Raw genomic sequence first — 57,214 nt, 5'->3', positions numbered from 1 at the left:
CGTCCGTTCCCGCTGGACGTCCCAGCCGTCGTCGAACGCGCCCCGGTACTTCTCGATCCACTCCGGCGCCACGTGGTGCGGGGCGTGCGCCGCCCCGGGCGCGAGGTACACGAAGAATGGCCGGTCGGGCATGAGCGCCTTCTGCTGGCGCACCCAGCCGCAGGCGTGGTCGAGGAGGTCCTCGGTGAGGTGGTAGCCCTCCTCCGCGGTGGCGGGGGGCTCGATCGGCGTCGTCCCGTCGTAGAGCGCGGGGTCCCACTGGTTGTTCTCGCCGCCGATGAAGCCGTAGAACGTCTCGAACCCGCCGCCGCCCGTGGGCCAGGCGTCGAACGGGCCCATGGGCGACGTCTGCCAGACCGGCACCTCGTGGCACTTGCCGAACTGGGCCGTCGAGTACCCGTTGAGCTTGAGCGTCAGCGGCAGCGGGGCCTTCGTGTTCGGGCGCAGCGAGCTGTTGCCGGGCGCCGACGTCGCCGTCTCGGTGATGCTGCCCATGCCGACGGAGTGGTGGTTGCGGCCCGTGAGCAGCGCCTGGCGGGTCGGGGCGCACAGCGCCGTGGTGTGGAACCGGTTGAGCCGCAGCCCACCCGCCGCGAGCCGCTCGGCCGTGGGCGTGCGGCACGGCCCGCCGAAAGCGCTGGCGGCCCCGAAGCCGACGTCGTCCAGCAGGATCACGACGACGTTCGGCGCGCCCTCGGGCGGCAGCAGCGGCTCGATCGGCGGGTAGGACGTGTCCGGGTCCTTGGCGTCGTAGGTCGTCAGGCCGGGCGCCGGCCGGTCCGGGACGGGCAGCATCGTGCGGGCGTGCGCGTAGGGTCGCATGGCGGCCTCCCCGGTCGGGTCAGAGACGAGTACGTCACCACGCTAGGAAGCGGGCCGCGGCGCCGCATCACCCAGACAGGGTGAGGCGGCGGCGCGGTCGCGGACGGTCAGGGCCGGCGCTGCGACCGCTCCGCGTCGTCGAGCACGGCCCGCGCGGCCGCGAGCCGGGCGATCGGCACCCGGTACGGGGAGCAGGACACGTAGTCCAGCCCGATCTCGTGGAAGAGGGCGATGGACGCCGGGTCGCCGCCGTGCTCGCCGCACACGCCCGTCTTCAGCCCCGGCGTGGTGTCCCGCCCCTTGCGGACGCCGATCCGCACGAGCTCGCCCACGCCGTCTCGGTCGATGCTCGCGAACGGGTTGGCCGGCACGACGCCGCCGTCGAGGTAGGCCTGCAGGAACGAGCCCTCCGCGTCGTCGCGGGAGATCCCGACCGCCGTCTGCGTGAGGTCGTTGGTGCCGAAGGAGAAGAAGTCGGCGTGCTCCGCGATCCGGTCGGCGACCAGCGCGGCGCGCGGCAGCTCGATCATCGTGCCGACGGCGTACGGCAGGCCGTCCGGCACCTCCTGCGCCATCTCGTCGGACCATGTCTCCTCGACGACGTCGCGCATCCGCCGCAGCTCCTCGGCGAACCCGACGAGCGGCACCATGATCTCCACGCGCGGGTCAAGCCCCCGCGCCCGGACGGCACGGGCCGCGCGGGCGACGGCCCGCACCTGCATCTGCGCGATCTCGGGGTACAGCAGCGCGAGCCGCACCCCGCGGGTGCCGAGCATCGGGTTGGTCTCGCTGAGCCGCTTGACGTGCGCGAGCAGTGCGCGGGCGTCGTCGAGCTCCTGGCCGGCCGAGTGGCCCGCGGTCCCCGCGTCCTCCAGGCGCTGCACCAGCACGGACTGCTCCACGAGGTCCGGGAGGAACTCGTGGAGCGGCGGGTCGATGAGCCGGATCGTCACCGGCAGCCCGCTCATCGCGGCGAAGATCTCCTCGAAGTCCGCCTGCTGCATGGGGAGCAGCCGCTCGAGCGCCGTGGCCCGCTCGTCGGGGCTCTCCGCAAGGATCATCGCCTGCACGACCGGCAGCCGGTCGGCGGCCATGAACATGTGCTCCGTGCGGCACAGCCCGATGCCCTCGGCCCCGAGCTCGAGCGCCTTGGCGGCGTCGGCGCCCGTGTCCGCGTTGGCGCGCACGCCCAGCCGGCGCACGTCGTCGGCCCACGACAGCACCTCGCGGAAGTCGTCGGTGATCTGCGGCGGTACCAGCGCCAGCGCCCCCGCGTACACCTCGCCGTTCGACCCGTCGATGGTGACGGTGTCGTCCTCCGAGAGCACGGTGTCCCCGACGGTGAACGTGCGGGCCTCGGCGTCGATGCGCAGGTCCCCGGCGCCCGCGACGCACGGCTTGCCCATCCCCCGTGCGACGACGGCGGCGTGCGACGTCATGCCGCCATGCGCGGTCAGCACCCCCTGCGCGGCGATGACGCCGTGGATGTCGTCCGGCGTCGTCTCCCAGCGCACGAGCACCACGGCCTCGCCCGCCTCGCCGCGGGCCGCCGCCGTGTCGGCGTCGAAGACGAGCGCGCCGACGCCCGCCCCGGGCGACGCGTTGAGCCCGCGGGTGAGCGGCTCCTGCCCGTGCTCGGGGTCCAGGCCCGGGTGCAGCAGCTGGTCGAGCTGGGCCGGCTCGATGCGGCGCAGCGCCGCCTCCCGGTCGATGACGCCCTCGGCCACCAGGTCGCGCGCGACCTTGAGCGCCGCCGCGGCGGTGCGCTTGCCGGTGCGGGTCTGCAACAGGTACAGCGTCCCGTCGTCGACGGTGAACTCGATGTCCTGCATGTCGCCGTAGTGCTGCTCGAGCCGCTGCATGGTGTCCAGCAGCTCGCGGTAGGCGTCCGGCAGCACCCGCTCCATCTCGTCGAGCGGGCGCGGGGTGCGGATCCCGGCGACGACGTCCTCGCCCTGCGCGTTGACGAGGAACTCGCCGTAGAGCTCCTTCGCCCCGGTCGACGGGTTGCGCGTGAAGCACACCCCGGTGGCGGAGCCCTCGCCGCGGTTGCCGAACACCATCTGCATGACGTTGACGGCCGTGCCGAGGTCGTCGGGGATGTCGTGCGCCCGGCGGTACACGCCCGCGCGCGGGGTGTCCCACGACGCGAAGACGGCCTGCACCGCACGGCGCAGCTGCTCGCGCGGGTCGGTCGGCAGCTCCTCGCCCGTGTGGTGCCGGGCGACGGCGCGGAAGGTGGTGACGAGCTCCCGCAGGTCGTCCACCGTCAGCCCGGTGTCCTCCCGGACGCCGCGGCGCCCCTTCAGCGCGGCGATCTCGTCGGCGAACGCGTGCGCCGGCACGCCCTCGACCACCTCGCCGTACATCTGCAGGAACCGGCGGTAGCAGTCCCACGCGAAGCGCGGGTTGCCCGACTCCTCGGCGAGCCCCGCCACGGAGTCGTCCGAGATCCCGAGGTTGAGGATCGTGTCCATCATCCCGGGCATGGAGACGACGGCCCCGGAGCGGACGGAGACGAGCAGCGGGCGCTCGGCCGCGCCCAGGCGTCGGCCGGTCCGCCGCTCGAAGGCGTCGAGATGCTCGAGGATCTCCTCCCACAGCCCCTCGGGCCAGGTGCCGCCCGCCTCCATGGCGGCCACGCAGGCCTGGGTCGTGACGGTGAACCCGTCGGGGACCGGCACGCCGATGCGGATCATCTCCGCGACGCCGGCGCCCTTGCCGCCGAGCAGCGGCTTCATCTCAGCGCTGCCCTCGGCGAGGTCGTAGACGAGTCGGTCCGTCCTGGGGGTGGTGGCCTGGCTCGTCATCGGTCGGTCGCCTCCGTCTCGGGGTCCTGCTCGGGGACTGTATGGGCGCGACGGCGCGCCGTCACCAGCTCGATGATCCGCCCCGCGGCCTCCTCCAGCGCGAGGGAGGTCGTGTCGAGGACGGGGCAGCCGAGCCGGCGCTGGACGCTGGAGATCTCGTCGAGCTCGTCGTAGATGCGCGCAAGGTCCGCGTACCCGCCGAGGCGGCCCGCGTCGTGGCCACCGGCGCCCATGAGGGCGACCCGCCGGCGGCGGATCGTCAGCAGCCGCTCCGGGTCGATCGTCAGGCCGACGACCTTCCACGCCGCGACCCGGGACAGCACGGGCGGCGGGGCGAGGCCCGCCACCAAGGGGATGTTCGCGGTGCGGTAGCCCAGGTAGCCGAGGTACATCGACAGCGGCGTCTTGCCGGTCCGGGAGGCACCGACCAGCACGACCTGCGCCTCCTCCAGGCTCGCGTCGGTGACGTGCCCGTCGTCGTGGGCGACGGCGAACTCCATCGCGTGGATGCGCTCGAAGTAGTCGGCGGCGAGCCCCACCGGCTGGACCAGCCGTGCCGGGGTGGCGCCCGTGCGCGCGGTGACGGCGTCCAGCGCCGGGGTCAGCAGGTCGGCGCACGGGATGCCGAGCTCGGCGCACCTGTCGAGGACCTGGGCGTGCAGCGTCTCGTCGACCACCGTGCAGAACACGACCGCCTCCGCGGGTTCGGCACGCAGCTGGTCCACGACGTCGTCCAGGCCCTCCTGGCTGTGCAGCCGGGGATGCCGCACGACGACGACGTCCTGCCCCGGGTACTGGGGCTGCACCGCGCGCGCCACCCGGGCGCCCGTGTCGCCGGTCGAGTCGGCGACCACGTGGATGACGACCCGCGCCGGCGCGTTCACCCGACCAGGCTAACCGCGTCGCCTCCCGGCGGATCGCCCGCGCCCGTCGCGCAGCGCCGAGGGCTCGTCCGGGGCACGATGGGGCGGTGGCGAGCATCCTCATGTCGGCGATGCCGTTCGCCGGGCACGTCGCACCCGTCGCCGCGGTCGCGCGCGAGCTCGTGCGACGCGGGCACGACGTCCGCGTGCACACGGGGAGCGCGTACGCGACGACGTTCGCCGACGCAGGGGCGACGCCCGTGCCGTGGCGACACGCGCGCGACTTCGACGAACGGGATCTCGCCGCCACCTTCCCGCGGCTGCGCGACCGCAAGGGCGCCCGGCAGATGATCGCCAACGTCCAGGCCCTCTTCCTCGGGACGGCGGCCGGCCAGTGCGCGGACCTGCACGACGAGTTCCGCCGTCGCCCCTGGGACCTGGTGGCCGCCGACTCCCTCGCGCTGGGCGCCCGGTTCGCGGCCGAGCTCTCGCGGCGCCCCCGCGTCGCGCTCAGCGTCGTGCCCCTGGCGATCCCCGACCGCGACGCGCCGCCGCCGTTCCTCGGCCTCGACCCGCTGCCGGGGCCGGTCGGGCGCCTGCGCGACGCCGCGCTGTGGGGTGCGCTCGAGGTCGCGACCACGCCGCTGCGCCGCGCCTACGGCCGCGCGCGACGCGACGCCGGGCTCGGCCCCACGCCCGAGCGGCTGGACGAGGTGTGGCTGGGTGGCGACGACGTCGTGGCGAGCGGCGTACCGGCCCTCGACCGGCGGGAGTCGTGGCCCGGGCTCGCGCGGTTCGTCGGCGACATCGCATGGGAGCCGGGCGGCGCCGTGTCGCCCCGACCTGCCCGCCTGCCGGACTGGTGGCACGACGTGCGCACGGCCGAGGTCCCGGTGGTGCACGTGACCCAGGGGACCTACAACGTCGACCCGCACGACCTCATCCTGCCGTCGGTCGAGGCGCTGGCGGGGCGTGATGTCCTCACCGTCGTCGGCCTCGCTCCCCGGACCCCGCCGCTTCCCGGCCCGCTGCCCGCGAATGCGCGCGTGGCGACGATGCTGCCGTACGACGAGCTGCTGCCGCGCACCGCCGTCGTCGTGACCAACGGTGGCTGGGGCGGTGTGCTCGCGGCGCTGCGGCACGGCGTCCCGCTCGTCGTCGCCGGCGGCGATCTCGACAAGCCCGAGATCGCCGCACGCGTGCAGAGGGCCGGCGCAGGGGTGAACCTGCGCACCGGGACCCCGACCGCGCGACAGGTGCGTGACGGCGTCGGGCAGGTCCTGACCCACGGCCGCTACGCCGCGGCCGCCGCCCGGATCGGCGCCGACCTTCGTGCCGCCGGAGGGGCGCCCGCCGCCGCGGACGCGATCGAGCGTCACCTGCCCTGAGCCAGCAGGCCCGGGTACGAGGTCAGGACGCCGTCGCGACCAGCCGCTCCAGCGCGGCGCGGGCGGGCGGGCCCCACGACGGCTTGCCGCCGGGGCGGCCGTGGTCGCCGGCGTCGCCGACGAGGAGCCCGCCGAGCGCGGTCCGGACCGCCCAGCCGCGGGCCCGACGTCGCGTGGCGTCGTCGGCGGCGGGACCACCCGGGCCGCCCGTCCGGTAGACGTCGTGGAAGCGTTCGAGGGCGCCGTCCGGCAGCAGCGTCCACGCGGACGCGAGGTCGCAGGCGGGATCGCCGACGGCCAGGTCGCCGAAGTCCACGACGCCGCAGAACGTGCCGTCCGCGGTGAGCACGTTGGCCGAGTGCAGGTCGGCGTGCAACCACACCGGCGGCCCGTCCCACGCGGGCGCGGCCACCGCGTCGTCCCAGACGGCGCGCACGACGCCCGGGTCGGCGACCAGGCCGAGCCGGCCGGCCTCGGCGAGCCCGTGCTCGACGCCGTCGGCGGCGTCCACCAGCGGCCCACCCCTGACCCTCCCCCGCGGCGCGTCGTGCGGCACGGGCAGGTGCAGGGCGGACAGGAAGGCGGCCAGGACGTCGGCGGCCTCCGGCCGGGTGGCCGGGGCCAGGTCGGCGGGGGTGCCGGGCACCCACGTCGTGACGATCCAGGGCCGGCCGAACCGCTCGCCCGGCTCCCCCAGCCGCCGCGGCACCGGGACCGGCAGCGGCAGGTGCGGCGCGAGCACCGGCAGCCAGGCGTGCTCCTTGCGCAGCAGGTCGTCGGCGCGGTCCGTCGCCCACGGCAGCCGGACGGCGAGGTCGTCGCCCAGCCGCCACAGCTGGTTGTCCCAGCCCTTGGCACCCAGGTCGATCGGGAGGTCGGCCAGGTCCGGGTGCTGCTCGCGCAGCAGGTCCCGGACCAGGTCCGCGGTGATCTCGACGTCGGTGGTGGTCACGGGGAGCAACCGTAGCGTCCCGGTCGGTCGAGCCTGCGCCGTCCTGAGCCTGTCGAAGGGTCGAGGCCAACCGACCTGGGTTTCGACAGGCTCAACCGGCGGCGCGCGTGCCCACCCCCGCGGCGGCGCTCACGTCGCCGAGGACGATCGCGTCGATGAGCTGGCGCGCCCAGGCGAGCACCTCGGCGCCGCGCAGCGGGCGGCCGCCGATGCGCGCCGTCGTCGGGAACGGCACGAGGAACGCGCGGATCGCAGGCTTGAGGATGGTCCCCGGGTACAGGCGCTTGAGCCGCAGCTGCGCCGACTCCGGCAGGTCCACCGGCGCGAACCGCACGTACTTGCCCTGCGCGGTGACGTCGGCGAGGCCGGCGCGGCGGGCGTGGTTGCGGAAGTCGGCGACGTCGAACAGCGCGGACGCGACGTCGGGCAGCTTGCCGTACCGGTCGACCAGCTCGGCGCGGATCTCCGCGAGCGCCGCGGCGTCCTGCGCGGCCGCGATCTTCTTGTACGCCTCGAGGCGCAGCCGCTCGGTGGCGATGTACGACTCGGGCAGGTGCGCGTCCACGGGCAGCTCGATGGTGACCTCGGGCTGCTCCTCCTCGCGGTCGCCGCGGAACGTGGCGACGGCCTCGCCGACCATGCGCACGTACAGGTCGAAGCCGACGCCCGCGATGTGCCCCGACTGCTCGCCGCCGAGCAGGTTGCCGGCGCCGCGGATCTCGAGGTCCTTCATCGCGATCTGCATGCCCGCGCCGAGGTCGGTGTGCGCGGCCATCGTGGCCAGGCGGTCGTGCGCCGTGTCGGTGAGCGGCCGCTCCGGGGGGTACAGGAAGTAGGCGTACGCGCGCTCGCGCCCGCGGCCCACCCGCCCGCGCAGCTGGTGCAGCTGCGACAGGCCGAGCACGTCGGCCCGCTCGAGGATGAGCGTGTTGGCGTTGGAGATGTCCAGGCCGGTCTCGATGATCGTCGTGCAGACCAGCACGTCCAGCTCCTTCTCCCAGAAGGCGCGGATCACCTGGTCGAGCTGGTGCTCGCTCATCTTGCCGTGCGCGACGCCGACGCGGGCCTCGGGCACGAGCTCACGGAGCTTGGACGCGGTGCGGTCGATCGTCTCGACCTTGTTGTGCACGTAGAAGACCTGGCCCTCGCGCAGCAGCTCGCGCCGCAGGGCCGCGCCGATCTGCTTCTCCTCGTACGCGCCCACGTACGTGAGCACGGGGTGGCGCTCCTCCGGCGGGGTGGCGAGCGTCGACATCTCGCGGATGCCGGTGACCGCCATCTCGAGCGTGCGCGGGATCGGCGTCGCGGACATCGCGAGCACGTCCACGTTGGTGCGCAGCTGCTTGAGCGTCTCCTTGTGCTCGACGCCGAACCGCTGCTCCTCGTCGACGATCACCAGGCCCAGGTCCTTGAACCGCACCGACCCGGTGAGCAGGCGGTGGGTGCCGATGACGATGTCGACGGTGCCCTTGCCGAGACCCTCGACGGTCTCCTTGGACTCCTTCTCCGACTGGAACCGGGACAGTGCCCGCACCGTCACCGGGAAGCCGGCGTACCGCTCGGAGAACGTATCGAAGTGCTGCTGGACCAGCAGCGTCGTCGGGACCAGGATGGCGACCTGCTTGCCGTCCTGCACCGCCTTGAACGCGGCACGGATGGCGATCTCCGTCTTGCCGTAGCCGACGTCGCCGCACACGAGCCGGTCCATCGGGACCGCCTTCTCCATGTCGGCCTTGACCTCGTCGATCGTGACGAGCTGGTCGGGCGTCTCGACGTACGCGAAGGCGTCCTCCAGCTCGCGCTGCCACGGAGTGTCCGGGCCGAAGGCGTGGCCCTCGGTGGCCATGCGCGCCGAGTACAGCCGGATGAGCTCGCCGGCGATCTCCCGGACGTGCTTGCGGGCCTTCGCCTTGGTGTTCTTCCAGTCCGCGCCGCCCATCTTGGACAGCGACGGCGACTCGCCGCCCGTGTACTTCGTGACCTGGTCGAGCTGGTCCATCGGGACGAACAGCCGGTCGCCCGGCTGCCCCCGCTTGGACGACGCGTACTCGATGACGAGGTACTCGCGCGTGGCCGCGTTCGCGCCCGCGCCGAGCGTGCGCTGCACCATCTCGACGAACCGGCCGACGCCGTGCTGCTCGTGCACGACGAAGTCGCCCGCCTTGAGCTGCAGCGGGTCGACGACGTTGCGCCGCCGGCTCGGCATCTTGCGCATGTCGCGGGTCGTGGAGCCCTGCCGGCCCGTGAGCTCGGACTCGGAGAACACGGCGAGCTGGAGGTCCGGGGCGACGAAGCCCTTGCCCACCAGCGCCGGGGCGACGAGCACGACCCCGCCGGTGGGCTCCTCCCCGAGCGCGGTGACGAGGCGGGCGGCCGTGTCGACGGCGGAGAGCTGCTCGACCATGCGCTTGGCCGGGCCGTGGCCCTCCGTGGTGAGCACGAGCCGCCAGCCCGCACGCTGCAGCGTCTGCACGTCGTCGAGCGCGCGCTGCAGGTCGCCGCGGTAGTGCTCGACGTCGCGCGCGCCGACGGTGAACGTGACCTCGCCGGTCGAGCTCGTCGAGACCCCAGGGTTGGTCTCGACAAGCTCGACCGACGAGGGCGTCTCGACAGGCTCGACCGACGATGCGTCTCCGGCGTCGAGCGAGAAGCTCGACAGCGTCCACCAGCCCAGCCCCCGGCGGGCGGCGACGTCGCGCACCTCGGTGAACGTCTCGAACGACGCCGCGGACAGGTCGATCGGCGCCGCGCCCCCGGCCACCGCGCCGGTCCAGGCCGCGGCGAGGAACTCCTCGGTCGTGGCGACGAGGTCGTGCGCGCGCCGCCGCACGCGCTCCGGCTCGTCCAGGATCAGCAGCGCGTCGTCGGGCACGAGCTCCAGCACCGGGACCATCCGGTCCACGAGCACGGGCGCGAGGGACTCCATGCCCTCGACGGCGATGCCGGCCGCCAGCTTGTCCAGCATCTCGATCGCGCCCGGCAGGCGCTCCACCAGGGCGGCCGCGCGCTCGCGCACGGCGTCCGTCAGCAGGATCTCGCGGCACGGCGGCGCCCACACGCCGTGCTCGGCGATCTCCAGCGAGCGCTGGTCGGCGACGGCGAACCAGCGGATCTCCGTGACCTCGTCGCCCCAGAACTCGATGCGCAGCGGGTGGTCCTCCGTGGGCGGGAAGACGTCGAGGATGCCGCCGCGCACCGCGAACTCGCCGCGCCGCTCGACCATGTCCACGCGCGAGTAGGCGGCGGCGACGAGCCGGTCGGCCACGTCGGTGAGGTCCGCCGTCGTCCCCGTGTGCAGCTCGACGGGCTCCAGCTCGCCCAGGCCGTCGACCACCGGCTGCAGCAGTGCCCGCGCCGGCATGACGAGCACCCGGATCGGGCCGGTCTGCCCGGGCTCGGCGGCCGGGTGCGCGAGGCGCCGGAACACGGCGAGCCGCTTGGAGACCGTGTCCGCGCGGGGCGAGAGCCGCTCGTGCGGCAGCGTCTCCCACGACGGCAGGACCGCGACGTCGTCGGCGCGCTCGTCGGGCAGGTACGCGCGCACCGAGGCGGCGAGCTCGTCGGCCTCGCGGCCCGTCGCGGTGACGACGACGAGCGGGCGTCGCTCGGCGGCCGCCGCGAGCAGCGGCGCGCGCACGCCCGCCGGGCCGACGACGTCGGCGGCGCCGCGCGCCCTGACGTGCTCGAGCGCGGCCGCGGCGCCGGGGTCGGCGAGGAGGGCGGGGACGATGCCGGTGAGGTTCATGCAGGTCCTTCGGGGCAGGTCGGACGGCGCAGGTCGGACGGCGCAGCGCTGTCGGTGCAGGCACGACGACGGGCCCAGCTCTCCCCGGGACGCACGTGATGCTCCCCGGTCGCTACCGGAGGGCACCATGGGGCCGGCGGGGTGCCGGGCATGCCGCACCAGACTACGCCGAGGCATCGTCCCCTTGCCGAACACGGGGTTGGCTTCGCTTTAGCGGGTCAAAGCGAAGCCAACCCCGTGCTCGGCGCCGGGTCGGGGCGGGTCAGCGGCCGGCGGGGAGGTAGTCCTCGAGGTTCTCGGGCAGGTTCTCCGGGAGCAGGCCGTCGGGCACGTTCTGCAGGAGGTCCTGGCAGGCGGCCGCGTCGCCGGACTGGCACTGGCCGCCGAGGTCCTGGAGCTCGCCGGCGTCGCCGAGCATGCCGCCGAGCTCCCCCAGGTCGCCGAAGGAGAAGTCCCCGGTCAGCCCGCCGAGCAGGAGGTCCGGGACCGAGATCTCCGTGCCCGCGAGCTCGCTCGCCTGCGCCAGGCCGTTCTCGATGTCGTCGCCGTAGGCGTTCCAGAACATCAGCCCGCCGATCACCAGCAGCGTGGTCAGCACGACCTGGATGGAGCCGAGCGTCACGCCGGTCTTCGCCATCCCCCGTCCGCCCGTGCCCCGCCGCCGCGTGCGGTCCAGGGCGATGCCGCCGAGGACGATGGCGAGGATCCCGATCAGCGGGACGACGAGGCCGAGCAGGGCGATCAGCAAGGACGCGACCGCCGTCGGCTCCGTGCCGGCCCCCGACGGCTGCGGCCCGTACTGCTGGGGTGCGGGCCGCTGGGACGTCGCCTGCTGCGGCGCGGGCCGCTGCGGCGCCGGCGGGTACGGCTGCTGCGCGGGCGCGGCGGTCGCGGGCGCGGCGGTCGCGGACGCGGCGGTCGCGGGGGACGGCGGGGCCGCCACCTGCCAGGCCGGCTGGGCGGGCTGGCGGAAGGGCTGGGTCGCGGCTCGCGACTCCGGGAGCACCGGCGTCCGCTCCGGAGCGGAGGCCGCCGCCGACGGCGCACGCAGCACCTGGGTCACGTGCGCGGCGGGCGCGGGGCTGGACGCGGGGAGGACCTGCGTGCCGTCCGATGCCGGCGACGGGCTCGACGCCGGGAGCACCTGCGTGCCGTCCGAGGCCGAGGACGGCAGCACCTGCGTGTGCTGGCCGGAGGTCGACGCGAGGACCTGGGTGTCCCCGGCGGACGGCCGCGGGGGCAGCACCTGGGTGTGCGGGACCCCGTGCGGGTCGGAACCCTGCCGATCGTGTCCTTGCTGGTCGGCGCCGTGTGGCTGGGTCATGGATCTCCCGGGTCGAGGTCGACGAGACGCCGATGCTACGCACCGGCGCCGCCCCGGGTCACCCGCCGGTCGGGGGCGTCACGACGCCTCCACGGAACCGGCACCACTCCGGGTCAGGCGAGCCCCAGCCCCGCCCCGACGTGCGGCGGGACCCACGACGTGTCCATCGTCTCGAGCTCGTTCCGGAGGTTCTCGAGATCGTTCGGGTCCACCTGGGAGACGACGGCGAACACGAACACGATGACGAGGATCCACGCGACGACCCCGATGGCGCCGAGCACGATGCCGGCGATGGCCAGCCCCTTGCCCGACTGGCCGGTGCGGTTCACGCGGGACAGGCCGATGATGCCGAGCACGATCGGGATGATCGCCATGCCGAGGATGCCGGTGACCAGCGCGGCGATCGAGAAGCCGTCCGTGCCCGCCGACGGCGGCGGGTACTGCTGATACGGCTGGGCGTAAGGCTGCTGCGGGTATCCCTGCTGCTGATAGCCGGGCTGCTCGCCACCGGGGTGCTGCGGGTAGCCGGGCTGGCCCTGGGCGGGAGCGCCCTGCCCGTAGGGGTCGGACGGCGGGTACGGGCCCGGCTGCGACCCGCCCTGAGGCGTCGCGCCAGGCTGGTCCGGGCCCGGCTCCCGGTACGGGTCGTGCGCGTAGGGGTCCGGCCTCGACGCGTCGGGCGGGGTGCCCGGCTGCTGCGGGTTCGGCTCGTCCGGCCTCGGCTCGTACGGGTTCGGCTGCGTGCCGTCGTCCTGGCTCATGGCCGGTCCTCCTCCTCGCGTCGAGGGCGGCTCACGGCCCTCCACCTGCCACTATGCCCGATCCGGGCCCGTGGCGCGGGAGGAGCGGACACCCGCGGCCGACCGTCCGTGCGACCGGGTCAGCCTTCGAGCACGAGCTCGCCGGACGCCGCGCCCTCGAGCTGGCTCAGCGCGCGGCGCAGGGCCGTGCTCGACGTGTGCACCGTGTACGGGAAGTAGACGACCTCGACCCCGACCTCGGCGAACCGGCGCTCGAGCTCCTCGCCCTTGGGGGTGCCCCGCCAGTCGTCGCCCTTGAAGAACAGGTCGAACGGCCGCAGACGCCACGTCTCGACCTTGTCCGGCTGGGACTCGACGAACACCTCGTCCACGTAGCGCACGTGGCGCACGATCTCGGCGCGCTCGGTGACGGGGATGACGGGACGGCGGCCCTTCGCCAGCTCGAGCATGTCGTCGTCCACCACGCCGGCGATCAGGTAGTCGCAGCGGTCGCGGGCATGCCGCAGGATGTTGAGGTGCCCGACGTGGAAGAGATCCCACGCGCCCGGCGCGTAACCGACTCGCACGTCGACGACCTCCCGAATTGACTCGCTGGCCAGCACTTGTCACAGGCTAGGTCGCGACCACGAGCAAGTTGGAGGTTCCGACGGGGTGAACCTTCACGGCGGCGGGTGAAATCGGTCTGATGCGTCGGGGCCCTTTTCTCCTCGTCTCTGCAGCCATACGACGTCGTGTTAGTTTCGGCCCGTCACCTAGATCGGGACACTCATCCGAACCTTCTCGAGGAATGCCGACATGCCCTCCCAGGTGCTGATCGTCTGCGCCGGCAACGTGTGCCGCTCTCCGGTGGCCCAAGCGCTTCTCGACGCACGCACCGCGCCCACGGTGACGGTCACGAGCGCCGGGACCCAGGCCCTCGTCGGCCGTCGGATCGACGACCCGATGTCAGCCCTCCTCGCCTCGCGCGGCCTGACCGGCCCCGAGGGCGAGGCGCGCCAGCTCTCGGCACCGATGATCGCGTCGGCCGACCTGATCCTGACGATGACCCGCTCGCAGCGGGCCTCGGTAGTGACGATCGACCCTCGAGCGGTGCATCGCACCTTCACTCTCCTCGAGGCGGCGGCGCTCGTTCGCGGCCTTTCACCCGCCGCGCTGGGATCGGCATCGGAATCGGACCGGGTGAAAAGGCTTCCCCGACTGGCCAATGCTCAGCGGAAACAGCTCGCGCTCTCTCCCACGGCGCTCGACGTCGCCGATCCGCACGGTCGGTCCAAGCGGCGATACCGCGAAGCATTCACGGCGATCGAGATCGCCGTCGAAGAAGTCGCCCGAGCGATCCACCCCCTCCCCCCGTCAGGCCCCGAGGCGGCGGAGCCGGGCCCGGACGTCACCCCGGACCGGGACAGGGAACCCGGGCGGGGCCGGCGGTGGCGCATGGCGGTCGCCCCGGTCCCGGTCCCGCACGCGCGACACGGACGCAGACGTCGGCCTGCCTGAGGTCTGGACGGCCACGCTGAGTTCACCCGCCCCGGACCACCGTCGCACCGGCCGAGATCCGTACGATCTGATGTCACACGGAGGAGGCCTCATGCGCGTATCGGACATCGGCTGCGGATATCTCGGCAACGGCGCCGGCGCCGTTCTCCTGCGCACCGAGTGGACGTGCCGTGCGCTGGGACGACCGTGAGCCGATGCCTCTACGATCAGTGCACGCGACACACCGTATCTCCCGACGCCCTACGTGGGACGATGGCACTGTCACGAGCGGCAGGAGCCTCCCTGTGGATATGAGCGAGTACGTCGCAGCACTGCGCAAGCGGTGGGCCGTCATCGTCGCGCTCGCCCTCGTCGGTGCGCTGGCGGCCTTCTTCTACGCGCGGACCACGCCGCCGACGTACACCGCCACCGCCAAGGTCTATGTCTCCCTCAACAACGGCGAGACCACGAACGACCTGCTGCAGGGTTCCGCCTTCGTGGAGAACCTCATCGACTCGTACGCCGCGCTCGCCGACATGCCGGTCGTCCTCGACGCGGTCGCCGAGGACGTCGGGATCGACTCGCCGGGCCGCTCGTTGGACGGTGCGGTGACGGCGAACGCCGTGCTGAACACGTCCATCATCGAGATCAGCGCCGTCAACGGCTCGCCCGAGCAGGCCGCCGCGATCGCCAACTCGGTCGCGAACAACCTCTCGACGACGGTCGAGCGACTCGCGCCGAGCTCGGCGGCGGGCGACGAGTCGGTGTCGGTGGACGTCGTGTCCGAGGCCACCACGCCGGCCTTCCCGTCGGCGCCCCGGACGCGGTTCCTCGTCGCCAGCGGGTTCGTCGCCGGGCTGGCCCTCGGGTTCGTCACCGCCCTGCTCTGGTCCGCGCTGGACACGCGGGTACGTGGGCAGCGCGAGATCGAACCGCTCGTCTCCGACGGCGTCCCCGTCCTCGGGTCGCTCCCCCGGACGCGCAAGCGCAGCTCCTCGATGGCCGTCGTCGACAACCCCCTGAGCGCCACGGCGGAGGCGTACCGCAAGATCCAGACGAACCTGTCGTACATCGACGTGGCCGTCCCTGTGCGTTCGATCGTCGTCACGTCGAGCGTCCCCCGCGAGGGAAAGTCCACCACCGCCCGCAACCTCGCCCTCACCCTGGCCGAGGGCGCCCGGCGCGTGCTGCTGCTCGACGCCGACCTGCGCCGCCCGTCCGTGTCCGAGTCGTTCGGGCTCGAGTCGTCCGCCGGCCTCACCACCGTGCTGGTGGGCCGGGCGGAGCTGGCCGACGTCGTGCGGAACGTCGGGATCGCGAACCTCGACATCCTGCCCTCGGGCCCGTTGCCGCCCAACCCCCACCAGCTCATCGAGTCGACGGTGATGCGCGACCTGCTCGCCTCGGTCCGCACCCGGTACGACATCGTCGTGATCGACTCCCCGCCCCTGCTGCCGGTGTCCGACGCCGCAGTGCTGGCCACCATGGCCGACGGGGTGATCGCCGTGGTCGGCTGCAAGCGGGTGCGACGCCAACAGCTCCGACAGGCGCTGCGCTCCCTCGATGCGGTGAGCGCGCGCATCCTCGGGATCGTGCTCACGTTCGCGCCACGTTCGGGCGCGGACGGGGAGTTCTACGGCTACCGGGCGGAGACCCGCCGCCGCTTCCCCTTCTCCCGTGCGCGTGAGGAGAGCGTGTTCGGCACCGAGCTCGCCGCATTGCCCGAGTCAGGTCGGTCGCGCGAACGTGACGATGCGTCCCGTGCAAGCTGAGCGCCCGGGAGCGTCCGCGGACGCCTCCGCGCCCACCCGGCGAGTCCGGGTCTACGAGACGCTGCGCACGGCGCACCTCGAGCGCGCCCTCGAGCTCGAGCCCGCCGACCTCCTGTACCTGGAGAGCCGGTACGACTTCGACGGCGCGCTCGCCAGCAAGCTGGCGCCCGAGCAGGCCGGCGACCTCCGCACCGCCTGGCTCGTCATGCGCCGCGGCTACGACGAGATCGAGATCAACGAGCCGATGGCGATCCCCAGCGTCCGCCGGTCCTGGTACGTCGTCTCGGCCGTCCGGCTCCGCGACCTGGTGACGCGGCGGCGCAGCCGCGTCGTCGTGTACGCGATCGGCAACGTCGACCCGGCCACCCGGCCCCGGCCGCGGCGGCTCGTCCCCCACCTCGGGCGTCGGCTCGACGAGAAGCTGGCACGTCGCCTCTGGCGCCAGGTCGACCGCGTGGTCTACGGGACCGACACGGCGCGCGACCTGTACGGCCGCGTCTTCGGGCCGATGCGTGTCGGCGCCCAGACCAGGACGATCCCCGCGCTGCCCGCCCCGTGCTCGTGCGGCACCGTGGCCGACGCCAAGGTCCCGGGACGGGTCCTGTTCCTCGGCGCCCTCTCCGAGCGCAAGGGGATCGACACCGTGCTGGAGGCCTGGCCTCGGCTCGCCGCCTGGTCGGCGACGGCGCGTCTCGTCGTCGTCGGGCGGGGCCAGTTCCACGACGAGGTCGAGCGGGTCGCAGCCGAGGACCCCCGGGTCACGTTCGTGCACGACCCACCCCGGGACCGCATCCACGAAGAGCTTCGGAGCGCGTCCGTCGTCGTGCTGCCGTCCCGGCGCATGTCGGCCTGGCGCGAACAGGTCGGCCTGCCGATCGTCGAGGGCCTCGCGCACGGGTGCACGGTCGTGACGACGGACGAGACGGGCATCGCGTCGTGGCTCTCCGAGCACGGCCACACCGTCGTCGACGGCGACCGTGCCCCGGGCATCCTCGCCGACGCCCTCACGAAGGCCGTGGCCACCCCGCTCGACCCGGCCGACGTCCTGGGCAGCCTGCCGGCCGAGGACTCACGGCTCAGGGCCGACCGGTGGCTGTTCGAGCCCAGCGGGAACTCGTTCAGCTCCGGGACATCGGGGCCCAGCGACGACTCCCGAGGCTGACCATGAACGGCGGCGCCTTGTAGAGGTAGGCAAGCAGGGTCGGCGCGCTGCGCCGGTAGGCCAGCTGGGACACCGCGATGGCCAGGGCACCCAGCGCCGGGCACAGCAGGAGGTTCCACCCCGCGACGGTCTCGGCGGGAAGCGTGGCGAGCAGGGTCGTCGAGACGACGATGATCACCGGGGTGTGACCCACGTACACCGGGAGCGTGTTCGCGCCGAGTCGACGCAGCGACGACCAGCGCGCGAGGAACGAGCTCAACGAGAGTCCCGCGAACACGCCGAGGACGCTCAGCGCGAAGCGGCCGCCGATGACGCCCCCGAGACCCAGCACCTGCACGGCGACGACGCCGCCGATCCACACGGCGACCGAGGCCGCTCTCCAGCCTCGCGACGACTCGACCCAGCCGATCAGCCATGCCCTTCCGTACATGCCGGCGAGAAAGAAGACGAAGTACCTGAGTGCGCCGTTCCACCCGAGGTTCCCCAGGTCGAAGCCCGGCGCGAGCGCGACGACCGAGCAGACCGCCGCAGCCAAGAGCTGGATCCATCGGGGCACGGGACGAAGGAGCCGTGCCACGACGCAGAACACCGCGAGGACCCAGATGAACCACAGCTCGTACACGGGCATCAACGGTGCGACCAGGACGTCGCGCGCCAGCCCGAGGGGACCGATCGGTGTCCCCCTGATCGCGAATCCCACGACGTACGCGAGTGCTCCGACGACCTCCCAGACGACGAACACCCACAGGTAGAGAGAGAGCCGACGGGACCAGAGCTCGCTCCACGCCATGGTCGTGACACGAACGGCGAGCAAGCCGGACAGGACGAAGAAGAACGGCATCCTCAGCGTCGTGACGTATTCGTTGACGCGCTCCCAGCCGCTGGCGTCGAGCCAGCGTGCCGCGTGGTAGAGGACGACGAGACAGATGGCGATCCCGCGTCCTGCGTCGATCCACGGGAGGCGCACCGAACTCGCCATTGCTCGCCACCTCTTGGTCCAAGAAATCGCATGGTTGCTCCGCCACGGCTCTATGTGCGGAGGACCTTCAGACTAGACGCGATCCATGCGTGAGCGGCGCAGTCGCGCCGAATTTCGCCCGCTCGGACAGGTTCCTCGGCACCTGAACTCGGTAACCTGTCGGTGGCCCAGGTCTGCATCCATGTGGATCGCCGATCGCCAGCCCAGACACGGAGCCGATGTGCACCACGAGTCACCGTCCGTCACCGCGGACTCGATCGCACCGCTCGACGTCACCCAGCCCTGGATCGCCGCAGCCGGGGTCGTCCTGATCGCATCGTCCTTCGACATCGACTTCGGGGTCACCGTCGGACTGGTCGTCGCGGTCGCCCTCATGCCGCTCTGGTGGAGGCACGCGAGAACCTACCGAGGATTCACGCTCATCGCCGCGCTCGTCGCCATCAGCGCACTGTCGTCGGTGTGGCTCACCGCATCACGCGCCGGCGACCACGAGTGGTCCCCGGCGTGGTCGGTGGACGTGGTGGCCGGGCTGCTGACCATCGCGGCCGGCACGGGTTACATCCTGTGGACGCGCCGTTGGCTCCAGCCCTGGCTGGTCGGCGCGCTCTTCGGGGTGGGGATGCTCCTTGCCATTCGCCCTGGCGAGGGGATGTTCGCCGAGAACCCCTGGCGGTTCGGGTTCTCCGTGCCGGTCACGGTGCTCACCCTCGCCCTGGCTTCACGCGCCAAGCACCGATGGCCGGAGATGCTGGTGCTCGTCGGGCTGGCCGTCCTCTCGGCCGTCAACGGGGGCCGATCCTCGAGCGCGATCATGATCCTGGTCCTGCTCCTCGTGCTCTGGCAAGCTCGTCGGCCGACGGGCAGGTCGTGGTTCGCCACGCTTCGGACGGCAGCGTTCCTCGCCGCTACGGCCGCGACGACCTACTTCATCGGGCAGGCCGCGATCCTGGAGGGCCTCCTCGGCGAAGGAGCACGCGAACGCACAGAGCTTCAGATCACGTACTCGGGCAGCCTCATCACAGGCGGAAGGCCGGAGATCGGCGCATTCAGCGCGCTGCTCTTCAGGTTCCCGTTCGGTTTCGGTGGCGGCACGGCACCTGCCGCGGGCGAGATACATGTCGCCAAAGAAGGAATGGCGGCACTCAACTACGACCCCAACAACGGCTACGTCGAACGCTTCATGTTCGGGAACGGGTTCGAGCTGCATTCTCTCGCGGGCGACCTCTGGGCATGGTGCGGGCTACCCGGACTTCTTCTCGCTGTCACGCTCGCCGTGCTGCTCGTCCTCCACCTGGTGCGTCGTCTGAACTCGCGGACGCTTTCCGCGCTCTTGACGTTTCTCGTCGTCAAGTCACTGTGGAACATCTTCTTCAGCCCGTTCGCGAGCAGCCTCACGGTACTCGTCATCGCGCTCGGCCTGTTGCTGGTCGTCCGTGAATCCGCGACGCACAAAGAGGCGTGACGGCACCACACCGACCATCCGACGCGCTCCCCCGGCCGCTGCCCGCCGCACGCGGTGGACGAGCCGGCGCCGCTCGACCGCGCTGTCGGCGACGAGCCGGAGTACCTCGGCCGTCGTCGCGACCACGGCGGCGTCGCGACCGACGTCCCCGTCCGTCGGCGGCGTGCTGCGGGAAGGCTTCCCGGGGAACAGCTCGCCGTCATCGGGGAAGAAGCGGGCCCGCACGGCATCGTTCGACTCGTCGAACGCGCTCTGGATCCGCTGCCGGGACGCCGGATCCGGCTGCCGGCCGGAGCCCGCGAGGCGCCTGGCGACGAGGTCGACGGCGCGCGCGCGAACGATCTCGGAATCACGGGAGCGGGAACCGGGGAACGCGCGGTTGATCGCCAGGGCCAGCCACTGCCCCTCGGTGGAGATCGAGGTGTTGCTGGCGGAGACGTCGCGGCCCCTGCCTGCCTGGTTGTCGATCGAGAGCCATTGCGAGAAGTCGTCGAGCAGGTCGCCGTTCCGCAGGTCCTGGGGGTAGCGCCGGACGGTCAGGGAGTCGCGACCGAAGGTGCTCGACCACCTGTCGAGCAGCGAGGCGTAGTCGTAGTACGGGTTGCCCGGGTGGCACTGCTCGAGGAACGTCTCGAAGTCGATGGTGTGACCGACGCGGAGCGCCGTCGAGTACAGGGACGAGCAGAGGTCGACCTGGGGGCGGAGGTAGCAGATCACCCGCACCTCGTCGACGTGCTCGCCGAGCAGGCCCGCGAGCCGGTCGACCTCCGCCTGCGACACGAGTCGGGAGTGCAGGTGCTCGCTGGAGATGACCACCGACTCGGTCCTCTCGGGAAGCGACCTCAGCTCCTGGTGGAACCGCTGGACGAACCCGGCGACCGCCTGTTCTCGCGCGCCGGCGCCCTCGATCCCTCGGGTCGAGAAGAAGTCGTCCGGGCGGTCGAGGTCCACGCACGCCGCCGGCAGCCACCGGTTGTTCCGTTCCCCCGCGGACCGGAGGAAGTGCATCCCCACGCTGTCGAGCTGGTCACGATGGCTCGACAAGAACTCTTGGATGCTCGTGGTCCCGGTCTTCTCGGTCCCGATGTGTACCAGGGCTCGCATGTCGGTACCGGGTCAGCCGAGCGGACCGGCCCAGAGGTTGTCGACCGAGACGACGCTCGCACCGGTCGTGGCCGTGCCGCTGAGCGTGGTGATGACCCCGACGCCGCCCGCGTCCTGCAGCGCCTCCGTCGCGTCGGTCGCCGTCAGCTGCCAGCTCGCCGGCTCGGCCGTCCCGTCCTTCCACACCTTGGCCCGGAACGTCGTCGGGCTCGCGCCCTCCAGCTGCGCCCGCACCTTCAGCGTCTGGCCGGCCGTCACCGACAGGCCGGCGACGTTCGCCGCAGCGAGCGTCGTCTCCGACGGCTGCGCCGCCACCAGCAGCAGCTGCACCGCCCCCGTCGACTTCACCCACACCTTGGCGCGGTACTCGCTCGAGAACCCGCCGGTGCGTCCGGTGAACGACACGAACGTGCCGCCGCCGTCGGCGATCTTGTCCAGCGAGAACTCGCCGCGCAGCTCCACGTCGCGTCCCGACGCGCCCTGCAGCTGGGCCTTCGTGCCCGAGCCCGCCGTCGGCATCAGGACCGTGCCCACACCGCCCGCGACGTTGAACCGCGAGGCTCCGCCCGACAGCGTCCAGGCGCCGCCGGTGTCCGCCGTGCCCCAGCCCGACGACACGGTCCGGCCGAAACCGTCCTGGGCGACGATGACCACCGCGCTCACCGTCACGTCCTGCGACAGGGCACCGTCGGCGCCGTCGTCGTCCGTCACCGTCAGCGTGACCTGGTACGTCCCCGCGGCGTCGTAGGTGTGCGACGTCGTCGCGCCCGTGCCCGCCTCCCCGTCGCCGAAGTCCCAGGCGTACGACTCCACCGAGCCGTCGCCGTCGGACGAACCGGAGCCGTCCAGCGAGACCGTCAGCCCGGAGGCGGACGACGAGAACACCGCCTCCGGCACCTCGTTCGCCACCGTGACCACGTCGTGGCTGACGGTGTCGGTCGCGCCCTCGTCGTCGGTGACCTGAAGCGTCACCTCGTAGGTGCCCGGCTCGTCGTACGCGTGCGAGGTCGTGGCCCCCGAACCGGACTCGCCGTCACCGAAGTCCCAGGCATACGACTCGACGGTTCCGTCCGGGTCGGACGAGTCGCTGGCGTCGAACGCCACGCTCAGCTTGGTGACCTCGCTGTCGAAGGCCGCCGTAGGAGCCTGGTTGGGGACCTGCCCGGTCGTGCCCACGGCGTAGTGGGTCGCGACATCCGCCCCGCTCAGCACGCTGGAGTAGACGGCCGTCTCGTCGAACGACCCGACGAGGTTGGGCGACGACGACCCCCACGTCGTGTCGCCACCCACGCGCCAGTACCCGGAGTAATCCTGCGCCCCGGTCTGCGGGTGGGTCCCGACCGGCTGACCGTCGACGTAGAGCCGCATGCCGTCGGAACCCTGGGTCGCCACGACGTGGTGCCACGCCCCGTTGTTGTAGGCGCCGGACGTGGTGACGGTGTTCGCCTGACCGGTCCAGACCCCGAAGACGAGCCTGCCGTCGTCCTGCATGTAGACGTGCCGGTCGTAGCTGTCCGAGTTGCCGGACTGCGAGCTCCCCAGCCCGATGAGCTTCCCGCCCTGCGTGGACGTGGACCTGAACCACGTCTCCAGGGAGTAGCTCGTCGGGTTGTTGACGCTCGTCGTCGAGTAGACGTTCCCGCCGTTCGTACCCGTGAACGCGATGCCTCTGCCGACGTTGCCCGAGAGCGCACCGGTGACGTTCCGGGAGTAGGCGCCGGAGATCCCCGCGGGGTTCCCGTAGGTGCCGGAGTCCGCGACGGAGCTCCCCGACGTCTCGTCGTACCGCCAGTACAGGTCGGGGTCCGCGTCGTAGACCGCCGCGCCGTAGGCGTCCGCCGGACGGGCGGGCACGGCGAGCGTGCGACCCGACGCGGTGTAGTGCGCGCGGATCTTCGTCGTGGAGAGCACGGTGTCGTAGATCGCCACCTCGTCGATGGTCCCGCCGAAGGACGAGCTCGTGGGCTGCGAGGTCCAGGAGCCGAGGTTGTCGCCGCCGACCCGCCAGTAGCCCGAGTAGCCCTGCCCGACCGTCACGTCGGAGCGCTGCGCGACCCGCTTGCCGTCCACGTAGAGCTGCATCCCGTTCGAACCGAGCGTCGCGACGACGTGGTGCCAGTTGTTGTCGTTGTAGCTCGACGGCGAGGTCACGGTCGACACCGTGTTGTTGTAGACCCCGAAGACGAGCCTGCCGTTGTTGGCCATGTACACGTGCCGGTCGTAGCTCGACGAGTTGCCGGTCGTCGCGTTGCCGAAACCGATGATCTTCCCGCCCCGGTTGGTGTTCGTCCGGAACCAGGCCTCGGTGGTGAACGTGTTGGGGCCCGTGATCGCGCTCGCGCCGGCGCCCCGGCCGTCCGACGTCCCGTTGAACGTCGTCGCGGTGTTGGCGTCGCCGGCCACGGCACCCGCGGCGCCGCGCGACGTCCCCGTGCCGAGGGTGAGGTCGTCGCCGCCGGCCCAGTCGAACCCGGTGGGCCCGGACGGCTCGCCCAGCCTCCAGTAGTTCGTCGCGCCGTCGTCGAGCACGGCCTCGGCGTAAGGGCTCACGGCCGCGGAGGAGACGGTGACGGGGATCCACGCGGACCTCACCACGTTGTTCCACGGGTCGCTCACGACGAGCCGGTACCGGTGCGAGGATCCCGGGGTCAACCCGGAGTCGGTCACGGAGCGGGAGAGCTTCTTCCAGAACGGCGTGCTGATCGTCTCCTGGTACACCGGGGCCGACGTCTCGTTGTCGCGGAAGACCTTGTAGGTAAGGCCCAGGTCGTCCTTGTCCCACGTGGTCCGGAACGCGACGCGCACCTTGCCCGACGTCACCGACTGCACCGACGGGTTGATCGCGTCCCCGGACTCGGCCGGCCCGATCCTGTTGGGCGCCATCGAGCGGACGGCGTAGCGGACGATCCCCTGCTGCCCGACGTTGTTGACCCGCGGGAACTCGCCGCCGTAGAGGACGTAGTCGGCGTTGCCGGTCACGGTCCACACGGACTGCTTGGAGTTGGTGTAGCTCCCCCACTCGGTGTGCGGGTACCAGTTGAGGGGCTCCGGACGCGGCGTTCCCGGGTGGTCGGGGTAGCCGTAGATGTCGGGGGTGTTGGTCCCGCGGACGTCGCCGCTGAAGGCCGTGGAGTGGTAGTACGTCCACGGGTCCGTCTGCGGGAACCCGCCGCTGTTGCCGCAGTAGTGCTTGTGGCTCGCGGTGTAGACGACGCCGCCCGCGTTGGCCACGTCGTACGTGTCGCCGTGGCAGTCCTCGAGCCACGAGAGCTCGCCGGTCGACCAGTCCGCGCCGAAGGTTCCCTCGGTCGTCCCGCCGCGTCCGTAGTGCCACCCCACGCCGTAGAACCGCGCGCCGTCGGTGGACAGGCGCAGGATGCTCGCGTTGTCCCCGGCGTTGCGGATCCGGCTGTTGACGGGCAGCGCCATCGTGGCGCCGGTCGACGCGGCCAGCCGCGCGAGGCCGTAGCCCGGGGTGCCGGACCCGTTGACCGACGTGAAGGAGCCCGAGACGACCACGGACTGCTCGTCCGGGGCCACGACGATCGACTGCACCTGCCGGTCGTCCACCCGGGGGACGAACCCGCTCACCACGGCGCCGTTCGACGCGTTCATCGCGGCGAGCCGGGTCCGGGCCGTGCCGTTCACCGCGCTGAAGTACCCGCCCGCATAGACCGTCGTGTTCGTCGCGGCGACGGCCTTGGTGTTGCCGTTGCTCCTGGGCGCGAAGCTCGTGCTCAGCGCGCCGGAAGGCAGCTCGAAGGCGGCGATGCGGCTGCGTGCCTGCCCGTCGACGGTGGTGAACCCGCCGACGATGTAGAGCCGTCGGCCGTCGGGCGAGGCCGCCATGTCGGTCACGTCGCCGTTGAGCGTGTGGTTGAACGAGGTGTTCAGGACTCCCGTGGTCAGGTTGTACGCGAGGAGGTGCGTCCGCGGCACGAGGTTCGTGCCCGGCGCGGCCCCGGCCGGGCGCGCGTTCTGGAAGTTCCCGCCGACGTACACCGTGTTGCCGACGATGACCTGCCTCCAGACGACCCCGTCGATCTGGACGGTCGGCAGGCCGTCCGCCGACACCGTCTCGGGCAGGGGGGCTGCCGCCTCCTGCGCAGTCTCCTCGGCGGCGGCTGCGCCGGCGGTGCCGACGGTGCCGACCAGCCCGGTGAGAGCGAGCGCCATGACCGCGACGAGGCCGGTGATCTTCCGGCCCTTGAAGATTCGATGTGCCACCGCGATACCCCGCCCTGTGCGAAATCCGCCCGGAGGATCGTCCAACCTGGATCGACCGGCCCTCCCGACAACCGTGGGGAGTCGCTGCAATGCTAGGTTCGCGGGCCTGTGCGGGAGCCGTCCCGCAAGGGTGAACTCAACGCGGTCCAGGGTGAATCTCGGTGCCCAGGGCACAGAGCACGCCAGGATCAGCTGATCGCGCCCTCGAAGGCGACGATCTCCGCCCCGACCCCGAGGTCGACCTCGAGCCGCACGTCGCCGCGCTCGTCCACCGGGACGTTGAACACGAATACGCCCCGTGCGCTGTCGCCTGCGCCGGCCTCCTGCGGGAAGGGCTTCGCCCCGGGCTTGAGGAGCACGACCGCCGGCGTCCGGTCGGGTCCGTAGAAGGCGTTGGCGACCACGGTGCGTAGGTCCATCGCCTCGTCGGTGCCGTTGTCCACCTCGACCGTGAACCGCAGCGACGGCCCGCCGATCTCGCCGGGGAGGTTGGCCTGGCCCTCGACCTTCTCGATCTTGACGGCCGCGACGCTCACGTCGTCCAGCGGTGCCGAGACCTCGTCGTACTCGATCGGCGCCTGCACGACGCGGCCGTCCGCGTCGACGGTCGCCTCGTCGTCGACCGCGCCCTCGGCCGGCCCCGTCGTGGCCTTCTCCGGCGGCGGCGCCTTGGTTCCGGACTCCGGGCCGTCGTCGGCGGGCGCGTCGTCCCCGTCCGGCCCGGCGCTCCCGGTCGGCTCGCTCGACGCTTCGCCCGTCGGTGCGTCGTCCGGCGAGGCCGAGGTCGTCGCGCCGGGCGAGGGGTCCGCCGCCGCACCGTCGTCGGGAGCGGTACGACCGGTCAGTGCGAAGACGACGACGAGGGCGGTGACGACCGCCGCGAGTGCGCCCACGACGACCGCCCAGCGCCGCCTGCCCCACCCTGGTGCACTCTGCTGATCGCTCATCTCGTCCGTTCCTGACGCGTGCCCTCCGCCGTTCGTGGGCTGTTCGAGGATATCCACGCCGCACCGGCCGAATGTCCGTCGCGGCACGGTTTCACCCGCCGGGGAGCGGACCACGCACGACGGTCCGACTACCGTGGCGGCAGAGCGATTCGGCGCGCACGCGGACGGAGACCATGGGCGATCTACTGGTGATGCAGGCGTCGCGACGCCCACGCCCCACGACGAACCCCTACAACGTCATGCTGTGCGAGGGGCTCGACCGGGCACCCGACGTGCGGCTCGAGTACTTCAGCTGGCCGCGCGCGATCCTCGGCCGGTTCGACGTCTTCCACGTGCACTGGCCGGAGCTCCTCGTGGGGGGCCACCGGGCCGCGGGCCGCGCGACCCGCGAGCTCCTCACCGCACTGTTCTTGATCCGCATCGTCCTCACCCGACGCCCGGTCGTACGCACGGTCCACAACCTCCACCCGCCCGAGGGGTTGTCCTGGACCCAGCGCACCCTCGTGCGTGCGGTGGACCGGCTCACGACCCTGCGGATCATGATCAACGAGACGACGCCCGTCCCGGACGGCACACCCGCCGCCGTCGTCCTGCACGGCGACTACCGACCGTGGTACGGCCGGTTCACGGCCGCCGGGCGCGAGCGAGGGCGCGTGGCGTACTTCGGGTCGATCCGGCGGTACAAGTCCGTCGACCGGCTCCTCGAGGCGTTCCGTCAGACGGAGGACCCGGAGCTCACGCTGGTGGTGGCGGGCGGGCCGTCCACGACCGAGCTCGCCGACCAGGTGCGGTCCCTCGCCCAGGGCGACCCGCGGATCGAGCTCGCGCTGCGGTTCGTCCCCGACGACGAGCTCGTCCGGCTCGTGACGAGGTCGTCCCTCGTCTGCCTGCCCTACCGGCACATGCACAACTCCGGCAGCGTGCTCGCCGCGCTCTCGCTCGCCAGGCCCGTCCTCGTGCCCGACAACGAGGCCAACCGGAGCCTCGCCGACGAGGTCGGGGCGGACTGGGTCCTGCTCTTCGACGACGAGCTGACCGGGACAGACCTCGAGAAGGCGGTCGCGCACGCGGAGTCCCTGGCCCCCGGGGCGGCGCCCGACCTCAGCCGCCGGGGCTGGGACGTGGGCATCGCCGGTCACGTGGACGCCTATCGCCGCGCCGTGGCGATCCGTCGGGGCAGGTCGTCGTGACCGCCCGCCCGGCGGCCCCGCTCAGGGTCACCGTCGCCGTCCCCACCTTCCGGCGCCCCGCCGAGCTGGCCGGGCTGCTCGCCGCGGTCCGACCGCACCTCGACGGCCTGGCGGGCGCCGTGGGCGCGCCGACGCGCGGCCACGTCCTCGTCGTCGACAACGATCCCGACCGCTCCGCGGAACCTGTCGCGGCCGCCGGGGACGAGGGCGTGCGCTACGTGCACGAGCCCGAGCCGGGGATCGCCGCGGCTCGGGACGCCGCGCTGCAGCACAGCCTCGACGCGGACGTCGTCGTGTTCATCGACGACGACGAGCTGCCGCAGGACCGATGGCTCGCCGAGCTGCTCGCCGTGTGGCTCGAGAATCGCCCGGCGGTCGTCGTCGGGCGGGTGACCGCCGAGTTCGAGGTCGAGCCCGACGCCTGGGTCCGCGCAGGCCGCTTCTTCGAGCGCCGGTACCGGCCGCGCGGCACCGCGGTGCACGCGGCGGCTGCAGGCAACCTGCTGCTCGACGTCGACCAGGTGCGCCGCTCGGGCGTCCGGTTCGACCGGGGCCTGGGGTTGGGCGGCGGCGAGGACACGCTCTTCACCAGCGCGCTGACGCGGCAGGGCCTGCGGATCGTCTGGGCCCCGGACTCGGTCGTCGTCGACCGTGTCCCGGCGTCGCGGCTGTGCAGGCAATGGGTGCTGCGCCGCCGGTTCGCACACGGCACGGCGACCACGACCGTCCAGGTCCGGCTCGCCCGCAGCCGGCTCGGACGGACGAGGGCCCGCGCCCTCGGCATCGTCAAGGGCGGCGGCCTCATGGCGTCCGCGGCGGCGCACTGGCTCGCCGGCGTCGCGACGGCGTCGCTCGCGCGCCGGGCACGGGCCACCGCAGACGCCTGGCGGGGAGCCGGCCGCGTCGCCGGCGCGGTCGGGCTGCGCTTTCGCGAGTACCGCCGCGACGCGACCCCCGCGCCCCGAACGAGGGTGCCATGAGCGAGCCCGGGTCCCAGCCGAGGCGTCGTGTCCTCATCAGCGCCTACGCCTGCGGGCCGGGTGACGGGCCGGAGGCCGCCGCCGGCTGGGCGTTCGCCACCGCCGCCGCGACCCAGGCCGACGTCGTGGTGATCACGCGTCGCCGATTCGCCGACTCGATCGCCGCGGCGCTTGATGCGGATCCCGAGCTGGCCCAGCGCATCACCGTGCTGCACATGGAGCGCCACCCTGCGCTGGTTGCCGCGAAGCGCGGCCAGGCGGGCATCTACTGGTACTACGTCCTGTGGCAGCGGAAGGTGCGACGGCTCGCCGCTCAGCTGCACCGCGAGAGGCGGTTCGACCTCGTCCACCACGTGACGTTCGCCAACGACTGGTTGCCGTGCGGGCTGGTCGGCGCGACGGACGCCCCGCTGGTCTGGGGCCCGGTCGGCGGCGCGTCGGCGTCGCCGCTGCGCCTGGCCCGCTGGCTGGGGGTCCGGGGCACGCTCACCGAGGTGGTCCGCGAGTGCGCGACCCGCCCCCTGCGGCGTCTCTGGGGCGACGCCGCGGCACGCACGGCGTCGGTGGTGATCGCTCAGAACCAGGACGTCGCGCACCGGTTCCGCTCGTCGCGCCACGTCGTCGTCGAGGCGAACGCCTCGATCTCGCTCGACGACGTCGCGCTGCCGCCCGATGGTGCGACGAGCGTCCCCCTCGGTGCCGTGACCGGGCGGCGGGCCGTGTACGTCGGTCGCCTGATCCCGCTCAAGGGCGTCCGGATCGCGGTGGCCGCCCTGGCAGACCCGGCGCTCGCGGACTGGACCCTGGACATCTACGGCGACGGACGCGAGCGCGCGTCGCTCGAGCGGCAGGCACACCGGCTCGGTCTGACGGATCGCGTGCGGTTCCTCGGCCACCGCCCTCGTGCGGAGGCCCTCGCGGCCCTCGCTCGAGCGGACGCGCTGGTGTTCCCGTCGATGCACGACCAGGCGGGGTGGGTCGCGGCCGAGGCGAGCGCGTTCGGGTGCCCGGTGGTGTGCCTGCCGTTCGGCGGACCGCCCTCGCTCGCCGACGTGAACGCGCACGTCGTACCGCTCGAGAAGGACCTGCCCGCCGCCGTCGCGCGGACGGTCGCCGGCCTGCCCCTCGAACGGGGCGTTCGGTCGCGCCGCTGGGACGCCGCCCGCCTGCCCGGGTTCCTGGACCGGGTCTACGCCGTCGCCACGGGCGAGGCTCCCGTCCGGGCCGACGACCTGTCGGCCGAGCACGGCCGGTAGGTGTCGCTCACCCGCCCGTTCGGCCCGGGGGCCGTGCGGGAGCCCGGACGAGCAGCCCTTCGACGAGCCCCCGGCTCACGGCGACGACCGGTCGCACGGTGAGGATCTGCCGCCGCCCGCCCTGCAGCAGCACCTTCCACGCAGCCCGGAGCGACGCGCGGCGCCAGCGCCGGACGCCCTCGGGCGCGAGCCAGCGGCGCGCGTAGAGCATGCGGTTGCGCACGCTGTACCGGTAGTACGTGGCCGACTTCGCCGGGCCCCGCCTCGCGTCGCGGTGCGTCCCGCCCTCGTCGTGCACCGCCACGACGTCGTCGAGCACCACCAGGCGCCCGCCGGCGTCGCGGGCGCGTCGCGAGAGGTCGACGTCCTCCCAGTAGAGGAAGTAGGAGCTGTCGAAGCCGCCGATCTTGTCCCACAGCATGCTGCTGAGGGCGACGCACGCCCCGGAGACCCACTCCTCGACGTCCCGGCCCACCACCATGCCCGGAGGCCGTCGGCGCCGCGCGTGCATCGTCCCGTCGCGCAGGTACAGGTCCGTGATGCCGCTGGCCCACACGGTCCCGTCGGGCCGCTCGATGCGCGGCACCACGAGCGCCCACGGCTCCTCGCGCACGGCGGCGTGCAGCCCGGCGACGCCGTCCGGCGCCATCCACGCGTCCGGGTTGAGCAGGAGCAGCTCGGTCGCGCCGAGCTCCAGCGCGCGCGCCACGCCCGCGTTCATCCCGGCCCCGAACCCGAGGTTGTCGGCAGGCTCGACCACGTGCCAGCCGCGGGTCCCGGCAAGACCACGCACGGCCGCGCGCTCGGCGTCGTCCGTCCGGTTGTCGACCACGACGACGAGGTCGGCGGAGCGTGCCGTCCGCGCGAGGTTGTCGGCCAGCAGCTGGTGCGAGGCGTAGGAGACCACGACGACGGCCAGGCCGGACCGTGCTTGCTCGGGCTCCCGGCTCACGTCGCGGACCGGTCCTCGACGCGGCCGAAGGCCGCGATCTCCCGGAACCACTTCGCGGCGGCGAGGACGAGGAAGCCGGCGGTCGCGAGGGTCACCGCGGCGTACGCCCAGAGGAAGACGGTCGTCGCCCCGTAGAGCAGGAACAGCAGGCAGAGCACGCCGTAGTCGGTCGGGACCACGAGCACCGACCGCAGCCAGGGTGCCCGGCCGCCGGTGTCGGCGCGCGACGTCACGCCGTGCGCGCGCCGCAGCTGCTCGGTGAGGATCATCCCGAAGAAGAGCACGCTCGAGACGATCGCGTTGAGCAGCGGGACGAGGAGCCAGGAGTCCGCGACGGCGTCCGCCCGATAGAGGCCGACCAGGAGGGCGACCGGGAGGCTGACGACCTTCGTCGCGTCGACCATGTGGTCGAGCCACTCCCCGGCGGAGCTCCCCGTCCCGGTGAGCCGCGCGACCTGGCCGTCGGCCGAGTCCAGGGCGTAGCCGACCACGAGCAGGAGCGACACGACGACGCCCAGCGCCCACGACGGCGTCGCGAGCGCGAGCGCGAGGACGCCCGCGAACGTGAACAGCGCGCTGATGCCGGTCACGGCGTTGGGGCCGAGACCCAGCCGGAACGCCGCGGCCGCGAGGAGCCGGCCCAGCCGTCGGTTGACGTACCGCGAGTACGCCGGGGCGCTGCGCGCGGCTCCCTTCTGCGCGGACGCCAGCCGCTGCACGGTCTGACGGTACGTGTCGCGCTCGGTCAGCGTCACGAGAGCTCCTTCCACGGCTCCGGGCTGCGGCGGGCCCGGCGGAATGGGCCCGGGGTCCGGCGCGCGGCCAGGTCCTCGGCGAGCCTGCCGTACGCCGCGGCCACGTCGTCCCAGTCGTAGTCCCGGGCGCGGTGGGCGCCGGCGGCCCCACGCTCCCGCGTCAGTCCCGGGTCGGCCTCCGCCTTCTCGAGCAGACCGGTCAGCTCGCCCGGCGTCCGGAAGTACTCGCCCGCGTCGCGCAGCACCTCACGGTTGAACGCGACGTCGTACGCGACGACGGGCGCCCCGGCGCCGATGGCCCGCAGGAGCGACGGGTTCGTCCCGCCGACCGAGTGCCCGTGCAGGTAGGTGAACGCGGAGCCGTAGAGCTCGTCCAGCACCGCCTGGTCCCATACGCCCCCGAGGAGCCGGATGCGCGGGTCCCGGGCGGCGGCGTCACGGATCCTGCCGGAGTACCCGGCGGCGTACGGCGCAGAGCCCACCACGACGAGCGGGCGGGTGGCCCGGCTCGCCGCGTACCCGTCGACGATCGTGTGCACGTGGTTCTCGGGTTCGAACCGGGCCACGACGAGGTGGTAGCCGTCGCGCACGAGCCCGAGGTCCGCGAGCGCCGAGCCGTCCCCCGTCGTCGTCGCGGACGGCGCGCCGTAGGCGATGAGGGCCGACGGGACACCGTAGGTGTGCTCGTAGTAGTCCCGGATCCCTGCGGCGTCCGCGATGATCGCGTCCGACCACCGGACCGCCGCCGTCTCGGCCGCCCGGTAGTACCGCCGGCCCGCGCCGCCCCACTTCGCCCGCCGCCACTCGAGCCCGTCCACGTGCGTGGCGGCCGGGACCCGCGCGGCACGCAGCACGGGGAGGAACGGCGCGTTGGCGGCGTTGAAGACGAAGGCGACGTCGGTCCGGTGGGCGACGAGGTGCGCGACGGACAGCGCCGTGTGGCTCAACGTCTCGAGCGAGCGTCGCCGCAGGGCCCCGAGCGTGACGACCTGCATGCCGCGGTACTCGGCCGCGCCGCCCTCGGAGTTGCCCCGGCGGGTGTACACCCGCACCCGATGACCGCGCGCCGCCAGGCGCGTCCCGATCTCCTCGACCGCGGTCTCGAAACCGCCGTACCGGGCGGGGACGCCCCGGGTCCCGATCATCGCGATGCTCAGCGTCTGGGCCGCCATGTCTCCCCGCCCCGCAGTCGTGTGCCGTGACCGTGAGGCTATATAGCGCTCCGGCGCAGAGGGGCCGAATCTCCACCCGCTCACCCGGGTGAATTCCGTCGCCCGGGGCGCGATCTGCGATCCGCGTCCGCCTCGGAGGGCCCGTCAGCGGAGCCGGTCGGGCCGCCGGGTCAGCCGCCGCGTCAGCCGCCGCGCCAGGCCGCGGACGACCGTCAGGTCGCTGCGCCGTACCCCGAGGAACGAGAGCCACGAGATCCCGTAGAGGCGGTGGATGAAGACGACGTTCAGTCCGCCGGCGACCATGTTCCCCGCGAGCGTCGCGAGCGCCGCGCCGACGGCTCCGAACGTCGGCACGAGCGCGACGAGCAGGCCGATGTTCAGGACGCAGGCGATCACCATCGAGATGCTCCGCGCACCGGGCCGGCCGCGCGCGCTCAGGCCGCTCCCGGCGATGGATCCGGGCTGCCCGAGGACGACCGCGACCAGCAGGATCTGCGCCACCAGGACCGAGCCTGAGAAGTCCGAGCCGAAGAGGGCGGGCAGCCACCAGGGCAGGGTCAGGCCGAGGACGAGAGCCCCGGTCGCGCTCGCGAGGGTCGTCAGGCGCGCGGTCGCGGCGAGCCGCTGGTCGTCGGACCGGGCGGTCTCGCTCACGAACGTCACGTCCCGGACTGCGCTGGTCAGGATGAGCGGCAGCTCGCTGATCGAGACCGCGACGACGTACAGGCCGGTCTGGACCACGTCCGACAACGGCGTCACCAGGGACTGGTCGATCCGCATGAGCAGAATCCCCGTGAGCGCCCCGACCCAGACCCGCATCCCGTAGGAGGCGATCTGCCGGGTCCGGACGGTGTCCTGCGGCGTCCCCCGACGTCGCAGGACGACGAGGTACGGCAGCCCTCCGAGGAGGGGTGTGCAGACGAGCACGAGCGTCGCGGTGGTCGGGGTGAGCGCGTCGAGCATCCACAGCGGCACCAGCAGGAGCAACCGGGCGAGCGAGCTGATGGTCTTCTCCATGGCGACGAACCGCCACAGCCCCAGGCCGTAGGCGACCCCGCGCAGGCACCCCACCAGCATGCTCGGCACCGTGGCCGCCGCCGCGATGATCATCAGCCGTTCGATCGCCTGGTCGCCGCCGCTGAAGAACGACGCCGCGAGGAGGCCCGCGGCCGCCGCGGCGGCACCGGTGACCGAGACCATGGCCGCGCTGCGGCGCAGGACGTGGCGCACCCGCCCGGGTGCGGCGGCGATGAGGTAGGTCGACGCCTCGGGGATGCCGAACATCGCGAGCGACGAGAGGAGCACGAACGGCGCCATCGCCGCCGCGACCGCACCGCGTCCGTCGACGGACAGGGCCTGCGCGAGCACCGGGCCGGTCACCACGGAGACGACGGCCGGCACGGCGTTGCCCATCGTCGTGACCGACACGGCCGACATCATCGACATCGGCCGGGCGAGGCCACGCCTCGCCGGGGCCCTGCCGGGGGCGTGCCGGTCAGCCATGGAGCATCCGCTCGTCGGCGTCGCCGAGCACACGCGCGAGGGCCACACCCGTCAGCGCCCTCGCGATCTGTCGGTCGTTGCCGCCACCGGCGACGTTCTTCGAGAACAGGGACCCGACGGCCCGACGCAGGATCTGCGGATAGTCGCGCGAGACGGTGCCCACCTGGGCCGACCTGATGCCCGACCCCACCGCGACGGCGTGCACCCAGAGATCGTCCGCCGTCGGAGCGACGTCGAGGAACCGGGTCCCCGCCTCGCGCAGCGCAGTCACCATCGGCGCGGGATAGATGATTCCCCCCACACCGGTGCACAGGGTCGCGAATCCCGGCCGGTCCGTGGTCTCGGCCACCCACCGCGAGTAGGGCGCGATCGCGCCGCCCTCGGCGACGATCCGGTGCGCGCGGTGCCCGTGGACGACCGTCGGGTCGTCCCGATGCGACTCGACCAGCTCCGCCAACCAGGACGCCGGGTAGAACGTGTCGTCGTCGGCCGTCGCGAAGGGTGACGTGCCGGCACCCGGCGCGACGACGTACGGGTACTGCTTCTTGTGCGGCCCCCAGTTCTCGCAGGCCGCGATCTCGAGCCCGCGTCGTCGCAGCCGGCGCAGGGTCGCGGGCGGGTTCGCGAGGACGTCCGGCTCGTCGATCCACAGGATCAGCCGCCGCGGCCGCGTGCTCCCGGCGCCGATGGACTCCAGCGCGAGGTAGGCGCTCGCCGTCCGGGAGCCGAACGTCGTGACGCACACGTCGACGTCGACGTCGCCCACGACCGACTCCCTGCTGAGCCGGTTGCGGACGCCGAACCTCGTCGCGAGCCCGACGCTCCGCAGCGCGACCGGCAGCGCGGCGCGGTCCGTCAGGAGCAGCCGGAGCAGGAGCCGGGGGATCGCGAACATACTGGGCAACCTAACCGCTCCGGCTCGTCCAGCGGCCCCCGTCAGCGGGCGAAATCGACGTCGTCCTCGGCACGTGCCGGCATGACCGCCGCCCAGATCGCCGAGTGATAGGCGGGGACCGAGAACCGCTCGCGCGCCTGGCCCGCCGCCCGCTCCGCCCTCGCACGGGCCCACCGGGGGTCGTCGAGCACGGCGGCGACCGCGCGGGCCAGGGCCGCGGGTTCTTCCGGTTCGACGAGCGTCCCGTCGACGCCGTCGCGCACCACCTCGACGAGCCCCTGGGTGCGGCTCGCCACGACCGGACGCCCGGCCAGCATCGCCTCGACGGCCACGTTCCCGAACGACTCGATCCGCGAGGGCACGATGACGACATCGGCGGCCTCGTAGCAGGGCCACGGGTCGACGTAGCCGAGGAAGTCCACCGCCCCGTCGAGGTCCGCCCGCGCGGCCCGGTCACGCAGCCGCCGCTCGAACCACTCGTAGCCGGCGAAGACCGCGCCGGCGAGCAGCAGCCGCACCGGCCTCCCTTCGTCGCGCAGCGCGGCGACGGCCTCGAGCGCGACGTCGGTCCCCTTCACCAGCGACAGCCGGCCGACGAGCACGACGGTGGCCGGATCTCCGGGCACGCGGTCCCGCAGCGCCCCCGTCGGGCGCCCGGGCTCCCCGACGCCGTTGTGCACCACCCGCGTGCGTGCGGCGAGCGCGGGCACCACGCCCACGACGGCGGCGCGCGAGGCGGCGGAGTTTGCCACCACCGCGTGCGCGGCGAGCAGCGGGGCGGCGAGCGCGGCGCGTACCGCCCACGGCCCGGTGTCCTCCGCCTCGTGCACGTGACACACGGCCCGCACCCCCGCGAGACGTGCCGCCGCGAGCCATGTCGGGATCGTCAGCGTGTTCACCAGGACGCAGCCGGCACCGGTCCGGCGGATCATCCGCAGCTGCCCCCGCAGGGCGGTCGCGGCGCCGACCGCCAGCCCGAGAAGCCCCCGCGAGCTGAGCATGGACCTGCGCAGGACCGGCACGTCCATGAGCAGGACGCGCGCGCCCGCGGCCCTCAGGACGGGGACGAGGGGGCCGTCGCCGGGCAGCGTCACGACGACCTGCGCTCCGCGTTCGAGGCACGCGCGGACGGTCTCGACCATCTGCAGGTCGCTGCCGTAGCACTCGGCGGAGGGGTGCGCGACGAGGACGACGTCACGCCCGTCGGGCGTGCTCGAGGTGTCGGACATGCACCCACTGTGCCGTCTGCGCGGCGCCCGCGACCCCGCGTGGCCGCCGGACGACAGGGATTCACCCGGTCACAGGGGGCGGCTACACCCGCGGACGCTCGTAGACGCTGGGGTCGAACTCGTTCCAGTCGACCTCGGACAGGAACGCGACGCCCACGAGGATGATCACCAGCCACAGCACGATCCAGATCGCGCCGAGCACGATCCCGGCGATCGCCATCCCCCTGCCCGACTCCCCCGTCCGGCCGACCCGGACCAGGCCGATGATCCCGAGCACGACGGGAATGATCGCCATCCCGAGGATCCCCGTCACGAGCGCCGCGACGGAGAAGCCGTCCGTGCCGCCCGACGGCGGGTGCGGGTACGGGTAGGGCGCCGGGTGCCCGTACGGCGCGGCCTGCGGATGCTGCGACGGACCCTGGTGCGGAGGTGGCGACTGGTGGGGGTGCGCGCCCGGGTCGTCGGGCCGCGGCCCGTACGGGTTCGGCGGCGTCCCGCCGTCGTGGCTCATGACGTTCCTCCTGCCCGGGTCGTCCACAGGTCTCGCGCACGATCCTCGTCCGGGACGACGCCGCTCGCGAGCCCTCCCGTCACACCTTCGTGTGGAACCTTCCCTGCGCGGCGAGGAGGCCCTCGACGAGCACCATCTCGACGGCGTCGGCGGCGTCGTCCACCAGGATGGGCAGGTCTTTGCGCTCGGTGGGCGAGAAGTCCTTGAGCACGTAGTCGGCGGTGTCCATGCGCCCCGGCGGGCGGCCGACCCCGACACGCACGCGCGTGTACTCGCGCGTGCCCAGCGCCTTGGTGATGTCGCGCAGCCCGTTGTGCCCGCCCTCGCCGCCGTCGACCTTGAGCTTGATCGTGTCGAACGGGATGTCGACCTCGTCGTGCACGACGAGCAGCCGCTCGGGCGCGATGCCGTAGTACTTCACGAGCCCCGACACCGGGCCGCCGGAGGTGTTCATGTACGTCGTGGGCTTCGCCAGCACGACGCGCGGCCCGGGCGCCCCGCCGGGCAGGACGCCGAGGCGCCCCTCGGCGACGGCCGCCTGCGCCCGCGGGTGCTTCGAGTAGCGCGCGCCGGCCCGCTCGGCGAGCAGGTCGAGCACCATCTGCCCGACGTTGTGCCGGTTGCCCGCATACTTCGGGCCGGGGTTGCCGAGCCCGACGACGAGCCACGGGGTGTCGGTCATCTGGGGTGCGTTCCTCTCGGTGCGGGCGTCCGGGCGTGCGAAGGGCGCCCGGACCAGACGGTACCGGGCGCCCTCTGCGTGGTGCGGCGGATCAGCCCTCGGTGGACTCGGCGGCCTCGGCCGACTCCTCGGTGGCGCCCTCGGCCTCGGCCTCGGCCTCGTCCTCGGCGGCGACCTCGGCACGCGGCTCGGAGACGGCGACGACCGCGGCGGCGGGGTCGGTCAGCAGGATGACGCCCTGCGGGAGCTCCACCTCGCCGGCGGTGACGTGCGAGCCGGCCTCGAGGCCCTCGATCGACACGTCGACGGACTCGGGCAGGTGGGTGGCCTCGGCCTCGACCGACAGGGTCTGCGCCTCGACGAAGTGGATGGTGCCGGGGGCGGACTCGCCCACGACGTTCACGGTGATGTCGACGGCGATCTTCTCGCCGCGCTTCACCAGCAGCAGGTCGACGTGCTCGATGGTGCCGCGCACGGCGTCGCGCTGGACGTCCTTGGCGACGGCGAGCTCGTTGGTGCCCTCGACCTCGATCGAGAACAGCGCGTTCGACTGGCGCATGGCGAGCATGGTCGCGTGGCCCGGGAGGGTGATGTGGACCGGGTCGGTGCCGTGACCGTAGAGGACGGCGGGGATCTTGTTCTCTCGGCGGATGCGGCGGGCGGCGCCCTTGCCGAACTCCGTGCGGGCCTCGGCGGCGAGCTTGATCTCGGACACGTGGATCACTCCTGGAAGGTCTGTGCGTGCCGACGGCCAGAGGGAGACGTCGGCTGGTCCTCGAGGTGTGGGGCGCCCCGCGGACCGGCGGCTGCGTCGGCGTGGGACACATGACGGACGCGACCGAGGACGCGCCGCGGGGACCGCGCGAGAGCACGGTGCACCGAGGCCGCCCAGTCGATCACGGAAATCCGACGGATCCTGCTCTGAGGGTGCGACCTGGTCGCTGCAAGAAGCTTGCGTGGACCGGCGCCCGTCAGACGTCCCTCGCCGAGGCAACCGGACGAGTATAGCCCCACGCGGGCCGGGCGGTCAGGCCCTCCGGGTCCGATCGTCCGTCGGGTCCGTCACGCCGGCCGCGTCGGGCGCCCCGCCGCGGCGGGCGGCGCGGGGGCCGGACCGCCGCGGCCGGTAGACCACCTGCGCCTGGAAGACGAACCGCACGACGAACGCCACGAGGATGAGCAGGGCCTGCACGACCTCCGGGTGCCACAGGGCTGCCTCGACGATCCACCACAGCAGCAGCGTGCGCACGACCGCCTCGGTGCCGTTGAATGCGAAGGACCGCACGAACCGGCCCCAGAAGCCGTACGCGCCGTCGCGCAGGTCGCCGAAAACGAACCGCTCCTGCAGCAGGAAGTTCGTGACGATCGTCAGCCCGTTGGCGACGACCACGGCGGGCAGGTAGTGCACGCCCACACCCTGCAGCGCGGCGAGGATCGCCAGGTTCAGCACGGCCCCGACCGCCCCGATGAGCGCGAACGGCGACAGTCGCCCGAACCGCAGCAGCGTCAGCTGCTGCACGTACCGCAGCCCGTTGGCGACGGTCGCCTTGGAGCGCCCGGCGAACCGCTCCCCGAAGACGAACGGCACCTCGGCGACCCGCAGGCGCTGCCGGGCGAGGACCTCCAGCAGGATCTTGAAGCCCCGCGGGCGCAGCGCGGCGACGTCGACGGCGCCGGGACGCAGCACGAAGAACCCGGTCATCGGGTCGGAGACGTCGCGCAGCTTCACGGGGAACATCGACCGGGCCAGCAGCCCGGATGCCTTCGACACCCACCGGCGCCACGGCCCGTCCAGCCCGCCCGCGTCCCCGCGGCCGGTGTACCGGGAGGCGACGACGACGTCGGCGCCCGTCTCGCGGGCGGTGGTCAGCAGTAGCGGGACCATCTCCGGCGGGTGCTGCAGGTCGCCGTCCATCACCACGACGCGCTCGCCCGCCGCGGCCTCCAGCCCGGCCACCACCGCCCCGGACAGCCCGCCGTCGGGCCGGGCACGGTGGATCACCCGGACCGGGAGCGCGGAGCGCGCGGCGACGTCGGCGATCACCGCCGGTGTGTCGTCGGTCGAGTCGTCGACGAAGAGCACCTCGGCGCCGCCGGGCACGACGTCGCCGTCGAGCGCCGCCGCGAGCCTGGTCACGAGCTCCGCGACGTTCGGTCCCTCGTTGTACGTGGGGACCACCACGGTCACGTCCACAGAGCGCCTCCTTCGCTCGGACAGCCTACGGCCCACGGGGCCCGGGTACGCCCGCCGTCGGAGCCCGCCGATACCCTGGCGACATGCCCATTCTGACGGCAGACCACGACCCGCTTGCCACTCCTCTCTACTCGATGCAGGAGGCGGCAAGGATCGTCGACATGCCCGCGAACACGTTCCACACATGGGCGCGCGGGTACCGCTACAAGGGCATCGACGGCACACAGCACGACATCGACGCTCTGATCACCACCACGGGCGTCGGACGGGGTCCCGTGGTCCCGTTCGTCGGTCTCAGCGAGGCTTACGTGTTGAACGCCTTCCGGGGTGCGGGTGTCCCGATGCAGCGCATCAGGCCGGCGCTCTCGAAGCTTGAAAGCGAGTTCGGAATGCACGCGGCCCTGGCGAGCGAGCAGCTCAAGACCGACGGCGCCGAAGTTCTCTGGGAGTTCGGCGAGGAGACCGACGACGCCGAGCTGCGCGACAGCCTCGTCGTCGTCCGCAGCGGCCAGATGGTCTTCCGTGACGTGATCGAGAAGTACTTGCGGACGATCACGTATGTCTACGGTCGAGTGTCCTTGATTCGGCTTCCCCAGTTCGTCCCCGAGGTCGTAGTCGACCCTGAGCGCAACTTCGGTCAACCGACGCTCGCGCGGCGGGGGATCCGTGTCGCGGATGTCCGAGCTCGGCTCGACGCGGGAGAACCGGCCGATCAAGTCGCGGACGATTTCCGGCTCGAGCTCGCCGACGTGCTCGCGCTCGCCGCCTGAAGCATGCGCGGCCGGGACGTGTCCCCGCGGTTCTTCGTCGACCGCAATCTGGGCTCGGTCATCATCCCTGATGGGCTCCGGTCAGCAGGTTGGGACGTGACCACCATGGACGACCGATACGGCGTGGACGTCAGTCAGAGCGTCTCGGACGTCGACTGGATCCGGGAGGCCACCCAGCGAGGCGAGTTTCTCCTTACCAAGGACGTCCGGATCGCGCGCAATCCCGTGGAGGCGCGGATCGTCCACATGTGCGATGCCCGCGTGTTCACGATCACCAACCAGCGCATCCCGGCACCCACTGCTCTCGAGTGGCTCGTACGGCACCAAGCGGCGATCTTCGTTGGGCGGCACGTACCAATCCGCCGTTCGTCCTCGGATCTATGAGCACCAGGTACGGCGAATCGCGCTGAACTATCCGTGAGCGCGCCGCCCTCGTCACGCGGGTGGCGCGCTCACGCATCGACGCTCAGGCGTTGCCGTCGAACAGGCTGGTCACGGAACCGTCGTCGAACACCTCGCGGATGGCGCGGGCGACCAGCGGCGCGATGGACAGCACGGTAAGGCTGTCGAACCGCTTGTCGGACGAGATCGGCAGCGTGTCGGTGACGACCACCTCCGAGGCGCCGCACTCGGCGAGGCGCTGCGGGGCGGGGTCCGAGAGCACGCCGTGCGTGGCGGCCACGACGACCGACCGACCGCCGGCCTCCTTGATGACCTTGACGGCCTCGGCGATGGTGCCGCCGGTGTCGATGAGGTCGTCGACGAGCACGCAGTCGCGGCCCTCGACGTCGCCCACCACGCGGTTGGCGACCGCCTGGTTCGGCCGGGTGACGTCGCGCGTCTTGTGCACGAACGCGAGCGGGCAGCCGCCCAGCTTCGCGGCCCACTGCTCCGCGACGCGGATGCGGCCGGCGTCCGGCGAGACGACGGCGACGTTGGACAGGTCCACGCGGGTGCGCACGTAGTCGACCAGGACCGGCATGGCCCACAGGTGGTCGACCGGGCCGTCGAAGAAGCCCTGGATCTGCGGCGTGTGCAGGTCCACGCTGAGGACCCGGTCGGCGCCGGCGGTCTTGAGCATGTCCGCGACGAGGCGGGCCGAGATCGGCTCGCGACCGCGGCTCTTCTTGTCCTGGCGCGCGTAGGCGAAGAACGGCGCCACGGCGGTGACCGAGCGCGCCGAGCCCCGCTTGGCGGCGTCCACCATGAGCAGCTGCTCCATGAGCCACTGGTTCACCGGCGCGGTGTGGCTCTGCAGCAGGAAGATGTCGGACCCGCGCACCGACTCGCTGAACCGCACGTACGTCTCGCTGTTCGCGAAGTCGTAGGCCGAGACGGGGAGCAGCTCGATGCCGAGCTCCTTGGCGACCGCCTCCGCGAGCTCCGGGTGCGCTCGGCCCGAGGCGAGGACGAGGGTGCGCTCACCGGTTCCGGGGATGAAGTTGTTCATCGCTGCGTGCTTCCTTCGTCATCGGTGGCGGGGGTGCGTGCGGGGTCGACCACCGGGACGGCCCCGGTGAGGGCATTGTGCTCGGCGAGCTGGCGCTGCGCCTGCGCGCCGAGCCCCGGGCCAGACTGCTGGCCGTTCGTGGTGTCGGTCTGGGCCCGGGCGGCGGCCTCGGCGGCCGGTGTCCCGGGCCAGCGGCGCTCGACCCAGCCCTCGACGTTGCGCTGCTGCGCACGGGCGACGCCGAGCGAGCCGGCGGGCACGTCCTTGACGATGACCGAGCCGGCCGCCGTGTACGCGCCGTCGCCCACGGTGACCGGCGCGACGAACATGTTGTCGGCGCCGGTGCGGGCGAACGAGCCGATGACCGTGCGGTGCTTGGCCACGCCGTCGTAGTTGACGGTGACGGACGCGGCGCCGATGTTCGTGTGCTCGCCGATCGTCGTGTCGCCGACGTACGACAGGTGGGGCACCTTGGAGCCCGCGCCGATCTCGGAGTTCTTCGTCTCGACGAACGTGCCGATCTTGCCGTGGGTGCCCAGCACCGTGTTGGGGCGCAGGTAGGCGAACGGGCCCACCGTGGCGTCCGCCCCGATCACGGACAGCGAGCCGTGCGTGCGCACGACGGTCGCGCCCTCGCCGACCTCGACGTCGGTGAGCGTGGTGTCGGGGCCGATCGTGGCGCCCGAGGAGACCTTGGTCGCGCCGTGCAGCTGCGTGCCGGGCAGGAGCGTGACGTCGGGGGCGAGCTCGACGTCGACGTCCACCCAGGTGGTGGCCGGGTCGACGACGGTGACGCCCGCGCGCATCCATTCGGCCAGCACGCGGCGGTTGAGCTCGGCGCCGAGCGTCGCGAGCGCGACGCGGTCGTTGACGCCCTCGACCAGCATCGGGTCGTCGCTGAGCAGCGCGCGCACCGACCCGCCCTCGGCCCGGGCCGAGGCCACGACGTCGGTGAGGTAGACCTCGCCCTGCGCGTTGTCCGTGCCGAGGCCGCCGAGCCCGCGGCGCAGCGTCGCGGCGTCGAAGACGTAGACGGAGCTGTTGATCTCGCGGAGCTCGCGCTGCGCGGGAGTGGCGTCCTTGTGCTCGACGATGGCGAGCACGTCGCCGGTGCCCTCCTCGCGGACGATGCGCCCGTACCCGGTCGCGTCGGCGACCTCGGTGGTGAGGACGGTGACCGCGTTGCCGTCCGCGTGGTGCGCGGCCAGCAGCTCGCCGAGGGTGGCGCCGTCGAGCAGCGGGATGTCGCCGGCGAGCACCACCACGGAGCCGTCGAGGCCGTCGCCGAGCGGGTGGTCGCCGCCGTCGGCGTGGTCGGCGTGCAGCTCGTCGTCCACCGCGTCGTCGTGCACGAGCTGCGCGGCGCGGCCGGCGTGGGCGCGCGCGTCCAGCGCGTCGAGCGCGCACTGCACGGCCCGGCCGGTGCCGGGGACCTCGTCCTGGTCGACGACGAGGGCCGCCGGGTCGAGCTGCGCGGCGGCCGCGGCCACCTGGTCGCGCTCGTGCCGCACGACGACGGCGACGTGCCACGGGTCGAGCTCACGGGCAGCCGTCATCGCGTGCCCCAGCATCGTGCGCCCGCCGAGGGCGTGCAGCACCTTCGGCACGGACGACTTCATGCGCGTGCCCTGCCCTGCGGCGAGGACGACGACCGCGGCGGGCCGCGGGGGCGCTCCGTCCGCGCCGTCCTGGGCCTGTCGAGGGGCGCCGTCCTGAGCCTGTCGAAGGGCGCCGTCCTGAGCCTGTCGAAGGGCGCCGTCCTGAGCCTGTCGAAGGGCGCCGTCCTGAGCCTGTCGAAGGGGAGTGCCGGGGGCGTCGGGCGTTCCTGCGGTCGAGCCTGTCGAGACCACGAGTGCTCCGTCTCTTCTCGGGTGTGCACGTGCTCCGCCCCCAGGACTCGAACCTGGACCAAGGGCACCAAAAACCCTTGTGCTGCCGATTACACCAAGGCGGAACGGGCGCCGGGCCGGCGTCCGCGCGTCGTGGCGCGACCACCCCGGGCGTCCGTCCTCAGTCTGCCAGGTCACGGGCACCGCCCTCGCGCTCTCCGGACGAAGCGGACAGCCCGCGGCCGTGGCGCGCGCCACACCCCGCCCACTCCCCCGGCCCGACTGCAACGTGCGTGCGCCTCAGTCGGGTTGTCTGTCGACCGAGTCTGCGGTTCCGCTGCGGGCGCGTGCCTCGTCCCTCGGCCCCCACCCTCCGCTGCACCTCCGCCTCAGTCGGTGACGACGATCCCCAGCTCCTGCGCCAGGGCGGGTGCGAGGTGGCCGAGCTGCTCCTGGTCGATCGTGGCCCCGCGGAGCGACCCGATGCCGCCGAGCTCGTCGATCCGGGCGCCGCGCAGGTCGACGTCCAGCAGCGTCGAGGCCTGGACGTCGAGTCGTCGCACGCGGGTGCCCGTGAACGCCATCCGCCGCACCGTGGCCTGCACCAGGTCGAGCTCGTCGATCGTGCAGTCCGTGAAGGCGACGTCCTGCAGGTCGGCGCCGCGCAGGTTGACGAAGCTCAGCTTGCAGCCGACGAAGCGCACCGACTGCCACGCCGACTCGTACAGCTCGGCCGACCCGAGCCGCCCGCCCGTGACCTCGACGTCCCGCCAGCGGCCGCGCACGCCCTTCAGCACCGGGACGTCGAGCCGTTCCAGCGCCACCTCGGCCAGGGTCGCGGCCCGCAGGTCGACCTGCGGCGCCCGCAGGCCGTCGAACCGCGAGGAGTAGACGCTCGCGTCCCGCAGGTCGACCTCGTCGAGGTCCAGGCCCGTGAACGCGAAGCCCTCCAGGTCGACGTCGCGGGTGAGGTCGTACCGGTCGCCGGGCGCGAGGTCGGCCAGGACGACCGGGTCGACGACGGGCGGCGCGGGGTCGTTCTTCCTGCTCGGCATGGTCGCCAGCGTAGAGCGGGCACAATGAACCCATGCCTGCCGACCCGCGCCCGTCCAAGCGCCAGCCGCGTGCCCGGATGACGGCGAGCCAGCGGCGCGAGCAGCTGCTCGAGGTCAGCAGGGGCCTGTTCGCCGAGAAGGGGTTCGAGGGGACGAGCGTCGAGGAGATCGCCGCGCGGGCGGAGGTGTCCAAGCCGGTCGTGTACGAGCACTTCGGCGGCAAGGAGGGCGTCTACGCCGTCGTGGTCGACCGCGAGGTGCAGGCCCTCACCTCCGCCCTGACCGGCGCGCTGGAGGAGGGCGGCCACCCCAAGGTGCTGGTCGAGCGCACCGCGCTGGCCCTGCTCGGGTACATCGAGGCGTCCGAGGACGGCTTCCGCATCCTCGTGCGCGACTCCCCGGTCGCCCAGGCCACCGGGACGTTCTCGTCGCTCATCGGCGACGTCGCGACCCAGGTGGAGCACATCCTCGCCGACCAGCTCAAGGTCAACGGGCTCGACCCCCGCACGGCCCCGCTCTACGCGCAGATGCTCGTCGGGATGGTGGCCCTGACCGGCCAGTACTGGCTCGACGCCCGCAGCCCCGACAAGGCGGAGGTCGCCGCGCACCTGGTGAACCTCGCGTGGAACGGGCTGGCCGGCATGGAGAAGCGCCCGAGGCTCACGAAGCCCCGCTGACCGCCCGCTCGCACCCTCCGCGTCGGTCGAGCCCGTCGAGACCCGGGTCTCGACAGGCTCGACCGAAGAAGGGTCCGTCAGCGGCCGTCGAGGTAGCCGTTGGCGTTGATGACGTACTTTGTCGCGGCGCCCGCGTCGAACTCGGCGTAGCCCTGCGGGGCCTCGTCGAGGGTGATCGCCTTCGCGCCCACGTTCTTCGCGATCTGCACGCGGTCGTGCAGGATCGCCTGCATCAGGCCGCGGTGGTACTTCATCACCGGGCACTGGCCCGTGGTGAACGACAGCGACTTGGCCCAGCCCGTACCGAGGCTGAGCGACAGCGCGCCCTTCTTCGCCGCCTCGTCGACGCCACCGGGGTCGCCGGTGACGTAGAGCCCCGGGATGCCCATCGCGCCGCCCGCGGCCGTGACGTCCATCAGCGAGTTGAGGACCGTCGCCGGCGCCTCGTGGCCCGAGTCCGAGCCGTGGCCCCTCGCCTCGAAGCCGACGGCGTCGATGCCGGCGTCGACCTCGGGGACGCCGAGGATCTGCTCGATCTGCTCGCCCGGGTCGCCCTTCGTGAGGTCGACGGTCTCGCAGCCGAACGTACGGGCCTTGGCGAGCCGGTCAGCGTTCAGGTCCCCGACGATCACGACCGCCGCCCCGAGCAGCAGCGCCCCGGTCGCGGCGGCGAGCCCGACGGGGCCGGCGCCCGCGACGTACACCGTCGACCCGACCCCGACACCGGCCGTCACGGCGCCGTGGAAGCCGGTCGGGAAGATGTCCGACAGCATCGTCAGGTCCATCATCTTCTCGAGCGCCTGGTCCCGGTCCGGGAACCGCAGCACGTTCCAGTCGGCGTACGGCACCAGCACGTAGTTCGCCTGGCCCCCGACCCAGCCGCCCATGTCGACGTACCCGTAGGCGCTGCCCGGGCGGTCCGGGTTCACGTTGAGGCAGATGCCGGTCTTGCGCTCCTTGCAGTTCCGGCACCGCCCGCACGCGATGTTGAACGGCACCGAGACGATGTCGCCGACCTTGACGAACTCGACGTCGCGACCGGTCTCCACGACCTCGCCCGTGATCTCGTGGCCGAGCACCAGATCCTTCGGCGCGGTCGTGCGCCCGCGGACCATGTGCTGGTCCGAGCCGCAGATGTTCGTCGCGACGGTCTTGACGATCACGCCGTGCGACACCGCGCGGCCGACGTTGGCCGGGTTCACCCCCGGCCCGTCCTTGAGCTCGAACGTCGGGTAGTCGATGTCGATGACCTCGACCTGCCCCGTCCCCTTGTAGGCGACGGCGCGGTTCTTGTCTGCCATGGTGCTCCTCCTCGAACACGTCCGGTCGTACACATGCGGCCCCGGTCCGAGCCGGTACGTCGACCGTAGCCACGTCCCGCCCTGCCGGCAGGACGGGGCCGACCGACGTCGAAAGGCGCGCGCCCGGGGCTGCCGTTGTGCGCGGCCCGGGGGTCTGCTAGGCCTGCGGTATGACCCGGGTCACCGTCCGACGCCGCGTCAGGCGCCTCACGATCGGCGAGCGCACGTCGCAGGTCGAGGACCTCCTCGCGGGCGAGGAGCCGCTGGAGATCCGCGTGGGCGGGCGCTCGTACGCCGTCACGATGCGCACCCCCGGGAACGACGTCGAGCTCGCGACCGGCTTCCTCGTCTCCGAGGGCGTGGTCACCGACGGCGCCCACGTCGCCGGGGCCCGGTACTGCGCGGCGTCGCCGCTCCCGGGCGGTCCGGGCAGCCACGAGAACGCCTACAACGTGCTCGACGTCGCCCTCGCCCCCGGCGTGCGACCGCCCGACCCGGCGCTCGCGCGGGAGTTCTTCACGTCGAGCGCGTGCGGGCTGTGCGGCAAGGCGTCGATCGACGCGGTGCGCACGCGCAGCGCGTTCGCGGTGGCGAACGACCCGGTTCGGGTGGACGCCGCGCTGCTCGCGGCGCTGCCCGACCGGCTGCGCGCGGCGCAGGACGTGTTCGCCCGCACCGGCGGGCTGCACGCCGCGGGACTGTTCGACGCCGCCACCGGCGCGTGCCTCGTGGTCCGCGAGGACGTGGGGCGCCACAACGCCGTCGACAAGGTGGTCGGCTGGGCCGCCGCGGCCGGGATGCTGCCGCTGCGCGGGACGGTGCTCGTGGTGTCCGGGAGGGCGAGCTTCGAGCTCACCCAGAAGGCCGTCATGGCGGGGGTGCCGGTCCTCGCGGCCGTCTCCGCGCCGTCGTCGCTGGCCGCCGAGCTGGCCGACGAGGCCGGGCTGACGCTGGTCGGGTTCGTCCGCGACCCGTCGCTCGTCGTCTACTCCGGAGGGCACCGGGTCGTCGAGCGCGCCGTCGAGCACGCGCAGGACGGCAGAGGGGACGCCGCATGACTCCGGACCGGCCGAAGGAGACGCGACCTCCGAAGGAGTGGGCGGCGGGGGTGCCCGGCATCGTGCACGCGCTCGGGCCGGCCCTGCGCGGGATGGGGCCCGCCCGGTCGGCGAAGCTGCTGCTGTCGATGAACCACCAGGACGGCTTCGACTGCATGAGCTGCGCGTGGCCGGACCCGGACCGGCGCAAGCCCGCGGAGTTCTGCGAGAACGGCGCGAAGGCCGTCAACTGGGAGGCGACGCCGCTGGTCGTGGACGCGTCGTTCTGGGCGGAGCACCCGGTCTCCGACCTGCGCACGCGCTCCGAGCACTGGCTGGGGCAGCAGGGCCGGCTCGTCGAGCCCGTGCACAAGGCCGCCGGCTCCGACCGGTACGTGCCGATCGGCTGGGACGAGGCGTTCGCGATCCTCGGCGACCGGCTGGGCGGGCTCGAGGACCCCGACCAGGCGGCCTTCTACACGAGCGGGCGGGCGTCCAACGAGGCTGCGTTCGTCTACCAGCTGTTCGTGCGCGCCTTCGGCACGAACAACCTGCCCGACTGCTCGAACATGTGCCACGAGTCCACGGGTGCCGCGCTCGGCGAGACGATCGGCGTGGGCAAGGCCACGATCACCTACAAGGACTTCGGCCAGGCGGACCTCGTCGTGATCATGGGCCAGAACCCGGGCAGCAACCACCCGCGCATGCTGACCGCGCTCGAGGAGGCCAAGCGGAACGGCGCGAGCATCGTCGCCGTGAACCCGCTGCCCGAGGCCGGGCTCATGCGCTACAAGAACCCGCAGACGCTGCGCGGGCTGGCGGGCCGCGGCACGCAGCTCGCCGACCAGTACCTGCAGATCCGGCTCGGCGGCGACATGGCGCTGCTGCAGGCCGTGTCCAAGCGGGTGCTCGACGCCGAGGCGGCGGCGCCCGGGACCGTGCTCGACCACGCGTTCCTCGCCGAGCACACGTCGGGCCTCGAGGAGCTGACCGCGCACCTGGCGGACCTCGACGAGGAGGCCGTGCTCGCCGCGACGGGGCTGACGAGCGCCGAGATCGACGAGCTCGCGGACCGCTACGTCCGCGCCCAGCGCGTCATCGTCACGTGGGCGATGGGCCTGACCCAGCACACCAAGGCCGTGCCCACGATCAAGGAGATCGTCAACCTGCTGCTGCTGCGCGGGAACATCGGCCGCCCGGGAGCGGGGGCGTCGCCGATCCGCGGCCACTCCAACGTGCAGGGCGACCGCACCATGGGCATCTGGGAGCGGATGCCGGAACCGTTCCTCGCCGCCCTGGAGGCGGAGTTCGGCTTCCCGGTGCCGCGCGCCCACGGCGTCGACTCCGTCGGCGCGGTCGAGGGCCTGGCGGCCGGGCGCATCAAGGCGCTCGTCGCGCTCGGCGGCAACCTCGCGTCGGCGATCTCCGACACCGCCGTCGCCGAGGACGCGCTGGGTCGCGCCGACCTCACGGTGCAGATCTCGACCAAGCTCAACCGCTCGCACGCCGTCGTCGGGCGCGAGGCGCTCATCCTGCCCACGCTCGGGCGGACCGAGATCGACCGGCAGGCCTCCGGGGAGCAGTTCGTCTCGGTCGAGGACACCGTCTGCGCGGTGCACGCGTCGCGCGGCAAGGTCGAGCCGGTGGGGGCCGGGCTGCTCTCCGAGGTCGCGATCGTCACGCGGATGGCGCGTGCGGTCCTCGGCGCACGGGCCGGGACGTCGTCGGACCAGCCCGGGCAGGTCGACTGGGCGGCGATGGAGCGCGACTACGACGTGATCCGCGAGCACATCGCGCGCGTCGTGCCCGGGTGCGAGGACTACAACGCGAAGATCCGGCGCGAGAGCGGGTTCCTGCTGCCGCACGGGCCGCGCGACTCGCGCACGTTCCCCACGCCCGACGGGCTCGCGCACCTCACGGTCAACGAGCTCGCCCCCGTCGAGTGCCCGCCGGGCCGGCTGCTGCTGCAGACCATCCGCTCGCACGACCAGTTCAACACGACGATCTACCGCCGCGACGACCGCTACCGCGGGATCAAGGGCGGGCGCGCCGTCGTCCTCGTCCACCCCGACGACGTCACGGAGCTCGGCCTCACCGACGGCGCGACCGTCGACGTGCACGGCGAGTACCACGACGGCGTCGACCGGGTGCTGCGCGGCCAGCGGGTCGTCGCCTACCCGACGGCGCGCGGCTGCGCGGCGGCCTACTTCCCCGAGGCCAACGTCCTCGTGCCGCTCGGCGCGACCGCTGAGACGTCCGGGACGCCCGTGTCCAAGGCCGTCGTGGTGCGCCTCGTACCGGCCTGACCGCTCACGACGACGCGCCGATCGGGCCGAGCACCCGGTCCAGCAGCCGGTCGGCGACGGCGAGCGCCGTCTCGCGCGAGTGGTGGCCTCCGACCATCCCCTGCGTCAGCCCCGACGCGGCCGCGAGCACGATCTCGGCGTCCAGGCGGCGGCCGCTGCCCGCGGCGCTCCCGTCGGTCGCACCGTCGGCCCGCGCGAACTGGTGGGCCACCACGTCGACGAGGACGCGGGGGGCGCCGAGCAGGGCGTCCGGCCCGATGCCGGAGCGGGTGACGGCCGCGGCGTGGAAGGCCGCGAGGACGACGGCGTCCGCCCGCTGCGCGTCGTCCAGCGGCAGCAGGGCCAGGAGGATCCCCCGCAGCACCTCGCGAGGCGCCGCCGGCTCTGCCTGCCCGGCCGGGCCGAAGCGGGCCGCGGCGTCCTCGATCACCGCCCGGTGGGTGGCCTCCAGCAGGCCCTGCTTGTTGCCGAAGTAGTACTGCACGAGCCGCACGGAGACGCCGGCCTCGGCGGCGACCGCCTGGAACGTCGCCGCCTCGAGCCCGTCGCGAGCGACGACGCGGCGGCTCGCGTCCGTGATCTGCCGCCGGCGCACGTCGTGGTCGACCAACCGTGGCATCCGTCCCCCTTCAGGGATCGCCGTGTGCTGACGCTTGATGATACGACCGTACCATCTTGGTGGTACGGTCGTATCATCAACGACTCGAGAGGGAAGCACATGACCACCTCCATCGGCAGCTTCCGCTCCGACGCCGCCCGCGCGGACTACGAGCGCGCGTACCGCGACCTCGAGCGGCTCTGGCCGCTGCCCGCCACCGAGCTGGAGGTCGAGACGCAGTTCGGCCGCACCCACGTGCGACGGTCCGGCGCCGGCGACCGCACGCCGCTCGTGCTGCTGCACGGCCTGAACGGGAGCAGCCTGAGCTGGCACGGGACGGTCGCCCCGCTGGCGGCGGACCGCGTCGTCTACGCGCCCGACGTCGTCGGGACCGCGGGCCGCAGCGTGCAGACCGCGCCCCTGACGAGCGGCGCGGACTACGGCGCCTGGGGCGAGCAGCTCCTCGCCGGGCTCGGCCTCGGCCGGGCGCACGTGCTCGGCTACTCCGAGGGCGCCTGGTTCGCCGGACACCTGGCGAGCCGTGCGCCCCACCGCCTGGCCAGCCTGACCCTGGGCGAGGGCATCAGCGCCCTGGTGAAGCCGTCGCGCGCCGTGGTGAGCCGGATGGTCCGGGCCGCGATGTGGCCCACCGAGAAGAGCTTCGCGAAGCTCGACGCCTGGCTCACCCCCGGCGTCGAGCTCAGCCCGGAGGACCGCGGCGTCGCGCGCGCCGCGACGAGGTACCGGCGGCGGACTCCCTGGCCGAGCCCGTTGACCGACGCCGAGCTCGCGGCGATCGCCGCCCCGACGCTGGCGCTCTTCGGCGCCGAGACGGCGCTCGGCGACCCCGTGGCGGCGGGGCGCCGCGTGGCCGACCACGTGCCCGGCGCGCGGGTCGAGATCGTGCCGGGCGGCGGGCACGGCCTGCTCTGGCAGCTGCCCGACCGGGTGCTGCTGCTCGTGACGGAGTTCCTCGACGCCCACGACCACGCCTGAGCGCGCAACGCGCGTGCGGTCGTCAGGCGCGGCGAGCCAGGGCGGTCGCGAGCGCGTCCAGCGCGGGCAGGGCGTCGAGCGCGGCGGCCCGGACGTCGTCGGGTGCCCCCTCGAGCCTGCGGGTCCAGAACTCGTGGATCCGTGCGACGTGCTCGACCGCGAGCGCGGTCGCCACGATCTCGACCGCCCGGCCATCGCCGGCCGGGTGCTCGCGCACCACGAGCCCACCGGCCTCGAGGGCGCGCAACGCCGTGCTGACGTTGCTGCGCGCGAGGCCCGTGGCCGCCGCGATGCGCGACGGCGACGCCCGCGGCGAGTGGTGGACCGCGCGGATCACCGCGACCTCGGTGCCCGTGAGCGGGACGATCCCGCGCAGCTCGGCCGAGCGGGGGTCGAGGTGGCGCGCCAGCTCGACGAGGACGTCGGCGAGGTGGGGCAGTCCGCTCGTCGAACCCCCGCGCGGGGTGACGATCGTCTCGTCGGGCATGGGCCGAGTCTAGGTCGGTGTGTTGGTTATAGTTTCATAATCATTATCTGCGCCCGGGCCACCGCCCGGGCGTCCCGCCGTCCGGGGAGGACGCGGCGCCGCGCGCCCCCTGCCCCGCTCGACAGCCCCCGAGGAGCTCCATGAGCACCACCACGCCTGCCCGCCCACCGTCCGCCGCCCCCGACGCCGGCACCGCCCGCCCGCCGCTGCGCGGGCGGCCCTGGCTCACGCTCGTCGGCGTGGCCTTCGGCCTGTTCCTCGTCGGGCTCGACGCCACCGTCGTCTCGATCGTCAACCCTGCGATCGCCGCCGACGTCGGCACGACCTTCGCGCAGCTCCAGTGGGTCACCCACAGCTACCTGCTCGGCCTGGCGGTGACCCTGATCCTCGCCGGCAAGCTCGGCGACCGGTACGGCCACCGCACCCTGTACCTGGCCGGCCTCGTCCTGTTCACGCTCGCCTCGGTCGCGATCGGCCTGTCGAGCACCGCCGCCGGGCTCATCGGCTTCCGCGTCGTGCAGGGGATCGCCGCCGGCCTCCTCATGCCGCAGACGCTCGCCATGCTGCGTGCCACCTTCCCGCGCGAGCGGTTCGGCATGGCCGTCGGCATCTGGGGCGGCGTCTCGTCCATCGCGATCGCCGTCGGCCCCACCCTGGCGGGTGCCCTCGAGGCGTCGTTCGGCTGGCAGTCCGTGTTCTTCGTCAACGTGCCGGTCGCGGCCGTCGGGCTCGTGTACGGCCTGTGCCTGCTTCCCCGGACGAGCTTCCCCGCGTCCGGCCGGTTCGACGTGCTCGGCGTGCTGGTCCTGGCGGTCGGCCTCGTGGCCACCGTGTTCGCCATCGTGCAGTCGGAGACGTGGGGCTGGGGCGACGCCCGCACGCTCGGCCTGCTCACCGCCGGGATCCTCGTCCTCGTCGGGTTCGTCGCCCTGCAGGCACGCACCGAGGCCCGCACCGGCGACGCGCTGCTGCCCATGTCCCTCTTCCGTGGCACCACGGTCGGCACCGGCGGCCTGATGATCGCCGTGAACTTCTTCGTGCTCATGGGCGCGACGTTCGTCCTGCCGATGTTCTTCATCAACCTGCGCGGCGCCTCGGGCCTCGACGCCGGCCTCATGATGCTGCCGATGTCCGCCGTCTCGATCGTCTCGGCCCCGATCGGCGCCCTGCTCGTCGCCAAGATCGGCACCCGCGCCACCGGGGTGCTCAGCCTCGGCCTCACCGCCGTGGCGCTGCTGATCCTGCTGGACGCCTCCGCCACCTCGGCGTACGGGGTGCTCGCGGTCGGCTTCGTCGTGCTCGCGATGGGCACCGGCATGACCATCACCGCGGGCGCCGAGGCCATCGTGGGCTCCGCCCCGCTGCGTCTGGCGGGCGTCGCCGGCGGCTTCCAGTCCACGTGCATCCAGATCGGTGGCGCGCTCGGCACCGCCGTCATGTCCGCCCTCGTCGCGACGAACGTGCACGCGGGCACCGGGACCCTGGGGCTGAGCGAAACCGAGCGCGAGGGGCTCGCCCAGGGCACGGTGCCGGACCACCTGGACCCGGCGTCCGCGGCGCTCGCCACGGACGCCTACGTCTCCGGCGTGCACGCGGCGTTCGCCGTCGCGGCCGCGGTGGTCGTCGTCGTCGCCGTGATCGCGTTCGTCACGCTGCGGAGGCCGCGTCAAGAGTCTTGACGTCGAGAGACCGGAGTACCCTCACGCCATGGACGTCTTGGCAGCGACCGGGGGTGACGAGGTCGATCGGATCGTCGCGGCATGGCGCCGCGAGCGCCCCGACCTCGACGTCGAGCCGTTGACCGTCTTCTCGCGGGTCAGCCGGCTCGCCCGGCACCTCGACCGCGCCCGGCGCGGCGCGTTCGCGCGGCACGACCTGGAGACGTGGGAGTTCGACGTCCTGTCCGCGCTGCGCCGCGCCGGCGAGCCTTACCGGCTCTCGCCCGGGGTGCTCGTCGCGCAGACGCTCGTCACCAGCGGCACCATGACCAACCGCATCGACCGCCTGGAGACGCGCGGGCTCGTGGAGCGGCACCGCTCCCCTGACGACCGGCGGGGCGTGCTCGTGCAGCTCACCGCCGCCGGGCGGCAGCGGGTCGACGCGGCGATGAGCGACCTGCTCGACGTGGAGGCGCGGGTGCTGGACGCGCTGCCCCCCGCGGTGCGTCCGCAGCTCGCCGCACTGCTGCGCACCGTCGTCGCCCAGTTCGACGAGTGACGGGCAGCCCGACGCCCGGCCGCCCGCCGGGCCCCGGCGACGCCGCACGCACCGGCTGGCTGCTGGCGGCGCTGCTGCTGGTCGCGCTCAACCTGCGCGCGCCCATCACGGCGGTGCCGCCCGTGGTGGACGAGCTCGCGGCGGGGCTCGGCCTCTCCGCGGCCGGCGTCGGGCTGCTCACCTCCGTGCCCGTGCTGTGCTTCGCCCTCTGCACGCCGCTCGCGTCGGTGCTGGTCGCGCGGCTCGGACCGGAGGCGTCCGTGACGGCGGCGCTCGGCGGCATCCTCGCCGGGACGGTGGTGCGGTCCGGTGGCAGCGTGCCCGCGGCGCTGGTGGGGACGGCTCTGATCGGCATCGCGATCACGATCGGCAACGTCGCGATCCCCGTCGTCATCACGCGGGACTTCCGGCGCCGCGCTGCCGCCGTGACCGGCGCCTACAGCGCGACGATGAACCTGGGGTCCACGTTCACCACGATGCTCACCGTCCCCCTCGCGGTGTCCTTCGGCTGGCAGTGGGCCCTGGCCGGCTGGGGCGTGCTGGCGGCGGGGGCGCTCGCCGCCTGGATCCCCGCCGGCCGCACCCTGGCGGCGCGCGAGGCGGGAGCCACGGCCGTCCGGCCGCCGTCGACCCGCCAGGAGCTCGCCGCGCTGGACCCGCCCGCGCGCCACGCGGCCCGCCGGCTCGCCGTCCTGCTCTCCGTGGCGTTCGCCGGACAGGCCACCGGCTACTACGCGATGACGGCGTGGCTGCCGGAGATCCTGCAGGACCGGCTCGGCATGACCGACGCCGCGGCCGGCGGCGCGGCGGCGCCGTTCCAGCTCTGCGCGGTGGCCGGGTCGTTCCTCGTGCCGCTGGCGTTCGCCCGGGGCCTCTCGGCCCGGACCACGGCCATGGTCATGGCGGCGATGTGGCTGTCACTCCCCGTCGGGCTGCTCGTCGCCCCTGGCCTGTGGCTTCTGTGGGTCGGGCTCGCGGGGGCGGCGCAGGGCGGCAACTTCACCGTGATCTTCACCCTCGTCGCACAGCGCAGCCCGGTGCTGGCGGTCGCCCGGCGCAGCTCCGCCGCGATCCAGACGGCGGGCTACGCGTGCGCCGCCCTCGCGCCGACCTGGATGGGTGCCGTGCAGGCGGCCACCGGTGGATGGACGGTGCCGCTGGTGCTGGTCACCGGCGTGCTGACCGTCATGGCCGTGGTGATGTGGGTGGCGTCGCGGCGGCCGGCGGCCCCGCCCGTCGGGCCCGCGCGCCCGTGAGGTCGAGCGCGAGCGCGCCGAGCGCCCGCAGCGTCTCCTCGGCGTCGGCCTCCGCGTAGCCGCGCGTGCACACGGCGACGACGAGCGCGTCGGGGCCCGGCTCCCCGACGAACGCGACGTCGTGCCGGATGCCGTCCACCCACCCCGACTTGGAGCCGTGCGGGACGCCGGCGGGCACGGAGTCGGTGAGCTGGCGGTCCGTCTGCCGGCCGAGGAGCCCGAGGGTCCAGGCGGTGGCTTGGGGGCCGGCCAGCCGGCCGGCGACGACGGCGGACATGAGCGCCGCCAGGTCGGCGGCCGTGGTGCGGTGCGAGGCCCCGCGAGCCTCCGCCTCCAGGTCGCTGTACTTGCGCCCGACGACGCTCGACGTCGCGCCGGCGTCGGCGAGGACCGCGTTCGTGGCGTCCAGCCCGACCAGGTCGATGACCATGTTCGTGGCCTCGTTGGACGAGACGACGACCATCCGCTCCAGCACCTCGGCCAGCGGCATCGGGGTGCCGGGCGGGGGCATCCCGGGGTCGAGGTCGTCGGGCTCGATGCGGTAGTCCGGCGCGCCCGGCACCTGCGAGGCGAAGGTGTCGGTGCTGACCACCTTCGTCTCGAGGGACACCGTCCCGGCCTCCAAGGCACGGGCCGCCGCCACCAGCACGGCGAGCTTGACCGTCGAGGCGGCGTAGAACGGCTCGGCGGCGTCACGGCAGGCCAGGATCGTGCCGCCCGCCCGTCGCACCTGGTACGCGACGACCGGCACACCGTCCGAGTGCGTCCCGGTGGCCGGCATCAGCGCCCCACCCCCGCGTCGTTGTGAGCATGATTTTGGCCCGGTTCGCGACGCGAATGGGGGCCAAAATCATGCTCACAACGACGATGGACGACGGCGGCGAAGGCGTCGGCCAGGGCGCGAGCCTGTGCCTCGTTCTCCGCCGCCCCCTCCAGCGCGGCCGCGTGCAGCGCGTCGCGGTCGAAGCCGAGTTTCGCCAGCTCCTCCGCGTCCCAGGTGCCGATCCGCGCGGGATCGGCCTCCGGGTGGAACTGCAGACCCCACGCCGCGTCGCCCACGCGGAACGCCTGCACGCGGCAGGCGTCGTTCGTCGCGAGGTGGACCGCCTGCGGCGGAAGCCCCGTGATCGAGTCGACGTGGCTCTCGACCATGCGCAGCCCGTCGATGCCAGACGGGCCTGCGGGCTGGCCTGCGGGCTGGCCGGCGGAAGGATCGGCGGGCTGGCCGGCGGGCTGGCCGGCGGATGGATCGGCGAGCAGGGCGGCGAGGGGGCCGAGCAGCGGGTCGTCGCCGGCCGCCGGAAGCAGCCGAACGGTGCACAGCCCCTTCTCCGTCTCGCCCGACCGCGCGGTCACCTGCCCGCCCGTGACGTGCGCGAGGAGCTGCCCGCCCAGGCAGATGCCCAGCACCGGGACGCCGGCGGCGAGCGCGGCGCCGGCGAGGCGGCGCTCGTGCGGCAGCCACGGCGCGCGCTCGTCCTCGTCCGGCAGCAGGCCGCCGCCGAGCAGAACGAGCCCGTCGACGGGGGTCGGCCGTTCGCCGGAGGCGGTGCCGGTCGCCGGGTCGCCGGAAAAGGCCGCGCCCAGGCCGGGGACGCGGGCGGCCAGCTCCGCGCCCTGCACCACGCGGGCGTCGATCCCGGCCTCGGTCAGCCAACCGGGCAGCCGGCCCGGCCCGCTCGTCGGCGAGTTCTGCACGAGGACGACGGTCGGACGGGTCACAGGTCAGCTCCCTCGGGCGTCGGAGACGCGGTCGTCGGAGACGTGATGGTCGGCAGCGCGGTGGTCGGCAGCGCGGTGGTCGGCAGCGCGGTGGTCGGGGACGGTGGCGGGGTCGGGACGGCGGTCGGCGGGCCCCGTCGGCCCGGGCGCTGTGGCCGGCAAGTGCGGTTCGGCGTGCCCGCGCGGCTCGGGCGTCCGCGCCGCCGCAGGTGCGGTGTGCGCATCTCTCGCGAAGTGGCAGGCCGCGGTGTGCGGGAGCCGCGCCGCCGTCTCTTCCGACCCACCGACCCTGCCGCTCTCGCCGGGCCGGACGCCGAGCGGGACCAGCACCGGGTCCTCGGTGCGACAGCGCGCCGGCACGCGCAGCCCCGCGCCGGCGTCGACGGCGCCCGCCTGCTCG

The 57,214-nt window shown here is 73.3% G+C and carries 48 protein-coding genes and 1 tRNA gene (1 of these 49 running past the window's edge); 17 read left to right on the top strand and 32 right to left on the bottom strand.

Going from position 1 to position 57,214, the window contains the following annotated elements; genetic code table 11:
* The 3 genes from ABD254_RS15065 to ABD254_RS15055 all read right to left on the bottom strand — a co-directional run.
* Positions 1-822, bottom strand: partial view of an arylsulfatase gene (locus tag ABD254_RS15065; protein WP_344249241.1) — the beginning only. The gene continues 1,545 nt to the left of window position 1, outside the view; the window shows 822 of its 2,367 coding nt (coding positions 1-822); its start codon is at positions 820-822; its stop codon lies beyond the left edge, outside the window.
* Positions 823-929: 107 nt separating this feature from the next.
* A complete protein-coding gene (gene ppdK / locus ABD254_RS15060; RefSeq protein ID WP_344249240.1) occupies positions 930-3,632 on the bottom strand; it encodes a pyruvate, phosphate dikinase in 2,703 nt (900 codons plus the stop codon).
* Positions 3,629-4,516 carry a pyruvate, water dikinase regulatory protein gene (locus tag ABD254_RS15055; RefSeq protein ID WP_344249239.1) on the bottom strand — a complete coding sequence of 296 codons (888 nt, stop codon included), beginning with the start codon at positions 4,514-4,516 and terminating at the stop codon, positions 3,629-3,631. The genes ppdK and ABD254_RS15055 overlap by 4 nt, the downstream gene beginning before the upstream one ends.
* Before the next feature lie 86 nt (positions 4,517-4,602).
* Here ABD254_RS15055 and ABD254_RS15050 point away from each other — a divergent pair, with 86 nt between their 5' ends.
* Positions 4,603-5,883, top strand: coding sequence for a glycosyltransferase (locus ABD254_RS15050; RefSeq protein ID WP_344249238.1), 1,281 nt, complete (start codon positions 4,603-4,605; stop codon positions 5,881-5,883).
* A gap of 22 nt (positions 5,884-5,905) precedes the next feature.
* Here the strand turns inward: ABD254_RS15050 and ABD254_RS15045 are convergent, their stop codons facing one another.
* The 5 genes from ABD254_RS15045 to ABD254_RS15025 form a co-directional block, all read right to left on the bottom strand.
* Positions 5,906-6,835: an aminoglycoside phosphotransferase family protein gene (locus tag ABD254_RS15045; protein WP_344249237.1), complete on the bottom strand. Its 930-nt coding sequence runs from the start codon at positions 6,833-6,835 to the stop codon at positions 5,906-5,908.
* A gap of 91 nt (positions 6,836-6,926) precedes the next feature.
* Positions 6,927-10,580, bottom strand: a complete 3,654-nt coding sequence (gene mfd / locus ABD254_RS15040; RefSeq protein WP_344249236.1) for a transcription-repair coupling factor — start codon at positions 10,578-10,580, stop codon at positions 6,927-6,929.
* A 262-nt stretch (positions 10,581-10,842) separates the two neighbouring features.
* Complete coding sequence (locus tag ABD254_RS15035) at positions 10,843-11,904, bottom strand: DUF4190 domain-containing protein (RefSeq protein WP_344249234.1); 1,062 nt, start codon at positions 11,902-11,904, stop codon at positions 10,843-10,845.
* Between the two features lie 113 nt (positions 11,905-12,017).
* Positions 12,018-12,665 (bottom strand): DUF4190 domain-containing protein, encoded by a 648-nt coding sequence (locus tag ABD254_RS15030; protein WP_344249233.1) that lies wholly within the window; start codon positions 12,663-12,665, stop codon positions 12,018-12,020.
* 119 nt (positions 12,666-12,784) lie between these two features.
* Entirely contained in the window at positions 12,785-13,231 is a 447-nt protein-coding gene (locus tag ABD254_RS15025) for an FAD synthase family protein (protein WP_344249322.1), read from the bottom strand.
* A gap of 229 nt (positions 13,232-13,460) precedes the next feature.
* Here ABD254_RS15025 and ABD254_RS15020 point away from each other — a divergent pair, with 229 nt between their 5' ends.
* From ABD254_RS15020 to ABD254_RS15010, 3 genes are all read left to right on the top strand, one after another.
* On the top strand, positions 13,461-14,162 hold the full coding sequence (locus ABD254_RS15020; RefSeq protein WP_344249232.1) for an arsenate reductase/protein-tyrosine-phosphatase family protein: 702 nt from the start codon (positions 13,461-13,463) through the stop codon (positions 14,160-14,162).
* Between the two features lie 290 nt (positions 14,163-14,452).
* Positions 14,453-15,913 carry a tyrosine-protein kinase domain-containing protein gene (locus ABD254_RS15015; RefSeq protein WP_344249231.1) on the top strand — a complete coding sequence of 487 codons (1,461 nt, stop codon included), beginning with the start codon at positions 14,453-14,455 and terminating at the stop codon, positions 15,911-15,913.
* Entirely contained in the window at positions 15,903-17,075 is a 1,173-nt protein-coding gene (locus ABD254_RS15010; protein WP_344249229.1) for a glycosyltransferase family 4 protein, read from the top strand. The genes ABD254_RS15015 and ABD254_RS15010 overlap by 11 nt, the downstream gene beginning before the upstream one ends.
* On the opposite strand, the gene ABD254_RS15005 is transcribed toward ABD254_RS15010, so the two are convergent.
* Complete coding sequence (locus ABD254_RS15005; RefSeq protein ID WP_344249228.1) at positions 17,032-18,054, bottom strand: acyltransferase family protein; 1,023 nt, start codon at positions 18,052-18,054, stop codon at positions 17,032-17,034. The genes ABD254_RS15010 and ABD254_RS15005 overlap by 44 nt on opposite strands.
* A gap of 181 nt (positions 18,055-18,235) precedes the next feature.
* Between ABD254_RS15005 and ABD254_RS15000 the strand changes: the two genes are divergently transcribed.
* Complete coding sequence (locus tag ABD254_RS15000; protein WP_344249227.1) at positions 18,236-19,516, top strand: hypothetical protein; 1,281 nt, start codon at positions 18,236-18,238, stop codon at positions 19,514-19,516.
* On the opposite strand, the gene ABD254_RS14995 is transcribed toward ABD254_RS15000, so the two are convergent.
* From ABD254_RS14995 to ABD254_RS14985, 3 genes are all read right to left on the bottom strand, one after another.
* Entirely contained in the window at positions 19,406-20,620 is a 1,215-nt protein-coding gene (locus tag ABD254_RS14995; protein ID WP_344249226.1) for a hypothetical protein, read from the bottom strand. The two genes, ABD254_RS15000 and ABD254_RS14995, sit on opposite strands and share 111 nt — an antisense overlap.
* A gap of 12 nt (positions 20,621-20,632) precedes the next feature.
* Positions 20,633-24,847 (bottom strand): PKD domain-containing protein, encoded by a 4,215-nt coding sequence (locus ABD254_RS14990; RefSeq protein WP_344249225.1) that lies wholly within the window; start codon positions 24,845-24,847, stop codon positions 20,633-20,635.
* Between the two features lie 188 nt (positions 24,848-25,035).
* Positions 25,036-25,794 (bottom strand): hypothetical protein, encoded by a 759-nt coding sequence (locus ABD254_RS14985; RefSeq protein WP_344249223.1) that lies wholly within the window; start codon positions 25,792-25,794, stop codon positions 25,036-25,038.
* A gap of 173 nt (positions 25,795-25,967) precedes the next feature.
* Between ABD254_RS14985 and ABD254_RS14980 the strand changes: the two genes are divergently transcribed.
* Genes ABD254_RS14980 through ABD254_RS14970 form a run of 3 tightly spaced genes read left to right on the top strand, consistent with a single transcriptional unit; the run spans position 25,968 to position 29,220 of the window.
* A complete protein-coding gene (locus ABD254_RS14980; RefSeq protein ID WP_344249222.1) occupies positions 25,968-26,984 on the top strand; it encodes a glycosyltransferase in 1,017 nt (338 codons plus the stop codon).
* Entirely contained in the window at positions 26,981-27,964 is a 984-nt protein-coding gene (locus ABD254_RS14975) for a glycosyltransferase family 2 protein (RefSeq protein ID WP_344249221.1), read from the top strand. The genes ABD254_RS14980 and ABD254_RS14975 overlap by 4 nt, the downstream gene beginning before the upstream one ends.
* Positions 27,961-29,220, top strand: a complete 1,260-nt coding sequence (locus ABD254_RS14970; RefSeq protein ID WP_344249220.1) for a glycosyltransferase — start codon at positions 27,961-27,963, stop codon at positions 29,218-29,220. Before ABD254_RS14975 ends, ABD254_RS14970 begins: the two co-directional genes overlap by 4 nt.
* A gap of 7 nt (positions 29,221-29,227) precedes the next feature.
* Here the strand turns inward: ABD254_RS14970 and ABD254_RS14965 are convergent, their stop codons facing one another.
* From ABD254_RS14965 to ABD254_RS14920, 10 genes are all read right to left on the bottom strand, one after another.
* Positions 29,228-30,172, bottom strand: coding sequence for a glycosyltransferase (locus tag ABD254_RS14965; protein ID WP_344249219.1), 945 nt, complete (start codon positions 30,170-30,172; stop codon positions 29,228-29,230).
* On the bottom strand, positions 30,169-30,927 hold the full coding sequence (locus tag ABD254_RS14960) for a CDP-alcohol phosphatidyltransferase family protein (RefSeq protein ID WP_344249218.1): 759 nt from the start codon (positions 30,925-30,927) through the stop codon (positions 30,169-30,171). The genes ABD254_RS14965 and ABD254_RS14960 overlap by 4 nt, the downstream gene beginning before the upstream one ends.
* Positions 30,924-32,099: a DUF1972 domain-containing protein gene (locus tag ABD254_RS14955; RefSeq protein WP_344249216.1), complete on the bottom strand. Its 1,176-nt coding sequence runs from the start codon at positions 32,097-32,099 to the stop codon at positions 30,924-30,926. Before ABD254_RS14955 ends, ABD254_RS14960 begins: the two co-directional genes overlap by 4 nt.
* Positions 32,100-32,243: 144 nt before the next feature.
* Positions 32,244-33,527, bottom strand: coding sequence for an oligosaccharide flippase family protein (locus ABD254_RS14950; RefSeq protein ID WP_344249214.1), 1,284 nt, complete (start codon positions 33,525-33,527; stop codon positions 32,244-32,246).
* Between the two features lie 67 nt (positions 33,528-33,594).
* Positions 33,595-34,497 carry a hypothetical protein gene (locus ABD254_RS14945; RefSeq protein ID WP_344249213.1) on the bottom strand — a complete coding sequence of 301 codons (903 nt, stop codon included), beginning with the start codon at positions 34,495-34,497 and terminating at the stop codon, positions 33,595-33,597.
* 41 nt (positions 34,498-34,538) lie between these two features.
* Positions 34,539-35,726 carry a glycosyltransferase family 4 protein gene (locus tag ABD254_RS14940; RefSeq protein WP_344249212.1) on the bottom strand — a complete coding sequence of 396 codons (1,188 nt, stop codon included), beginning with the start codon at positions 35,724-35,726 and terminating at the stop codon, positions 34,539-34,541.
* An 82-nt stretch (positions 35,727-35,808) separates the two neighbouring features.
* The gene (locus ABD254_RS14935; RefSeq protein WP_344249211.1) at positions 35,809-36,237 is read right to left on the bottom strand and encodes a DUF4190 domain-containing protein; all 429 of its coding nucleotides are present in this window, start codon (positions 36,235-36,237) and stop codon (positions 35,809-35,811) included.
* 79 nt (positions 36,238-36,316) lie between these two features.
* Positions 36,317-36,919 (bottom strand): aminoacyl-tRNA hydrolase, encoded by a 603-nt coding sequence (gene pth, locus ABD254_RS14930; RefSeq protein WP_344249210.1) that lies wholly within the window; start codon positions 36,917-36,919, stop codon positions 36,317-36,319.
* 91 nt (positions 36,920-37,010) lie between these two features.
* A complete protein-coding gene (locus tag ABD254_RS14925) occupies positions 37,011-37,634 on the bottom strand; it encodes a 50S ribosomal protein L25/general stress protein Ctc (protein ID WP_344249209.1) in 624 nt (207 codons plus the stop codon).
* A gap of 312 nt (positions 37,635-37,946) precedes the next feature.
* The gene (locus ABD254_RS14920) at positions 37,947-39,113 is read right to left on the bottom strand and encodes a glycosyltransferase (RefSeq protein WP_344249208.1); all 1,167 of its coding nucleotides are present in this window, start codon (positions 39,111-39,113) and stop codon (positions 37,947-37,949) included.
* Positions 39,114-39,196: 83 nt separating this feature from the next.
* Here ABD254_RS14920 and ABD254_RS14915 point away from each other — a divergent pair, with 83 nt between their 5' ends.
* Together ABD254_RS14915 and ABD254_RS14910 are read left to right on the top strand one after the other, a co-directional pair.
* Positions 39,197-39,883 (top strand): DUF433 domain-containing protein, encoded by a 687-nt coding sequence (locus tag ABD254_RS14915; protein ID WP_344249207.1) that lies wholly within the window; start codon positions 39,197-39,199, stop codon positions 39,881-39,883.
* Between the two features lie 3 nt (positions 39,884-39,886).
* The gene (locus tag ABD254_RS14910) at positions 39,887-40,267 is read left to right on the top strand and encodes a PIN-like domain-containing protein (RefSeq protein WP_344249206.1); all 381 of its coding nucleotides are present in this window, start codon (positions 39,887-39,889) and stop codon (positions 40,265-40,267) included.
* An 82-nt stretch (positions 40,268-40,349) separates the two neighbouring features.
* On the opposite strand, the gene ABD254_RS14905 is transcribed toward ABD254_RS14910, so the two are convergent.
* The 4 genes from ABD254_RS14905 to ABD254_RS14890 all read right to left on the bottom strand — a co-directional run bounded on the left by ABD254_RS14905 (position 40,350) and on the right by ABD254_RS14890 (position 44,217).
* Entirely contained in the window at positions 40,350-41,333 is a 984-nt protein-coding gene (locus tag ABD254_RS14905; protein ID WP_344249205.1) for a ribose-phosphate diphosphokinase, read from the bottom strand.
* Positions 41,330-42,952 carry a bifunctional UDP-N-acetylglucosamine diphosphorylase/glucosamine-1-phosphate N-acetyltransferase GlmU gene (gene glmU / locus ABD254_RS14900; protein ID WP_425553813.1) on the bottom strand — a complete coding sequence of 541 codons (1,623 nt, stop codon included), beginning with the start codon at positions 42,950-42,952 and terminating at the stop codon, positions 41,330-41,332. The genes ABD254_RS14905 and glmU overlap by 4 nt, the downstream gene beginning before the upstream one ends.
* Before the next feature lie 263 nt (positions 42,953-43,215).
* Positions 43,216-43,287: transfer RNA gene (locus ABD254_RS14895), tRNA-Gln, on the bottom strand.
* A 264-nt stretch (positions 43,288-43,551) separates the two neighbouring features.
* Positions 43,552-44,217 (bottom strand): pentapeptide repeat-containing protein, encoded by a 666-nt coding sequence (locus ABD254_RS14890; protein WP_344249203.1) that lies wholly within the window; start codon positions 44,215-44,217, stop codon positions 43,552-43,554.
* A 77-nt stretch (positions 44,218-44,294) separates the two neighbouring features.
* Here ABD254_RS14890 and ABD254_RS14885 point away from each other — a divergent pair, with 77 nt between their 5' ends.
* Entirely contained in the window at positions 44,295-44,894 is a 600-nt protein-coding gene (locus tag ABD254_RS14885; protein WP_344249320.1) for a TetR/AcrR family transcriptional regulator, read from the top strand.
* Positions 44,895-44,971: 77 nt separating this feature from the next.
* Here the strand turns inward: ABD254_RS14885 and fdhA are convergent, their stop codons facing one another.
* Positions 44,972-46,195, bottom strand: a complete 1,224-nt coding sequence (fdhA, locus tag ABD254_RS14880; protein ID WP_344249202.1) for a formaldehyde dehydrogenase, glutathione-independent — start codon at positions 46,193-46,195, stop codon at positions 44,972-44,974.
* A 170-nt stretch (positions 46,196-46,365) separates the two neighbouring features.
* Between fdhA and fdhD the strand changes: the two genes are divergently transcribed.
* The gene (gene fdhD, locus ABD254_RS14875) at positions 46,366-47,253 is read left to right on the top strand and encodes a formate dehydrogenase accessory sulfurtransferase FdhD (protein WP_344249200.1); all 888 of its coding nucleotides are present in this window, start codon (positions 46,366-46,368) and stop codon (positions 47,251-47,253) included.
* Positions 47,250-49,538 (top strand): FdhF/YdeP family oxidoreductase, encoded by a 2,289-nt coding sequence (locus ABD254_RS14870; protein WP_344249198.1) that lies wholly within the window; start codon positions 47,250-47,252, stop codon positions 49,536-49,538. The genes fdhD and ABD254_RS14870 overlap by 4 nt, the downstream gene beginning before the upstream one ends.
* A 4-nt stretch (positions 49,539-49,542) precedes the next feature.
* Here the strand turns inward: ABD254_RS14870 and ABD254_RS14865 are convergent, their stop codons facing one another.
* Entirely contained in the window at positions 49,543-50,157 is a 615-nt protein-coding gene (locus tag ABD254_RS14865; protein ID WP_344249197.1) for a TetR/AcrR family transcriptional regulator, read from the bottom strand.
* A gap of 99 nt (positions 50,158-50,256) precedes the next feature.
* Here ABD254_RS14865 and ABD254_RS14860 point away from each other — a divergent pair, with 99 nt between their 5' ends.
* The gene (locus ABD254_RS14860) at positions 50,257-51,132 is read left to right on the top strand and encodes an alpha/beta fold hydrolase (protein WP_344249196.1); all 876 of its coding nucleotides are present in this window, start codon (positions 50,257-50,259) and stop codon (positions 51,130-51,132) included.
* A 22-nt stretch (positions 51,133-51,154) separates the two neighbouring features.
* Here ABD254_RS14860 and ABD254_RS14855 read toward each other — a convergent pair whose 3' ends face one another.
* Positions 51,155-51,619 carry a MarR family winged helix-turn-helix transcriptional regulator gene (locus ABD254_RS14855; protein WP_344249195.1) on the bottom strand — a complete coding sequence of 155 codons (465 nt, stop codon included), beginning with the start codon at positions 51,617-51,619 and terminating at the stop codon, positions 51,155-51,157.
* A gap of 140 nt (positions 51,620-51,759) precedes the next feature.
* Between ABD254_RS14855 and ABD254_RS14850 the strand changes: the two genes are divergently transcribed.
* The 3 genes from ABD254_RS14850 to ABD254_RS14840 are packed head-to-tail and all read left to right on the top strand — an operon-like array spanning position 51,760 to position 55,092.
* Positions 51,760-53,298, top strand: a complete 1,539-nt coding sequence (locus ABD254_RS14850; RefSeq protein WP_344249194.1) for an MFS transporter — start codon at positions 51,760-51,762, stop codon at positions 53,296-53,298.
* A gap of 28 nt (positions 53,299-53,326) precedes the next feature.
* Positions 53,327-53,836 carry a MarR family winged helix-turn-helix transcriptional regulator gene (locus ABD254_RS14845; RefSeq protein WP_344249193.1) on the top strand — a complete coding sequence of 170 codons (510 nt, stop codon included), beginning with the start codon at positions 53,327-53,329 and terminating at the stop codon, positions 53,834-53,836.
* Positions 53,833-55,092: an MFS transporter gene (locus tag ABD254_RS14840; RefSeq protein WP_344249192.1), complete on the top strand. Its 1,260-nt coding sequence runs from the start codon at positions 53,833-53,835 to the stop codon at positions 55,090-55,092. The genes ABD254_RS14845 and ABD254_RS14840 overlap by 4 nt, the downstream gene beginning before the upstream one ends.
* On the opposite strand, the gene ABD254_RS14835 is transcribed toward ABD254_RS14840, so the two are convergent.
* The 3 genes from ABD254_RS14835 to ABD254_RS14825 all read right to left on the bottom strand — a co-directional run.
* A complete protein-coding gene (locus tag ABD254_RS14835) occupies positions 55,022-55,873 on the bottom strand; it encodes a serine hydrolase (protein WP_344249191.1) in 852 nt (283 codons plus the stop codon). The two genes, ABD254_RS14840 and ABD254_RS14835, sit on opposite strands and share 71 nt — an antisense overlap.
* The gene (locus ABD254_RS14830; protein ID WP_344249190.1) at positions 55,873-56,814 is read right to left on the bottom strand and encodes a type 1 glutamine amidotransferase; all 942 of its coding nucleotides are present in this window, start codon (positions 56,812-56,814) and stop codon (positions 55,873-55,875) included. Before ABD254_RS14830 ends, ABD254_RS14835 begins: the two co-directional genes overlap by 1 nt.
* A gap of 3 nt (positions 56,815-56,817) precedes the next feature.
* On the bottom strand, positions 56,818-57,214 hold a 397-nt coding region (locus tag ABD254_RS14825), incomplete at its 5' end, for a hypothetical protein (protein ID WP_344249189.1).

Source organism: Isoptericola hypogeus, assembly GCF_039531145.1.
Classification (GTDB): Bacteria; Actinomycetota; Actinomycetes; order Actinomycetales; family Cellulomonadaceae; genus Isoptericola; species Isoptericola hypogeus.
Note: the sequence above shows the minus strand (reverse complement) of the source record. Positions and strands in the feature narration are given on the sequence as shown.

Coding starts and splice junctions, on each gene's coding strand:
- ppdK (WP_344249240.1), bottom strand. CDS start 3,632: ATGACGAGCCAGGCCACCACCCCCAGGACGGACCGACTCGTCTACGAC.
- mfd (WP_344249236.1), bottom strand. CDS start 10,580: ATGAACCTCACCGGCATCGTCCCCGCCCTCCTCGCCGACCCCGGCGCC.
- ABD254_RS15035 (WP_344249234.1), bottom strand. CDS start 11,904: ATGACCCAGCCACACGGCGCCGACCAGCAAGGACACGATCGGCAGGGT.
- ABD254_RS15030 (WP_344249233.1), bottom strand. CDS start 12,665: ATGAGCCAGGACGACGGCACGCAGCCGAACCCGTACGAGCCGAGGCCG.
- ABD254_RS15020 (WP_344249232.1), top strand. CDS start 13,461: ATGCCCTCCCAGGTGCTGATCGTCTGCGCCGGCAACGTGTGCCGCTCT.
- ABD254_RS15015 (WP_344249231.1), top strand. CDS start 14,453: ATGAGCGAGTACGTCGCAGCACTGCGCAAGCGGTGGGCCGTCATCGTC.
- ABD254_RS15005 (WP_344249228.1), bottom strand. CDS start 18,054: ATGGCGAGTTCGGTGCGCCTCCCGTGGATCGACGCAGGACGCGGGATC.
- ABD254_RS15000 (WP_344249227.1), top strand. CDS start 18,236: ATGTGGATCGCCGATCGCCAGCCCAGACACGGAGCCGATGTGCACCAC.
- ABD254_RS14995 (WP_344249226.1), bottom strand. CDS start 20,620: ATGCGAGCCCTGGTACACATCGGGACCGAGAAGACCGGGACCACGAGC.
- ABD254_RS14985 (WP_344249223.1), bottom strand. CDS start 25,794: ATGAGCGATCAGCAGAGTGCACCAGGGTGGGGCAGGCGGCGCTGGGCG.
- ABD254_RS14980 (WP_344249222.1), top strand. CDS start 25,968: ATGGGCGATCTACTGGTGATGCAGGCGTCGCGACGCCCACGCCCCACG.
- ABD254_RS14970 (WP_344249220.1), top strand. CDS start 27,961: ATGAGCGAGCCCGGGTCCCAGCCGAGGCGTCGTGTCCTCATCAGCGCC.
- ABD254_RS14955 (WP_344249216.1), bottom strand. CDS start 32,099: ATGGCGGCCCAGACGCTGAGCATCGCGATGATCGGGACCCGGGGCGTC.
- ABD254_RS14945 (WP_344249213.1), bottom strand. CDS start 34,497: ATGTTCGCGATCCCCCGGCTCCTGCTCCGGCTGCTCCTGACGGACCGC.
- ABD254_RS14940 (WP_344249212.1), bottom strand. CDS start 35,726: ATGTCCGACACCTCGAGCACGCCCGACGGGCGTGACGTCGTCCTCGTC.
- ABD254_RS14935 (WP_344249211.1), bottom strand. CDS start 36,237: ATGAGCCACGACGGCGGGACGCCGCCGAACCCGTACGGGCCGCGGCCC.
- pth (WP_344249210.1), bottom strand. CDS start 36,919: ATGACCGACACCCCGTGGCTCGTCGTCGGGCTCGGCAACCCCGGCCCG.
- ABD254_RS14915 (WP_344249207.1), top strand. CDS start 39,197: ATGCCCATTCTGACGGCAGACCACGACCCGCTTGCCACTCCTCTCTAC.
- ABD254_RS14910 (WP_344249206.1), top strand. CDS start 39,887: ATGCGCGGCCGGGACGTGTCCCCGCGGTTCTTCGTCGACCGCAATCTG.
- ABD254_RS14905 (WP_344249205.1), bottom strand. CDS start 41,333: ATGAACAACTTCATCCCCGGAACCGGTGAGCGCACCCTCGTCCTCGCC.
- glmU (WP_425553813.1), bottom strand. CDS start 42,952: ATGAAGTCGTCCGTGCCGAAGGTGCTGCACGCCCTCGGCGGGCGCACG.
- ABD254_RS14890 (WP_344249203.1), bottom strand. CDS start 44,217: ATGCCGAGCAGGAAGAACGACCCCGCGCCGCCCGTCGTCGACCCGGTC.
- ABD254_RS14885 (WP_344249320.1), top strand. CDS start 44,295: ATGACGGCGAGCCAGCGGCGCGAGCAGCTGCTCGAGGTCAGCAGGGGC.
- fdhA (WP_344249202.1), bottom strand. CDS start 46,195: ATGGCAGACAAGAACCGCGCCGTCGCCTACAAGGGGACGGGGCAGGTC.
- fdhD (WP_344249200.1), top strand. CDS start 46,366: ATGACCCGGGTCACCGTCCGACGCCGCGTCAGGCGCCTCACGATCGGC.
- ABD254_RS14870 (WP_344249198.1), top strand. CDS start 47,250: ATGACTCCGGACCGGCCGAAGGAGACGCGACCTCCGAAGGAGTGGGCG.
- ABD254_RS14865 (WP_344249197.1), bottom strand. CDS start 50,157: ATGCCACGGTTGGTCGACCACGACGTGCGCCGGCGGCAGATCACGGAC.
- ABD254_RS14860 (WP_344249196.1), top strand. CDS start 50,257: ATGACCACCTCCATCGGCAGCTTCCGCTCCGACGCCGCCCGCGCGGAC.
- ABD254_RS14855 (WP_344249195.1), bottom strand. CDS start 51,619: ATGCCCGACGAGACGATCGTCACCCCGCGCGGGGGTTCGACGAGCGGA.
- ABD254_RS14850 (WP_344249194.1), top strand. CDS start 51,760: ATGAGCACCACCACGCCTGCCCGCCCACCGTCCGCCGCCCCCGACGCC.
- ABD254_RS14845 (WP_344249193.1), top strand. CDS start 53,327: ATGGACGTCTTGGCAGCGACCGGGGGTGACGAGGTCGATCGGATCGTC.
- ABD254_RS14835 (WP_344249191.1), bottom strand. CDS start 55,873: ATGCCGGCCACCGGGACGCACTCGGACGGTGTGCCGGTCGTCGCGTAC.